Raw genomic sequence first — 56896 nt, forward strand, 5'->3', positions numbered from 1 at the left:
CCATAAGAAAGGCCACGAACAATCCGGTTAGGAACACTGTGATAAAAAGGGAAGACCTAAATGCAAATTTATAGGATTTCCGTAGTTGAATGGCCATTACAGAACAAACTTATACCCTACGCCCTTAACGGTTTTAAAGTGATGGTCCCCGATTTTCTCGCGCAGTTTTCTGATATGGACATCGATGGTACGGCCACCGACCACGACTTCATTCCCCCAAACTTTGTCCAGTATCACTTCTCTTTTGAACACTTTGCTTGGTTTTGAGGTAAGCAGTGACAGGAGCTCAAATTCTTTTCGGGGCAGTATGATTTCCTCGCCGTTGTTGATGATCTTGTACTCTTCCCTATTGATGACAATGTTCCCAACTTTGACGATATCCTCAACTTCTTTCTTTTCTTCCTTCAATCTTCGCAGCAATGCCTTCACCTTGCTCACCAAAACCTTTGGTTTTATGGGTTTGGTGATATAATCATCGGCACCGGCATCAAACCCGGCCACTTGCGAATAATCCTCGCCACGAGCGGTTAAGAAGGTAATGATCGAGTTTTCCAATCCAGGGGTATTCCGAATCTGTTCACAGGCTTCAATACCATCCATTTCGGGCATCATTACATCGAGGATGATCAAATGTGGCATTTTTTTCTTGGCCTTTGCCACGCCCTCAGCACCATTTTTGGCGGTAAAGACCTCATACCCTTCTGCAGACAGATTATAGCTTACAATCTCCAGAATATCAGGTTCATCGTCTACAAGTAAAATCTTAATGTCCTTGGTTTTCATGGGATGGTATTTCTAAGTTAAACGCCCAAATGTAAAGATAATACTATAACGGGATAAATGCTTAACATTCATTTAATCTCATAACATTATTGTAACGGTTCCCAAATAAACACTTAACACACAGCTAACATCGCTTTTACAGCCTGTGGCGTTCTTTGCGCCAAATACTTACCTGATAATGAAATATTTTTTATTGATTTTGACCCTTGCATTAACCGTGCAAGTGGTAGCGCAGGATGCCACGGGAAGCATCGTAGGTAAACTGACAGACAGGGAGCTGAATGACGAGCCCCTAGCTTTTGCCAATGTCCTTATAAAAGGAACAACAACCGGAACAACTTCGGATTTTGATGGTTTATATGAAATCCCCAATGTGGAACCTGGTGTGTACACATTGACCTATAGTTATTTGGGGTACGAAACTGTTGAAATTCCAAATGTAGAAGTAGTGGGTGGCAAGGTAACAAGTGTAAATGTGCCCATGAGTGCTTCTTCTGGATTAGCGTTGGACGAAGTTGTGGTTACAACTGTTTCTAGAAAAGACTCGGAAATTGCATTGCTTTTAGATCAGAAAAGAGCCATTACTTTGGAAACTTCCATTGGAGCTGAAGAATTGGCCAGAAAAGGAGCCAGCGATGCCGCCACAGCCGTTACCAAAGTCACTGGGGTCTCTAGAGAAGAAGGTTCCAACAATGTTTATGTTCGAGGTTTGGGTGACCGATTTAATGTTACCACCCTCAATGGACTTCCACTGCCATCCAACAACACAGCCAAAAAGAATATAGATCTGAGCATATTTGGCACAAGCATCATTGAATCTATTGGAATAGATAAGACCTATAATGCACAAAATTATGGTGATTTTGGTGGCGCCAACATTAATATTGTATCTCGAAACTATACGGGATCTGGTTTCTTGGAGCTCGGTGTAGGTTCTGGGGTAAACACCGAGGCCATTGGTGTTGATGATTTCTACTTATTTGATGGCCCAAATTTTAGTGGTTTTTACGATAAATCAATTCCTGATGGTGCCTTCAACAACAATTTTGACACAAGTTGGGATCGCGAGACACGAAGTACTCCAGTTAATTCAAATATTTCACTTAAGGGAGGAGAGTCCTTCAATATAGGTGAAAATTCAAGATTGAATTTCTTTGCTGTTGGTTCATTCAGCAATGGTAATTCCTATAGAGAAGGTGTAAACAGAGGAGCTCCCAACTTGGGAACCGGATTGCCCAATTCAGATTTCGATTATCAAAAATACAGCTACCAAACCTCCACAACCCTAATGGGCAACGTTGGTCTTCGTTTGGGTACTGCAAATGATATCAAATACAATTTTTTGTTGCTCAATAATAGCGAGCAAAAGCACGAGGAGTTTAACGGTATTCTAGATAGGGAGGATGATGCGCCAAACGGAGGTGGTTTTATTCAACGTAATACGTTTGACAAGACCTTGCTCCTTGTACACCAACTGTTGGGAAGTCATGATTTATCCGAAAAATTTGAGGTGAACTGGGGCTTGGGCTACAACTTTGTCCAAAACCTGATTCCAGATCGTCGCCAAAACATTCTTTTGCCATATACCAATAACGACCCAGAAGGGCCTAAGTCATTTAGGCTTGTTTCTGCTGCATCGGCAAACCATAGATTCTTTCAAGAATTGGAAGAAGAAGAAATTGTCGCCAATTTATCCACATCATTTAAATTCAAAAAAAATGAGGATGACGGGTTTGATGGAAAATTCACAGTGGGGTACAATGGCCGTTTCAAAAATGTTGATTTTGATGCCACCCAGTTTAACTACCAAATATTGAACGTTGCCAACCAACCGTTTGTAGATCCATATAACATTGATGCTTATTTTGATGAGTATGGCCCAGATTCCGGTTTTTGGCAAATCAGAACCTTTAGGGGAACAGCATCCACCGAAGGTGCGCTAGACCCGCAGACTTATGGAGGAGAACAACAGATCAATGCTGGATATGTAACCTTGGAATACAAGTTTACTCCAAAATTCACGTTGTTCGCTGGTGCCCGGGGAGAGCAAATCAATCAGACCATTGAATGGAGCACCGTAATTCAAGGGGATGACAGCAACGAATTGGACACCTTTGAGTTTTTGCCTTCACTGGCTTTAAAATATGAATTGAACGAAAAGCAAAATTTACGGTTGGCAGCCAGTAAAACGTATACTTTGCCACAGTTTAAGGAGAGGGCACCCTTTCTTTTCCAAGAAGAAATCAACCAAGATACACAAGGTAACCCTGCCCTAACCAATTCTACCAATTACAATTTCGACCTAAGATGGGAACTGTTCCCAACATCAAGCGAGTTGGTATCGTTGGCGGTGTTTGGAAAATACATTGAAAATCCAATCAATACTTTCTTGGTTGTATCAGCCGCCAACAATTTAAGCTATGCAAACACAGGTGACAACGCCAGAGCTTTTGGTGCTGAACTGGAAGTGAAATTGGACATCATAGAAAATGAAAGGGAAACAGCAGAAAGTATCTTGACCAATAGACTGTCCATAGGTGGTAATGTTTCCTATTTGAACACCAGTCAAGAATTGGACTATCAAAAAGTTTCGGACGAAACAATTTTTGCGGCTGCTTTTACCAACACAAAGGCTCCTTTGCAAGGCGCATCTGACTTTATTTTTAATGCTGATGCCAGCTATTACACAGAATTTTCTGAAAACAAGAACCTCAGGACCACTCTTGCTGCCAACTATTTCTCGGATCGTATTTACGCTTTGGGGAGCACTGGTAGGGGCCATTTAGTGGACAAAGGTTTTGTTGCCCTTGACTTTATTACCACTGCTGAGTTGGGAGAACACTTTGAGATTGGATTGAACATGAGAAACCTGCTAAATCCTACCGTTGAACGGGTAAATGAGAACGCGGAAGGAGATTTGGACACGGACAACCCCGCTATCCCTGGATTTTTGGAAGATGGCCCTGTTACAGCGCTATCATACAAAAAGGGAGTTGACTTTAGTCTGTCCTTAACCTATAAATTCTAAATCTGAATACTCACCAATAAAAATGTAAATCTGAATTTTTAATCTAAAACTATACTTATGAAAAAATCACTTTTTAAATTTTTGCTGAGCTTTGCTGCAATGGCTTTTATAGTCTCTTGTGCAAGCGACGACAATGGCCCAACCCCACCTACCGATGATGACCCAGTAGCTACGTGTTCCGACAATATCCAAAACGGTGACGAAACTGGCGTTGACTGTGGAGGATCTTGTAGTGCATGTCCTGAACCTCCTGTGGAACTTTCTGGAGATGTTACCGAAGACACGGAGTTGGATGCTTCAAACGAATATAGCCTAACAGGTAGTTATATTGTTAAACCAGGTGCTTCCTTGACCATTCCTGCCGGTACCGTTATAAAAGCTTCGGGTGGTACAGCGGCTTTCATCGGTGTTGAAAGAGGTGCACAAATCTTTGTCAATGGTACTGCCTCTGCTCCTGTTGTTATGACTTCAGATGCGGCTTCCCCTGCCCAAGGTGACTGGGGTGGATTGGTCATCGCTGGTGATGCTCCAACAAACAAAGGTGTGGATGTAACTACAGAAGTAGGTGAGCTTACGTATGGTGGAAACACAGCTGATGATGATTCTGGTTCCATCACTTACCTACGCGTTGAGTACACAGGTGCTACTTTCTCAAACGACAAAGAGTTCAACGGTGTTTCCTTGTTCGGTGTTGGTTCTGGTACTACTTTCGAGTATGTTCAATCTTACAACGGAGGTGACGATGGTATCGAGTTCTTCGGAGGAACTGTGGATGGTAACTACTTGGTATCCATCGGAAGCGGTGATGATTCCATTGATTTTGCTGACGGATGGACCGGAAACGGTAGCAACTGGTACATTGCCGGTGGTGCAAAAGCCGGTATTGAAGGTTCCAATAACGGTGATGATGGTGATGCCACTCCTGTTACCACAACTACATTGAGCAATATTACCGTAGTAGGTCCTGTTACTGAAGGTGCATTGTTCTTCAAAGAGGGTGGTGGTAGTTTTACCATTGACAATTTCTATGCTTCCGATATTGATCTTGGAGTTAATGTAACGGACGGTGATGCTCCTGCCGGAGTTCGTATTGAAAACGGTGATTTAGCAATTACAAACATCCAATTTGCTGATGCTGCTGAAGGATTCGCTGCAACTAACTACGCTGGTGCCAATCAAGCCTTCTATACCGAAGGTATTGCGACTGGTGCTGGCAACGGTGCTGCTTCTCCTGATTGGGCTTCTGGTTGGACAACAGGTTTGGACAATAGTGGTTCTACACAGGAAAACTTGGCTGGGGAAGTTACTGGTGATGTAGAGTTGGATGCTTCAATAGAATACTTCTTAACTAGTGGATTTATCGTAAAAGAAGGTGGTTCTTTGACCATTCCTGCCGGTACCGTTATAAAAGCTTCTGGTGGAACAGCTGCCTTTATCGGCGTTGAAAGAGGTGCTCAAATCTTTATCAATGGTACTGCAGCTGCTCCTGTTGTTATGACTTCCTCCAGTGAAACTCCTGCCCAAGGTGATTGGGGTGGTTTGGTAATCGCTGGTGATGCCCCTACCAACAAAGGTGTGGATGTAACTACTGAGGTAGGTGACCTTACCTATGGTGGTTCTACTGCTGATGATGATTCTGGTTCTATCACTTACCTACGCGTTGAGTACACAGGTGCTACTTTCTCCAATGACAAAGAGTTCAACGGGGTTTCACTATTTGGTGTAGGTTCCGGAACTACTTTTGAGTATGTGCAGTCTTATAATGGCGGTGATGATGGTATTGAGTTCTTTGGCGGTACCGTAAATGGAAACTACTTGGTATCCATTGGAAGTGGTGATGATTCCATTGATTTTGCTGATGGATGGACCGGAAACGGTAGCAACTGGTACATTGCCGGTGGTGCAAAAGCCGGTATTGAAGGTTCCAATAACGGTGATGATGGCGATGCCACTCCAGTTACCACAACTACCTTGAGCAATATTACCGTAGTAGGTCCTGTTACTGAAGGTGCCTTGTTCTTTAAAGAGGGTGGGGGTGTATTTACCATCACCAACTTTTACACCAGCGGTGTTGATTTAGGTGTTAACGTAACCGATACAGATGCTGAAGCAGCTGTACGAATTGAAGCTGATGACCTGTCTATCAACCCAATTCAATTTGATGCTCCTGCGATGGGCTTCTTAAATACAAACTATGCAGGATTGAACTTGGATTTCTTCACTGTTGGTGACAACACTGGTGCTGGTAATGGTGCCGCTCAACCAGATTGGGCCGCAGATTGGACCGTTGGCATCGAATAATGGTTTCGATATAACCTTTTATATATTAAAAGCCTCCGAAATATCCGGGGGCTTTTTTAGTATTCGTCAAATTAAAAGGCCTTTTCGTCAAACTGCACGCACCCCAAGGTCAATTTTTTTTATATTTGTGGCATAGCCTTTGGTATCAATATTTTATGAAGCACTTTTACCTTGTCATTTTCTTTTTTGTCTGTACGCTTGGTTTTTCACAAGAAAATACCTCAAGCTCAGATATTGATGGGTTTAAGCTGTATCCCAATCCCGTTACCCAGGGCAAGGTTTTCATTGAAACAACCAAAAATGCCCCCAAACAAATTCTCATTTTTGATGTCTTGGGAACCCAGGTCCTTCAAACCACAATTTTAGGTAACGAACTCAACCTTTCCAGACTCACCAAGGGCGTTTATATTCTCAGGGTCCTAGAAGGAAACAAAGCCGCCACTAGAAAGCTTATTGTCAAGTAGTTTACCCTTTTCAAGCCTTTCCTCTACACCATAAACCACACTTTTTCCACTTTTACCTACATATTTTTCTGTTTCACAACATTTTATAGCCTCTGAGCCAAGGTTGACCTACTTTTACTTTGCACATGATCCCAAATCAGCATACATGAAGAAAATCTACTTTGTTCTTATTATGATTATGTCTTTACCTCTAATTTCCTATGGTCAAGAGTTGGTCAGTGTAAATACTGAACCTGTACAAGAGCTAAAGGGTTTTAAAATGTACCCTAATCCTGCCTATGGCGAGGAAATCTATATTACCACCGAGACCAATGGCAACAAAGCCATCAAAATTTACGATGTTTTTGGAGAGGTGGTCCTCACGGATAGAATTTCAACCAATACCTTGGATATATCCAGATTGGTCCCCGGGGTCTATGTACTCCAGGTGACCGAACAAAAAAAGACCATGACCCGGAAACTGGTCGTTAAATAACAACCATGATGTTTTAGAAAGTCCTTCGTAGAGGGACTTTTATTTTTGGGTACTTTTATGCCCAATGAGCAACATGGATATTCAACGGATTTTTTCCATTTCAAATCCCACCGAATTTGAGGATGTGGCATTGGAGGTGTTCCAATTCCAATATAAAAACAACCCCGTCTACAAAACCTATTGCGATTATTTGGGAAAATCCCCGGTAAATGTCGCTCACTCGACAGAAATTCCGTTTCTGCCCATAGAATTTTTCAAAACACAAAAGATAACCGCCTCCACAAAACAGCCCGAAGCCGTTTTTGAGAGCAGCGGTACCACCCAAGCATCAGTAAGCAAGCATTTTGTGCCTGATCTCAAGATATATGAACAAAGCTTTCTAAACGGTTTTACCTCATTTTATGGCCCAGTTGATGAGTATTGCATCCTGGCTCTGCTACCCTCATACTTGGAACGCGAAGGCTCCTCTTTGGTCTATATGGTGAACGAACTGGTTTCCCGATCCAAACATCCTGATAGCGGTTTTTATCTCTACAATTTGGAAGAATTGCACCAAAAACTCACCATTTTGGAAAAAAACCAGATCAAAACAATGTTGATAGGGGTTTCCTTTGCGCTTTTGGATTTGGCCGAGCAAGCTCCTATACCACTTAAGAACACCATCATCATGGAAACCGGCGGAATGAAGGGAAGGCGTAAAGAGTTGATCAGGGAAGAATTACACGATATGCTGAAAAGTGCCTTTCAAGTTGCTGAAATTCATTCGGAATATGGAATGACAGAACTGCTCTCCCAAGCCTATTCCCAAGGCGATGGGGTTTTCAGGACACCCCCTTGGATGAAAATTATCACCCGCGATACCGAAGATCCATTGTCGCTCCAATCCCATGGCAAAACCGGGGGAATCAATATTATTGATTTGGCCAATGTGTATTCCTGTTCCTTTATTGCCACCCAAGATTTGGGAAAAACCCATTCCAACGGTTCATTTGAAGTCTTAGGCCGATTTGATCATTCGGACATCAGGGGCTGTAATTTGATGGCCCTATAAATCTAATAAGACACAATAGCATGGTTTTCGTCAACCTGAACTTGTTTCAGGTTCGCATCGCCACATACATAAGCCACATCATGCGATTCTGAAATACCTTGCCTGCCGGCAGGCAGGAATTCAGAATGACGCTTTCATGACTTTTACTCTACTATCAGAACAAAATAATTCTTCTTGCCCCGTTGCAGCAACACAAACTTGTTGTTGATCAAATCAGCTTCGGTGATCAGGTAGTCCTCTTTTACTTTCTCCTTGTTCACAGAAATGGAATTCTGTTTCAGATCCCTACGGGCTTCACCATTTGATCCCAAGAAATTGGTCTTGGCCGCCAGAGCCCCTATCATATCCAAACCGGGATTCAACTCGTTCTTGGATATTTGGGCCTGTGGCACACCCTCAAACACATCCAAAAAGGTTTTTTCGTTCAATTGTTTTAAATCGGCGGAGGTCGATTTTCCAAAAAGGATTTCACTGGCCTTTATGGCATTTTCCAAATCCTCCTTGGAATGGACCATGGTGGTGATTTCTTCGGCCAATTTCTTCTGAAGCATTCGTAAATGTGGTGCTTCCTTGTGCTCAGCCACCAAATTTTCTATTTCTTCTTTTTCTAAAAAAGTAAATATCTTGATGTATTTTTCAGCATCCTCATCCGAAGTGTTCAACCAATACTGATAGAATTTATAGGGTGAGGTCCGTTCGGCATCCAACCACACATTTCCGCCTTCGGTCTTGCCAAATTTGGTCCCATCGGCCTTGGTGATCAGCGGACAGGTCAACGCAAAGCCTTTTCCACCCCCTATCCTACGGATAAGCTCGGTTCCCGTGGTAATATTCCCCCATTGGTCACTACCACCCATTTGCAGGGTGCAATCGTGGTTTTGGTAGAGGTACAAAAAGTCATAGCCTTGTACCAATTGATAGGTAAACTCGGTAAAGGACATGCCTTCCTTGGCATCGGAGGACAATCGTTTTTTTACGGAATCCTTGGCCATCATGTAGTTTACGGTAATATGCTTCCCAACATCCCGAATGAATTCCAAGAATGTAAAATCCTTCATCCAATCGTAGTTGTTCACCAGAACCGCTGCATTATCGGCATCACTTTCAAAGTCCAAAAAACGGCTCAACTGGCTTTTGATGGCCTCTTGGTTGTGGCGAAGGGTCTTTTCATCCAAAAGATTGCGCTCAGCTGATTTCCCGGAGGGATCACCGATCATTCCCGTGGCACCACCCACCAAGGCAAACGGCTTATGCCCGGCCAATTGAAAGTGCTTCAACATCATCACACTCACCAAATGCCCAATATGAAGGGAGTCTGCGGTAGGATCAATGCCCACATAGGCGGCCCGCATCCCTTCCATAAGATGTTCCTCGGCACCGGGCATTACATCATGTACCATTCCCCTCCATTGCAGTTCTTGAACAAAATTCTTCGCCATGATTGTCTTTTAGAATAGCTGCAAATATAAAATGAAGTTGGCACTTCCCTGAATAAATCCGTTACAAATAGGTACTTTTATCGCATGATATTGGTCACTGGAGGCACTGGATTGATTGGTTCGCACCTACTGTTCCATTTGGTAAAAAAGGGAGAGGCCGTAAGGGCCACGTACAGAAGCGCGGATACCCTTGATAAAGTCGTCAAGATCTTTGGGTATTATAGCGACAATCCATCCAGCCTGATGGAACACATTGATTGGGTGCAGGCCAATATCACCAACATAGGGGAGCTGGAAGCTTGTTTTGAAGGCATAAACTACGTTTACCATTGCGCCGCATTGATTTCCTTCGACCCAAAACTGTACAAAACCTTGGCAAAAACCAATGTGGAAGGAACGGCCAATGTGGTGAACCTTTGCCTAAAGTACAAAATTGAAAAACTGTGTTATGTAAGCTCCATTGCCGCCGTAGGGCCAAGTATTAAAGGAAATGTGGTCACCGAAGAGAATGAGTGGAACGACACCCATGCCTCGGTGTACGGGATTACAAAGCATGATGCTGAATTGGAGGTTTGGCGGGGTTCACAAGAAGGGGTGGATGTTGTCATCGTTAATCCCGGAGTGGTCATTGGTCCCGGGTTCTGGAAATCTGGAAGTGGTTCATTTTTCACCTATGCCGCAAAGGGTAAGAAATCCTTTATCCCCGGCGGAACGGGTTTTGTAACCATAAATGACGTGGTTTCCGCCATGGTGGCCCTCATGGAATCAACTATTGCCCAAGAACGGTTCATCTTGGTCAACCAAAATCTCTCGTACGGTGAACTTTTTCAAAAAATAGCTCCAAAATTGGGCGTTGCCCCACCCACTAAAAAAGTACCCTTTTGGATGTTGGAACTCTTTTGGCGATTGGATTGGTTGCGAAGCAAGCTGCGTGGAAAAAGAAGGAGACTGACTAAAACAATGGCCAAAAAACTCTACAAACAAGAACTGTACAGTAGTACAAAATTGATGGATGCCATTGACTTTACATTTGAAGATTTGGATGCGGCCATCGCCTTTTGTTGCGCCAAATTTAAGGAGAAGGGGTAATGGAGTCCCTCTCTTTTTTTAAGTCTTGGATGGAATCTCTTCGATTGGTCTGTGCTTCCCGGATGCTATCATTTCTTTTTTGTGTGGTTGCTTCCAGCGCATCTTTTCTTTTTTCGATCAAGGCTTCCACACCTTCGTAAATAGATTGGTATTCCAACGGAACGGAAGCATAGTAGAGATCGCTTTGGGCAAACTGGGTGCTGTCCACATCATGTTTTTTATAAAGAAACTCCATAATGTCGATGCCGGTTTTGTCAAAAGCGCTGGAGAATGCCGACTTGCCGGAGTTCAATATGGCCAAATCATAGAGAATTTCGGTCATTTTTTCTTTGGGAATAAGGTTTTCGGGTTGTTCCACCACCTTCTCGCCACAGGAAAGAAAAAACACTCCAAAAAAGAACAGCACAGCCTTCTTCATAGTTTACCGATTGAATGTGAGTCGTTTTGCGTTTTTCTTCTCTGAAAAAACACCATTATCATACGCTAAATGACCGTTGACAAAGGTTCGCACCACTTTGGAATCAAAAGTAACACCTTCAAAAGGAGACCACCCACATTTATAGAAAATATTGTCTTTTTTAACCTCTTCTTGGGAATTTCGGTTCACCTGGACCAAATCTGCATAATAGCCTTCACGAATATAGCCACGACGGTCAATAGCAAACAACTTTGCAGGATTGTGGCACATTTTCTCCACCATTTTTTCCAAGCTGATGATCCCCTCTTTTTCCTTTTGAAGCATGGCCAACAACGCATGTTGCACCAACGGCCCGCCGGACGGGGCTTTGGTATAGGGATTTTTCTTTTCTTCCAAGGTGTGGGGTGCATGATCGGTGGCCACCACATCAATGCGGTCATCCAAAAGGGCCTTCCACAATTTTTCCCGATCTGTTTTGGTCTTTACGGCAGGGTTCCATTTGATCAGGGTGCCCTTTTCGGCATAATCGGCATCCGAAAACCACAAATGGTGGATGCAGACCTCAGCCGTGATCTTCTTTTCCTCCAACGGGATGGCATTGGTGAACAAATCCGTTTCAATTCCGGTGGACACATGGAACACATGCAGTCTGGCACCAGTTCTTTTAGCCAAGGCTATGGCTTTGGAAGAGGACAAATAACACGCTTGTTCGCTTCGTATGATGGGGTGCAACTCAATCGGGATGTTGTCACCGTACATTTCTTGGTATTTGGCCAAATTGGCGCGAATGGTGCCCTCATCCTCACAATGGGCAGAAATCACCATTTCGGTGTTGCTGAAAATCTTCTCCAAAACAGCTTCATCATCCACCAACATATTTCCTGTGGATGAGCCCAAGAACAGTTTTACCCCAGAACACGCATTTTTGTCCAAGCGCTTCATCTCTTCCAAATTGTCGTTGGTGCCTCCAAAAAGGAAGGAATAGTTGGCAAAGGCATCCTTGGATGCAATGGCAAATTTCTCTTCCAATTTTTCTATGGTAGTGGTCTGCGGAACGGTATTGGGCTGTTCCATAAAGGTGGTGATCCCACCAGCTATGGCGGCCCTACTTTCAGTGGCAATGGTCCCCTTATGAGTCAGTCCCGGCTCCCTAAAATGCACTTGATCGTCAATGATTCCTGGAAGTAGCAAATCTCCTTTTAAATCAATGACATGGGCATTGGTGTCAGAAATGTCGGTGTCAATCCGGGCGATAAAATCCCCTTCCAACAGCACATCGGTCTCAAAAATGCTGTTCTCATTGACCACTTTGGCATTTTTTAATAGTGTTTTCGGCATTTCTAAAAGCTTTTTTTGAAAAATATACTCCTAAATTTCATGGCAATGACACCAAAAATGGCTTCACGGATGATTGCGGAGTTCATTTTTGATTTCCCGTTGACCCTATCCGTGAAAATGATGGACACCTCCTCAATCTTAAATTTTTTGAGGTAGGCCCTGTACTTCATTTCTATCTGAAAGGCATATCCAATAAACCGAACACGGTCCAGGTTGATGGTCTCCAGCACCTTTCGTTTGTAGCAAACAAAACCGGCCGTTGGGTCATGCACCTTCATTCCAGTAATAAATTTTACGTAAAAGGATGCCCCGTAGGACAACAAAATCCGAAACAGCGGCCAGTTGACCACATTCACGCCTTTTTTGTACCGGGAACCTATGGCCACATCGGCCCCATTAAGGCAGGCCCTATGCAATCGGGATAGATCGGCGGGGCGATGGGAAAAATCGGCATCCATCTCAAAAATATACTCATAGCCTTTCTCCAAGGCCCATCTAAAGCCATGGATATAGGCCGTTCCCAAACCGGATTTTTCTTTCCGTACCTCAAGGAACAAGCGATCTGGAAATTCCTTCTGCAATGACCGGACCGCATCGGCCGTACCATCGGGTGAATTGTCATCCACCACAAGCACATGAAAGTCTTTTTTTAGGTCGAAAACCGTCTTAGTTATGGCTTCAATGTTTTCAATTTCATTGAAAGTGGGAATAATGACCAAGCCGTCTGCCATTCGTACTGGATTAGAGGGCAAAAATACGGTTTTCTATTTAGCCCCTACATGTTGCCCTGTGGATTCGCATGCTCTTGGGCAATATTTGTAACTTTGTGCCAGCTAAAATCCATTTGATGACCCAAAAGTTTCCCAGGCTTTTTCTTTTTTTACTAGTGCTCATCTTTGTCCTGAACCTTGTTCAAAGCTCTTTTACGGAACTCATCTATGATGAGGCCTATTACTGGTACTATGCCCAAAATATGGCCTGGGGCTATTTTGACCATCCTTCCATGGTGGCTTTTTTGATCAAAATCAGCAGTTTTTTGTTTGATGGGGAGCTTGGGGTTCGTTTTATGAGCTGCGTGCTCTCCGCGGGCACCTATCTTATCCTTTGGCTACTGGTGGAAAATCCCAAGAAAAAGGACTATGTGGTTCATTTCTTTCTCTTGGTGTTCTCGTTTACCTTGATGAACGCTTATGGTTTTTTGACCCTGCCCGATACCGCACTACTGTTCTTTACGGCCCTGTTTCTTTGGTTGTACAAACGTTTTTTGGAGGAGCCATCAACCGGAATCACCCTGCTTTTGGGGTTGACGATGGCCGCTTTGATGTACAGCAAGTACCACGCTGTTTTGGTGATTTTCTTTGTTTTTCTCTCAAATATGAAGCTCATCACCAACAAAAAAGCATGGCTTGCGGTGATTTTGGCGCTGATTTGTTACACTCCACACTTTGTGTGGCTCTATGAAAACGATTTTGTTTCGATTACGTTCCATTTGTACGAACGCCCGAACCAAGCCTACAAGTTTGATGAGTTTACCCTTGGTTTTTTCTTGAACAATATTGTAATTATTGGCCTCTTGTTTTACTGGGTTTATAGTGCCTTCTTCAAATTTAAAACAACCGATACATTTTCAAAAGCCTTAATTTATTTGGTTTACGGAATATTGATATTCTTTTTTATCTCCAGTTTTAACCGAAGGGTGCAAGCCCAATGGACCATTGCCATTTCCATTCCCTTGGCCATTATTGCCTTTAACCATATTTTGGAAAATGCAAAGAGCAGAAAATGGGTATATCGAATTGGGTTGGTAAGTGTGGTGTTGCTTTTATATGCACGTGTTTGGTTGGTTTATAAGCCCTTATTCCCAATGATATACGAAACCCACGGAAACAACGAATGGGTTTCGGAGCTTACCCAAAAAGCGGGGGGTGTTCCCGTCATTTTTGAAAATTCGTACCGGCGTGCTTCCATGTACGAGTTCTATTCGGGAGTTCCCGCCATATCACTCAACAATCTTTGGTACCGAAAAAATCAGTATTCCATAGATGATTCCGAAGAGCGTGTTCGGGGCAAAAAGGTGCTTTATGTTCCAATTGGCGGAAAAAGTGGGGATATCAAATACATGCATTTGGACAGTACGGTCTTTTACGGAAATTTTATAGAAGATTTTCAATCGTACCGGAAGTTGGAATGCATTGTGGAAAAATCCAAAACCGGCATCGAGCATGCGCTAAAAGTCTATAATCCGTATGAATTTGATATTCTTTTGGAAAACCTGAAATACGCCATTTCGTATTCCAATGAACATAAACAAGTAAAGGAAGTACAATCCCTCAAGGTCAAAAACCTTTATCCGGGAAACCGTATTTTGAAAGCCAAGGATACGGTTTTTTATACCTTTGAGCTGCCGCTGCCAAAAATGGAAAATCCAGACTATTATAGAATTGGAATCTCAGAAAATGGCTTAAGTCCTGGACTCAACGGAAAACCAATCAAGATAACGGAATGAACCCAATAGAAAAAGTTGCTTATTCGCTGGACTGGATGACCCTAGTGCTGTTTGTAAGCATGCTGATCTTTGCTTTGGGAAAATACCTGTACCATCAGAAATTCTTGAATTTCATAATACTTCCGTTCAACAATAAATACGTGCTGTTGCACAACAAAAAAGGACAATTGTTCAATTGGTTCCACATTCTGCTCACTGTGTTCCAAACCATAAATCTCGCTTTTTTCATTTTCTTAACCTTAAAAGCTTTTGATGCTTTACCCAGCGGAAATCAACCAAACGCTTTCTTCATGGTATTGGCTTTTTTGGTGCTCTTTCAAGTTGCAAAATTGCTATTGCAGTTTATCAAAGGATTTGTTTTTAACACCCAAGGGCTTATATCGGAATTGGTGTTCAGCAAAACCTCTTATCTGAACCATAGCAGTATATTATTATTTATGAGCAACGTGATCCTGGTGTACATTTTTAGGGACTCAAAAATCATAATTTACGTTACGATCATCCTAATTTTATTGGTGAATGGCATAGGGGTGATAAAGCTCTTGAAGAACTATCAAAAAGCTATGTTTCCGTATTTTGTGTATTTTATTTTGTACCTTTGCGCACTCGAAATTGCGCCCTTGGTGATAATTGGAAGCTATCTAAAAGATTGAAAATTTATGAAAGTAAAAACAATTTTGGTTTCCCAACCAGAACCTAAAGTCGAAAACTCACCCTATTCAAGATTGATTGAAAAAGAAAAGGTAAAAGTGGATTTTAGGCCTTTTATTCATGTTGAGGGGGTTGAAGCCAAAAGTGTGAGGCAGCAAAAAATCGATTTGCACAATTTTACGGCGATAATCTTGACCAGCAGAAATTCTGTTGATCATTTTTTTAGGATTGCCGAGGAGATGCGCTTTAAAGTTCCGGACACCATGAAATACTTTTGCCAGTCTGAGGCCGTAGCCTATTACTTGCAAAAATATGTAGTGTACAGAAAACGCAAGATCTATGTGGGAAAAAGGACATTCAATGAGTTAATTCCCTTGATCAAAAAATATAAGGACGAGAAGTTCCTTTTGCCATCATCCGATGCATTGAAGGCTTCCGTGCCCCAAGCTTTGGATGAGATCAACGTAGACTGGAAACGCGGTGTTTTTTACAAGACGGTCATCAGTGACCTATCGGACCTTAGGAACGTTTATTATGACATATTGGTTTTCTTTAGTCCTTCTGGAATTGAATCGCTATTGAAGAATTTCCCGGATTTTGAACAAAAAAACACAAGAATTGCCGTTTTTGGCAACAGTACCGTAAATGCAGCAACGGAAGCCGGACTTCGCATAGACATTCAGGCGCCCACACCGGAAACACCATCCATGACAATGGCCCTACAGAAATACATTACCAGTGTGAACAAGTAAACTATTTTACTGGAAAAAAAATCAACGCCCCCGATTCATATTGGGGGTGTTTTGTTTTTAAAAGGCGTACCGCTGCGGTCCTCCTCTTCTGATCTCCTCACTGGCATAAGCCTCAAACTTCTTAAAGTTCTCCCGAAACGCATTCGTTAACTTAAATGCCGTCTTGTAATAGGCTTCATCGTTGTTCCAAGTGGCCCTTGGGCTCAACACACTGGTGGGAACTCCTGGGCATTCCCTGGGCTGTGCCACACCAAAAACAGAATGGATATGGTACTTGTCATAACTGTAAAGGCCCAGCTCCCCACTAAGGGCAGCACTGATCATGGCGCGGGTGTATTTTAACTTCATACGGGTTCCGACGCCGTAAGGTCCTCCGGTCCATCCTGTATTGATCAACCAAACATCAACGCCCGATTCTTTCATCTTCCGGCTCAACATTTCGGCATATTTTGCTGGGTGCAAGGGCATAAAAGGAGCTCCAAAACACGCAGAAAATGATGGCTGTGGCTCAACAACTCCCGCTTCTGTCCCTGCAACTTTGGCGGTGTATCCCGAGATAAAATGGTAGGCCGCCTGTGCCGGGGTTAGCTTGGAAATGGGGGGCAATACCCCAAAAGCATCCGCGGTTAGAAAAAAGATGTTTTTTACATTTTTTCCAATGGAAGGTTCCTGAATGTTCTCAATATGATAGATGGGATAGCTCACCCTGGTATTCTGGGTGATGGACGTGTCTGAAAAATCCACCACACCCTTTTTATCGATGACCACATTCTCCAATATTGCGCCCTTTTTAATGGCCCTATAAATTTCTGGCTCGTTCTCTTCGGATAGGTCAATGACCTTGGCATAACATCCGCCCTCAAAGTTAAATACGGTATTGTCCGGGGTCCAACCGTGTTCATCATCCCCGATCAATTTTCTGTCCGGGTCTGTGGAAAGCGTGGTCTTCCCAGTGCCAGAAAGTCCAAAGAAAATAGCCGTGTCACCATCTTCGCCCACGTTGGCGGAGCAGTGCATGGGCAGCGTATTTTTATAAACGGGAAGGATAAAGTTAAGGGCTGAAAAAATCCCCTTTTTAATCTCCCCGGTGTAGCCTGTCCCTCCAATCAACGCAATTTTCCTGGTGAAATTAAGAATGGCAAAATTGTGTTGCCGGGTTCCGTCCACAGCAGCATCGGCCATATACCCAGGAGCATTGATAACTGTCCATTCCGGATCAAAATCATCCAATTCCTCGGTAGTGGGCCGCAAAAACATATTGTAGGCGAACATATTGGACCAAGGATATTCATTCACCACCCTTATATTCAATTTATAGGCCGGGTCTGCGCAAGCATAGCAATCCCTAACGTACAACTCTTTAGCGTTGAGGTAATCAATCACCTTATCGTAGAGCTTGTCAAACTTTTCGCTTTCAAAAGGAATATTGATGTTTCCCCACCAAATTTTATCTTCGGTTATGGCATCCTTTACAATAAAACGATCCATGGGCGACCTTCCGGTGAATTCACCTGTATTGACCGCCAAGGCACCAGAGGAAGCTTCCTTTCCCATCCCTTTTTCTATGGTAATGTCATGAAGTTCATCTGGAGATAGTTGGTACTGAAAATTGTCGTGCTTAATCCCGTAGGGCTTCAACGAAATCGTTTTCGTTGTTGAGACAGAATCCTTCATTTTTTTGTTTTAGTTATAACACAAAGCTAGAAAAATATCCTTTTTTAGCCTTTAATTTATAGCTTAATTGAGTTCTTTTCGGGTCAAAATGTAGTATCCTAAAAGAAACCAACCTAGAATTAAGAATACCCCTCCTATTGGCGTTAAAAAACCGATGATTCTAAAATCAAAAGCCGTTAAACTGTTCAAGGCCAATAGGTAAATGGAGAATGAGAACAGAATTACCCCTATAAGGATCATCACATAGATTCTTTTCTTTTCCGATTCACCCAAACCATTCCACATTCCCAAAAAAAGCAGGAACAAGGCATGGTACATCTGGTAGCGCACACCGGTCTCAAAAGTATCAACTGCATCAGCATCCACCAATTTTTCCAATCCGTGTGCCCCAAAGGCACCAAGAACTATGGCCAATAGGCCAAATACAGTTCCGGTCAACAGTATTGTTCTGTTCATAACTTTTATGGCTTGTTTTTTTAAAAATATAACATTTTGATACCTTAGCGGTACGTTATACAAAATTACACAAAACCTATGGTCCGCACTATTTTGGTCATTGGGGCTGGTAAATCAACCTCATATCTTTTAGATTATATTTTGAAAAAATCCGATGAGGAGAATCTTCATCTCATTATTGGCGATCTTCAACCTGAACATATTCCAGAAAAATTTTCGTCACACCCCAATTGCAGTGTGGTACAGTTGGATATTTTCAACGATGAAGACCGCAAGAAGGCTATTGATTCCGCTTCCATCGTCATATCCATGCTTCCGGCCCGATTGCACATCAAAATTGCCGAGGATTGCATCCATTTCAAGAAAAATTTGGTCACAGCATCTTATGTGAGCCAAGAAATGAAGGCTTTGGATGATGAAGTCAAAAAAAATGGGCTGGTGTTCATGAACGAAATTGGCCTTGACCCCGGTATTGATCATATGAGCGCCATGGAGGTCATAGATCGTATTCGGGACAAAGGCGGTAAAATGTTGCTCTTTGAATCCTTCACCGGAGGGTTGGTTGCCCCGGAAAGTGACTCCAACCTTTGGAATTATAAGTTTACCTGGAACCCTAGAAACGTTGTCTTGGCCGGCCAAGGGGGCGTGGCCAAATTTATTCAGGAGGGCACATACAAATACATTCCCTACCAGAAATTGTTCAGACGCACCGAATTTTTGGAGATTGAGGGCTATGGCACTTTTGAGGTCTATGCCAACCGGGATTCCTTAAATTATCGAGAAGCCTATGGGCTACAAAATGCCCTTACGCTTTATAGGGGCACTATGAGAAGGATTGGGTTTTCCAAAGCGTGGCAGATGTTCGTGATTCTTGGTATGACGGATGACAGTTATACGATTGAAAATTCCGAAGGAATGTCGTACAGGGAATTTGTGAACCTATTTTTACCCTATTCCCCCACAGATTCTGTGGAATTGAAGCTGCGGCATTACCTTAAAATTGACCAAGATGATGTGCGCTGGGACAAACTTTTGGAATTGAACATTTTTGACCATTCCAAAAAAATACCCCTCAAAAATGCCTCCCCAGCACAGATTTTACAACACATTTTGGAAGATAGCTGGACCTTGAAGGAAGACGAAAAGGATATGATCGTTATGTACCACAAGTTTGGTTATGAATTGAACGGTGAAAAAAAACAAATTGATGCCAACATGGTGGTCATTGGCGAAAACAGGACCTATACTGCCATGTCCAAAACGGTTGGGCTACCAGTTGCCATTGCCACACTTCAAATTTTAAATGGGAAAATAACCACCCCTGGGGTTCAAATTCCCATCCGTAAAGAGGTGTATGCGCCGATACTCTCGGAACTAAAATCGTATGGAATAGCTTTCAAGGAATTTGAAGTGCCCTATTTGGGCTACAATCCGGACTCTGTAGCGAGCTGATATATAAAGATTTTCTATATATTTAGCTTCGATTTTAAACAGTTTCCGTGAAAAACCATAACAGTTCGGTCAAAATTGATGGCATAGACAAAAAAATCCTAAGGTTTTTGATGGAAGATGCCCGAAAACCTATTTTGGAGATTGCCCGAAATATTGGCATTTCCGGGGCGGCCATTCACCAACGGCTTCGCAAATTGGAGAGTTCCGGTTTGTTGGCGGGTTCCAAGTTCATCATCAATCCACGTGTATTGGGTTATTCCACAATGGCTTACATCGGTATTTTTCTGGATAAGGCCATGGCCAACCCAAGGGCCGTTAAGGAATTGGAGAAAATTCCCGAAGTCTTGGAATGCCACTACACCACTGGAAATTGGTCCATCTTAATAAAGGTTCTCTGTCGCGACAATGAGCACCTTATGCAGGTACTGAACAAAAAAATACAGCAAATTGAAGGTGTTTCCCGCACCGAAACCTTTATCTCCCTCAACCAACAAATTGATCGACAAATTCAGATCTGATATTTGTATTCAATCTAAATAAACTTTACATTTGTACCCATGAATGTAATATATCAGTCTACATATTACACCTTATACCAATCCGTAAAGGAGCGTTCCTTCTATGTGGATTTTGGCCAAAAGATGGTCCGCATGTCGCTTTGCCAGCTGCTATCCCTACGCTACAAAGTGATGTCCATACCTATTGAAAGCCATTTTGACGGTGATTTGAACGAGCACGGCTTTGAAGTTCTGCTGCTGTGCAACAAAGAACATCTCTTTGTTCTGAACACTTATGAAATTTTGGACCTGAAGCAATTTGTGGAGCAAAGCTTTGTGGCACTGGGTCTTTCTGTGGGAGCAGAAACCGCATCGGTTTAGTTCCGTTTACCACCTCTTATTTTTATTCAATCTTAAACTGCCTTAAAACAAGGAAGTTACTTCCAAAACGCGGTTAAATTCCGTATTTTTGTTACAATTAGACGATAAACCCTATAGATATGAAGGATATAGCAAGACAAAGTATGAGCATTAAAGTGGAATCCATGGATTTGCTCAACCAACAGATAAAAATGGAAGCCCATGCCTCTGCCACCTATTTGGCCATGGCGTCTTGGTGTGAGCAGAATGGGTTTTTTACAAGTGCCAAGTTTTTCTACAAGCAAACTGAGGAAGAACGTGGACACATGATGAAGATTTTTGAATTTTTGGTGGATACGGGCGGAAACCCTGTTTCACCGGAAGTTACTGATATCAACCATGATTATTCTTCCATTGTGGATGTCTTTGAAAACACGTTGGAACATGAAGTGGCCGTGACCAAATCCATTCACAATATTGTGAAAAAAGCCCGTGAATTGGGCGATTTGGCCACAGAACGATTCTTGGATTGGTTTGTTCTGGAACAAGTTGAGGAAGAAAACACCATCCGTGATATTTTGGATATGATCAATGTGACCGGCACAGAAGGTGTAGGACTACAAATGATCGATAACAAAGTAGCCGATTGGATTGATTAAATAAATCCAATCACAATAACCAAAAAGAGGCAGATTTTCGTCAACCTGAACTTGTTTCAGGTTCTCATCGTGATATTTTTATCAGTTTGACGAGATTCTGAAATTAACCTGCCTTCCGGCAGGCAGGTTCGGAATGACGATTTTCCAACTCATACAAAATAAAATGGGGCCAAACGGCCCCGTTTTCAGTTTATATACCTTTCCTTAATAATATTGAAATGGCGAAGCTCATGACCTGCAATATGGTAGGCCAACCCACGCACCGTCCTATGGTTTATGATACTGCCATCAAAATCCACTCCCTTGCCTCCCCGTGTAAAACTCTCTTCAGGTAAATATTTAAAAAGGGTTATTGTTGACTTTCTGACCGATTCATATTCATCAAAAATACTTTCCAAACTCCTCGTATTGGCATCTGAATATTGCGCATAGCTGTCTTGGTCAAATCCATGGAGCGGTGTGTCATCATTTCTGGCGTATCTAAGGGCCCGATAGGCAAAAATCCGTTCATCATCGATCAGATGCACCAGTATTTCTTTAATGGTCCACTTATCTTTTGCATACCGAAACTCTAATTTTTCCTTCGGAAGGGAATACACAAAATCTTTGATTTTGAGAAAATTTTCCCAGAGATGCTCCAAAACCTTGCCATCATCTTCCAATAGATCCATATAAATATGGGAATATTCCGGATACTCTCCCTTGATCGGTTTTTTAATGTATCGCATTGTCTTACGGTTTGTTGTTATTTTCCTTAAAACTATTCACCCAACGGTGCCGGGCCCAATTTCCCATGGGTTCCAAAAGCTCATACAATTCCTTACCATATTCGGTAAGGGCATAGCCTTCCAAAGTTCGCTCAATAAGATTGCAGTCCCTTAATTCCTTTAATCTTGTGTTCAGGGTTGTGGGCGAAATGGATTCACAATAGTCTTGAAGCCCTCTAAATGTATTTGGCCCAGTGTACAAATGCCAAATGATGCCCATGGCCCAACTCCTTCCCAATAAATCAAGCAGAGCCATTATGGGTTGCCCTGTTTTTGAGCCACGAACAGGAATTCCTGGTTTAGGTGTTTTCATTAACTACTATTTTAGTAGCAAAGCTACTAAATTCATAGCGTCTAGAAAAATTCTTTTCACACCATAAAAAAACCTGATTGAACTAGCTCAATCAGGTTACTATTAAATTTTAAAGGTGTGTGTTGTTAATCCCTGCCGCCAAAAACCTGAACCGCCCAGTAAAGTAGGGAGGCCAAGGCTCCTATTGCCGCAACCAAATACGTTCTGGCCGCCCATTTTAGGGCATCCTCAGAACCGGCATACTCTTCTTGGCTTACCATGTTCTTTTGCTTTAGCCATACCAAGGCTCGCTTACTGGCATCATATTCCACAGGTAGGGTAATAAAACTGAACAAAGTGGCAAATCCCATCATGATCAGTCCGGCTACGGCTATGTAAAACCCAATACCTCCGGCCACACCGGTAGCGGCCATCAACATAATGCCTCCAAAGACTATCCAAGTGGACATCCCTGAGGTAACACTCACCACAGGCACCAATTTGGAGCGCATCGTCAACCATTCATAGGCTTGGGCATGTTGCACCGCGTGGCCACATTCGTGTGCGGCAACGGCTGCAGCTGCAGCATTGCGCTGGTTGTACACCCCTTCACTTAAATTCACGGTCTTGTTTTTTGGGTTATAGTGATCTGTCAACATTCCGGGAGTGGAGATTACCTTAACATCCCTGATTCCATGGTCATCCAACATTTTTTTGGCAATTTCGGCTCCACTCATCCCATTGCGGAGATGTACTTGGGAGTATTTTTTGAATTTGCTCTTCAATTTGCTGCTGACCAACCAACTGATCAACGCAATTCCACCAATCAATATATAATATGTCATCATAGCTTTTCTGTTTTGGTCTACTAAATATACCACAATAAAGCAAAAACCCCGCCAAATATTGACGGGGTCCTTTTACTGACAAAATGTAAGTTATGCCAACGCTGGCTCCCAATGAAAGGCTTCGATAATTTCCTTATAAACTACTTCACCTTCCGCAATGTTCAATCCTTTGGCCAGTGATTTATCCAGATTACATGCGCTACGCCATCCCAAATTGGCCAGTTTTAGCACATAGGGCAGTGTTACATTCGTCAAGGCAACTGTAGAAGTATAAGGCACTGCCCCTGGCATATTGGCTACACAATAATGAACCACATCATCTATAATATAAACAGGGTCTTCATGGGTTGTTGGTTTTGTGGTTTCCACGCATCCCCCCTGATCTACGGCCACATCCACGATCACTGTACCGGGGTGCATGTCCTTGAGCATGTCCCTTGTGATCAAGTTTGGGGCTTTGGCACCTTTTAGAAGAACACCACCTATGATAAGATCATGGTTTTTGATATGTTTTCTGATATTGAACTCGTTGGAAAATTCGGTAATAACATGGCTTGGCATGATATCGTTCACATAGCGGAGCTTTTTCATGTTTATATCCAAAATGGTCACTTGGGCACCCAGACCTGCTGCCATTTTTGCAGCTTGAATGCCCACTGTTCCCGCTCCCAAGACCAAAACGCGGCCCGGCGACACTCCGGGAACACCTCCCAAAAGCACCCCTTTGCCTTTTACGGGCTTTTCCAAATATTTGGCTCCTTGCTGAATGGCCATACGTCCGGCCACTTCAGACATGGGAGTGAGAAGCGGAAGGCTACCGTCTGGATCTTCAACCGTTTCATAGGCAATACAAACCGATTTACGCTGGATCATGGCTTGCGTCAACGCCTCGCTTGAAGCAAAATGAAAGTAGGTGAATACAATCTGGCCTTTCTGGATAAGATTGTATTCTTGGGCAACGGGCTCTTTTACTTTCACGATCATATCGCTCATGGCATACACCTGACCGATCGTATCCAAAATTGTGGCCCCCGCCCGTTGATAATCATGGTTGAAAAAACCGCTGCCTTCACCTGCACCTGATTGCACATAGACAGTGTGGTTGTTCTTTACCAGCTCAAAAACCCCAGCTGGTGTCATCCCTACCCGGCTTTCATTGTTCTTGATTTCTCTTGGTACCCCTACAATCATTTTGTTGTGTTTTTATGATTACACTTCCAAAGTTGTTACAAAAAAAACAAACTGGAAAACAAAATCGATAAAAAGTAGGGGTACAAGGCTAAAATTTATGTTTTTTAACAATTATACCCCTGTTTAAGTAGGGGTCATTTATTAAATATGATATATATTTTTTGTATGACCCCTAAAAATAGGGCTTACTTGTGTTTTAATTTTAAAAACAGCATCACCAAGACCAAAAAACCGGTTACGCCATTGGCAAGCATGATCGCCAAGCTTTCATGCTTATAGCCATAGTAGAGCCAAAGCATGGTGCCCGTAAAGAAGGCCAAATACATGGTGAGGGAAATATCTTTGGTAGACCTGTGCTTCCACGCTTTGTATACTTGTGGAATAAAGGCACTGGTGGTGAGGGTGGCCGCAGCAAGGCCAATGATTTCAATAGGGTCCATGGTAAGGTAGTTGTTCGCTATCTAAAGATACGAATTAACCTGTCGCCTTTCGACTGCCTGCCCGTCCGGCAGGCGGGCGCTCAAGGTGACAGGTTTAAGTAAAATTCAAGAGAGTGTTTAGCCTACAATATTGACGATCTTACCCGGAACCACAATCACTTTTTTGGGTGTGCGGCCCTGTAACTGTTCTTGGGTTTTTTCGTGGGCCAGGACGGCGGCTTCAATTTCATCCTTGTCCATGTCCAAGGGCAACTCCAATTTAAAGCGCATTTTCCCATTAAAGGAAATGGGGTATTCCTTGCTGCTCTCCACCAAGTACTTCTCCTCAAATTTGGGAAAAGGGGCTTCTGCAATGGACTCGCTATGGCCCAATCGCTCCCAAAGCTCTTCAGCAATGTGGGGCGCATAGGGCGATACCAAAATGGCCAAGGGCTCCAAAATGGCCTTGCTGGTACATTTCTGGGCCGTCAACTCGTTTACACAGATCATAAAGGTGGATACGGAGGTGTTGAACGAGAAGTTTTCAATGTCCTCTTCCACTTTTTTGATGGTTTTGTGGAGTGTTTTTAGATTGTCTGCTGTGGGTGCAACACCCCCCTCGCCCCCCTCAAGGGGGGAATAGAGTTTCCAAAGTTTTTTCAGGAAGGAATGCACTCCTGTAATCCCGGCCGTGTTCCAAGGTTTGGATTGCTCCAAGGGGCCCAAGAACATTTCGTATAAGCGAAGGGAATCTGCCCCATACTCCTCACAAATGGCATCGGGGTTGACGACATTGTATTTGGATTTGGACATTTTTTCGACTTCCGGATATGTTTTAAACTCCCTTGATTTTCCAGAAAATAATTCTGTGAATTTACCATCCAACCAAAATCCCCCTGGCACAACATAAATTGAATCATTGTAAGATTCATTGGTTTTTCTGTAGCCTTCGATATCCAAAATATTGTTTTCTACATAATTCACATCAAAACGATGAGGTATTACCTGATTATAAGGAACGGCATATTCACCTTCTTTGTATTCATCAAGGTATTCATAATCAGAACTAAAGAAAACATATTTCACATCATCACCATAATACTGAAACTTATCTAATTCGCCATTTTCGTTTTCCTTAATCAAGAAAATGATATTTGATGCTCTTTTACCTTCAAATCCGCCTTCAGTCTTATATCCAGAAATATACGCTTGATTAACTGAGGCCTGATTAGCAAATTCTGAAGTCCCCGTAATCATCCCTTGGTTGATCAACTTTTGGGCATACTCATCTTTGGGCACATAGCCCATATCAAACATAAACTTTTGCCAAAAACGGGAATACAAGAGGTGGCCTGTAGCGTGCTCACTACCTCCTATATATAAGTCCACATCCTGCCAATAGTTGATGGCTTCAGGGGAGAAAATGGCCTCGTCATTACGCGGGTCCATATACCGATTAAAGTATTGGGAACTCCCTGCCCACCCCGGCATGGTGTTCAATTCCAAAGGATAGATACCGTCATGCTGGACTTTCTGCCCGTCCGGCAGGTGGGGTTTCGGCATCCCATCCCCCTTGTCCAACCCTTCGACTGCGCTCAGGGTGACAAGGTCATTGGAAACTACTTTATTATTCTTTGCATCCCAAGCCCACGTAGTGGCATTGCCCAATGGCGGTTCCCCGGTTTCGGTGGGGAGGTATTTTTCCACTTCGGGGAGCTCCAACGGCAAATATTTTTCATCGATCATTTGCGGCATGCCATCCACATAATACACCGGGAAGGGTTCGCCCCAATACCGCTGACGGCTAAAAACGGCATCGCGAAGTCGATAATTCACCTTTCCTTTGCCATGGCCAATCCGTTCCAATTCGGATATGATTTTCTTCATCGCATCCTTGTAAGAAAGCCCATTTAGAAAATCGGAATTGGCAATTACCGTGGTTTCCTTGTCGGCAAATGCCTCTTCGGAAATATCCACCCCCTCAAAAATGTTGGGGATGGGGATATTGTAATGTTTTGCAAAATCATAATCGCGTTGGTCCCCACAAGGCACGGCCATTACTGCACCGGTTCCGTAGCTGGCCAACACGTAGTCGCCAATCCAAATGGGAATGGGTTCCTTGGTGAACGGATGTTCTGCATACGCTCCCGTGAACACCCCTGAAATGGTTTTTACATCGGCCATACGGTCCCGTTCGGAACGTTTTGCCGTGGCCTCCACATAGGCTTCCACCTCAGCTTTTTGTTCCGGCGTCGTTATTTTGGCCACCAATTCATGCTCGGGTGCCAAGGTCATAAAACTTACCCCAAAAATGGTATCGGGGCGGGTGGTGAAGACTTCTATTTGATATGGGTGATTATCCCCTCCCCAGCCCTCCCCTGTGGAGAGGGAGTCTAAAATGTCTTCTATCTTTTTTATAACCGCCTCTAGGTTTGAAATAACTTCATCATTGGTAAAACGGATAACCGTAAACCCCTTTTTTTGTTCCAATTCCAATGTCCGTTGGGCATCTTTATCCAATTGATAGTCATGGATTTTTTCATCAACTTCAATAATCAGTTTTTTTTCAAGGCATATAAAATCAACAATATATTTATAAACTGGATGCTGCCTTCTAAACTTAACATCAAGATTTTTTCTTCTCAATGCTTGCCACAATTTGTCCTCAGCAGGCGTTGGGTTCTTTCGCATTTCTTTCGCCCGTTCCAACAAAACTCCAATCATTGACGAATCACCTGTCAATCTTGCATTAGCCCCCCCTCCGCTAGAGGGGGTTGGGGGGAGGACTGAATTGCTGTCCCCTCCTTGTTCCTCCCCAAAGGGGAGGACATTAAAAGTAACCGTGGCTCCAACCGATCTTCCAATCCAGTTGGTTTGGGCATCTTTTAGCGGCTGGGGCCAGTCGATTTTGTCCAGACCATCCAATAAACGTTGGGCATAAGCCGTAATCCGCATGCTCCATTGCGTCATTTTTTTACGTATCACTGGATGGCCTCCACGTTCAGAAACACCATTCACGATCTCATCATTGGCCAAAACAGTGCCCAAAGCCGGGCACCAGTTCACTTCGGTATCGGCCAAATACGTCAATCTATATTTTAAGAGGATTTCTTGTTTTTTCTTTTCTGAAAAACCATTCCAATCCGCAGCGCTAAAACTTGGTGTATCATCATCACAAGTGGCTTCGACATTCTCATTTCCTTCCTTTTCAAAAATGGAAATCAAGGTAGAAATGTTTTCTGCTTTGTCCGATTTTTTATTGTACCACGAATTGAATAGTTGGATAAAAATCCACTGCGTCCATTTATAATATCTGGGATTGGAGGTACGTACTTCTCGGTCCCAATCAAACGAAAAGCCCAATTTATCCAGCTGCTCCCGGTATCTTTTGATGTTATTTTCAGTGGTTATGGCCGGATGTTGCCCCGTTTGGATGGCGTATTGCTCCGCAGGCAACCCAAAGGAATCGTACCCCATGGGATGCAATACATTGAACCCCTTATGTCGTTTATAACGCGAATAGATATCCGTAGCAATATAGCCCAAAGGATGCCCCACGTGCAATCCTGCCCCAGATGGGTAGGGAAACATGGACAATGCATAAAATTTGGGTTTATCTGAAGTGTTGGAAGCCTTGAATGTATTGTTTTTTGCCCAATACTTCTGCCATTTGTCTTCAATCTGACGGAAATCGTAGTTCATCATACTTCTTTATGTTCATTTTGTCACATCGAGCCCTTCGACTACGCTCAGGGTAAACCTAGGTCGAGATGTCTCAAACACAAGGGAGGAGATTTCTCGCCCAGATTTCATCCGGACTCGAAATGACAATAAACTGTATCTCTTTTCGAGTTGCAAAAATAGGTTTAATCCCCTAAATACAATTTACTTTTCTATTTTTACGTATTGATTCCACTATATGAGCCAATATATTGAAAGATATCAGCGAAGAAAACTGATTTCCTCTTATTTTTCCGTGGTTTTGAGCATCGCACTTGTGCTGTTCCTTTTGGGGGTGCTTGGTCTTTTGGTGCTGAACACCAAAAAACTCGCCGATCACTTTAAGGAGCAGATCACCATTTCGGTCTTTTTGAAGGACAATGCCAAACCTGTGGAAATTGATCAATTGCAAAAAAGTTTGACCTTGGCCGAGTATACCAAATCGGCGGATTACATCTCCAAAGAGGATGCTGCGGAGCAGTACAGCGAGGATATTGGAGAGAATTTTGTGGAGTTCTTGGGCTACAATCCGCTTAAAAACTCCATTGATGTCCATTTAAAGGCTGATTTTGTTTCTCCGGAGCAAATCGCAGAAATCGCAGAGGAAATTGCCGCAAAGACCTATGTGGATGAAGTGAGCTATGACAAACCGTTGGTTTCACTGCTCAATGACAACGCCCGAAAAATCAGTTTGTGGATTTTGGTGGCCAGTGCGGTATTTACGGTAATTGCCGTTTTGCTCATCAACAGTTCCATCCGATTGTCCATTTATTCCAAGCGCTTTATCATCAAGACCATGCAGATGGTGGGAGCCACCAAGACCTTCATTAGACGGCCCTTTATCTGGACGAACATTAAACTGGGTATGGTCGGTGCTGCCGTGGCCCTCGTTTCACTGAGTATCCTTATTTATTATATCAACAAGAATTTTCCCGAACTCAATCTGCTTCAAGACTATTTGGTACTGATTTTTTTATTTGTCGGTGTTTTTGGGCTTGGCGTGATCATTTCATGGGCCAGTACCCATTTTGCCACCCAACGTTTTTTGAATTTGAGAACAGATGATCTGTATTATTAGACAAAAGATGCAAGACCGCTTCGCTTATAGATTTGAGACACTTTACGCACCGACTGGATACTCTGGGAAACTTTTCACTAAATTTGCGGCATGAGCAAGAAAAACAAGAACGTTCAAAAACCCACCAAGGAGTTCATGTTTCAAAAGAGAAACTATTTGTTCCTTTTCATTGGCATAGCTTTTATTGCCTTGGGCTTTATTTTGATGAGCGGTGGTGGCAGCGATGACCCCGAAGTCTTCAATCCAGATATCTACAGCTTTAGACGAATCCGTTTGGCGCCCACTTTGGTGCTGATCGGTTTGGGCATCCAAGTATATGCCATCTTGTTGAACCCTAACAAAAAGAAAGACTAATTTGGAGCTTATTGATGCTATCATCCTCGGCATTATCCAGGGATTGACCGAATTTTTGCCCGTATCGTCCAGTGGACATTTGGAGTTGGGAAAAGCCATTTTGGGCGCACAAGCCGTTCCCGAAGAAAGTTTGTTGTTCACGGTGATCCTTCACTTTGCCACTGCTTTGAGTACCATTGTGGTCTTTCGCAAGGATATTCTTGAAATTTTAAAAGGGCTTTTTCAGTTTAAATGGAACGAGGAGACCCAATTTTCCCTAAAGATTGTTATCTCCATGGTTCCCGCTGCATTGATCGGGCTGTTTTTAAATGATTTTATCGAGGTGTTTTTTGATGGGGCCATTGTTATTGTCGGGATTATGCTCATCATTACCGCAATTTTGCTCTACTTGGCCGATTTGGCCAAAACCACGGACAAAGGGGTTTCGTTCCGAAGTGCTTTTGCCATTGGAATGGCACAAGCTGTGGCCATATTGCCGGGAATTTCCCGAAGCGGGGCCACCATTTCAGCTGCCGTTTTGTTGGGTGTGGATAAAACAAAATCCGCCCGGTTCTCATTCTTGATGGTTGTTCCCTTAATTTTAGGGAAGGTGGCCAAAGATCTGTTGAGTGGTGACATCAATTTCCATGGAGACCAAGCCGTGGCCATGGGGGCCGGATTTATAGCTGCTTTTATCGCAGGTCTTGCTGCCTGTACTTGGATGATCAAACTGGTACGCCAGAGCAAGCTTACCTATTTTGCCATTTACTGTCTAATCGTAGGGCTCATTGCCCTTGCTTGGAGCATTTGGGGATAGATCAGTACTTTTGTTGTAAACCCCGAAGCCTTTGAAAACCAAAGAAGATTTTTTGAATGGTCAAATTTTGTTGATCGACAAACCGTTGGAATGGAGTTCCTTTCAGGCGGTGAACGCGCTCAAATGGGCCATCCGGAAAAAATTTGATCTCAAAAAAATCAAAATAGGCCATGCAGGCACTTTGGACCCATTGGCCACCGGCCTTTTGATCATCTGCACGGGAAAGTTCACCAAAAAAATTCCCGAATTTCAAGGGCAGGTCAAAGAATATACGGGAACCTTCACCTTGGGTGCCACAACTCCATCCCATGATCTGGAAACCGAAGTGGACCAGACCTATCCCACAGAACATCTTACGGAAGCAGCCATAAAGGAAGCCACAAATCAGTTTTTAGGGGAAATTGACCAAGTCCCTCCTATCTTTTCGGCCTTAAAAAAAGACGGAAAACGGTTGTACGAATTGGCCCGGGAAGGCAAGGACGTCGAAATTAAATCAAGAAAAATAGAGATATTGGAATTTGAAATTACCCGAATTGCATTGCCCGAGGTAGATTTTCGGGTGGTCTGTAGCAAGGGAACTTATATTCGCTCCTTGGCACACGATTTTGGCAAAGCTTTGGGGTCTGGGGCCTATTTATCAGCCCTTAGAAGAACCAAAATAGGGGATTTCAACGTAAATAATGCTACGAGCCCCAAGGTTTTCAAAGAAAATCTGTGATCTTAGGCCCAAAAAGCACTCCAGTAGTCGGTTGTATTAAGATCACGGGGTAAAATATTTTTGAAAAAAAGCGGTTATAGTAAAACTATGAACCTTAATAGAAGTCAGTTATCACTTTTAATTACGTTCTTCTCCATGTCCATCGTGGTTTTGTTGTTGTTCAACATCCACTTGGGAGGTATACAGGAAGAGGAGTATGTTATTGAAATGAGCCTGGCCGATGAGGATATCGAAGAATTGTTGGAAAAAGAAGAAGAGCGATTGGAAGAATTGGCCAACAATGACCCCATTAAGAGCCACATGGCCTTCAACGAAACCGCAAAGCCCACCATTGGAAATCCAGAACCTTTAAAAACTTTGGAAGAATTGATTGAGGAACGGGCCATGAACAGTGAGGAAGGGGAATACTCAGGAGACAGTGATTTTTCTGAACAACTAAAGCAATTGGCTGCCAAACGGGATGAAAACAAACAAAAGTTGGGTGAGCGCGATGCCCAAAAGGAAGAATTTACCAATTATTTAAAGGATAGGCGCACCTCCATTTCATTTTCCTTGGTGGAGCGAAATGCGTATTATCTCCCCCCTCCCATTTATACGTGTATTGAAGGCGGAAAAGTGGTCATCAATATCAGCGTGGACAGAAACGGCTATGTTACCGAGGCCACTTTTAACGACAAAAGCTCTGGAACCAGTAACGGTTGTCTGGTGGACAATGCCATTGCCTATGCCCTTAAAGCACGGTTCAGTGCAGATTCCAAGTCATCTCAAATTGGAACCATCACTTATCTATTCCAAGGGAAGTAAGTCCAAAATATCCTGTAAAATACCCTCTCCTTTGTCCTTGTTATACCAAACCTGAAGCTCCTGTTTAAACTCAGGGGTTAGTTTGCCTTGTTCTTGCTTATAGGCATTCACCATTTCGGTTGCCACACGTGGTCTTGGACCCCATTCCCCAACAATTTGCTTGTTTTCCACATCCCACAGAATCACTTTGGGAATGGAACGGGCTCCCTTGGTCAAAAAAGCATCCATGATTTCAGGGACTTCATCCCTGAGGATAATTTTATGGTCGATATTTGGATTGAATTCGGCTATCTTGTTGATGACAGGCAAACTGTGGGCAGCGTCCCCGCACCAACTTTCGGTAATGGTCAGGAATACCAATTGTGATTTTAAACTGCTGATTTGTTCTTGAACTCCCTCAGGAATCACAAAAGTTTTGTCCCACCGCTTCATTCTGCGGTCATTGAGCTGGGTATATTGTATGTTCGCTTCGGTTTGACTGTGGCCAGTAGTTTGTTCCATTTCAACCAAATGATGTACCAAATCCCTATATGTTCCATAATCCATCCCCATGGAGATGCCTTGCTGCACCAAAGTGGGCTTATCTTGTTGTATGTGCTTTTCCAATACTTCCATAAAAACTCCTTTCTGCAAATTTATCCTTCAAAAACAGCCTATCTTCTGACTTTTGTCATTGGTTGTATTAGACTAAAAAACCTTACAAGATTCTCAATTTGGTCTTTACGGTCTTAAGAAGTTCCCATAACTTTAGCTAAAATTTGTACCATGGACAAACATCGATGTGGTTGGTGTGTTGGCGACCCCCTATACGAAGCATACCATGATTTGGAATGGGGCGTTCCCATAAAGGATGATGACACCCTTTTTGAGTTTTTGATTTTGGAGACCTTTCAGGCAGGGCTCAGCTGGATCACCGTTCTTCGGAAACGGGAAAATTTTAGGGAGGCGTTTGACCGTTTTGATTATAAAAAAATTGCTGGTTATGATCAGGATAAAATTGATGGCCTTTTGCAAAACCCGGGCATCATCCGAAACAAATTAAAGGTGAATGCCACGGTTTCCAACGCCAAAGCCTTTATGGACATCCAAAAGGAATTTGGGAGTTTCAGTGACTATATCTGGGGGTTTGTGGATGGAAGTCCTATTAAAAATTCGTGGGAAAATTACAAACATGCCCCTGCAACCAGTGAAGTTTCGGACGCCATCAGCAAGGATTTAAAAAAACGTGGGTTCAAATTTGTGGGCAGTACGGTCATCTATGCCCACATGCAGGCCACGGGCATGGTAAATGATCACGAAATACATTGTTTTAGATATGAGGAGGTTTAGTTCCATTTTTATAGGCCTATTGTGCTTTTTCCAAGTGGGTTTTGCCCAGAACAAGTACGAAAAGGAATCAAGGATCAAAAAGGAGGCATTTCCTGAAAAAGCGTATGATCTTATTTCAGCGTATTTGGAAAATGCCAAACGGGTACGGTTTTACCAAGAATCGGACAGCACCAAGAAAAGTTTTGAGGCAAAATTCAAAAAAGGAAGGTTGCATTATAGTGTGGAGTTCAATGCGGAGGGTGACTTGGAGGATGTGGAGTTCATCATCAGGGAATTTGACATTCCTGAAGACACTTGGAACACTATCAAATCCTACCTCAGCTCAAATTATCCCAAGTTGCGCATCAAAAAAATACAGCAACAACACCCGCTAACTGAAGATGACCCAGAAAAAACCGTATATGAAGCCTTCCAGAACTTGATGTTGCCCCATATCAACTATGAAATCATTTTTTCATCCAAGAAAGAACGAAAGTTTCAATCCTATGAAGCTTTGTTCAATGCTGAAGGCAATTTGGTGAATATCCGTAAATCATTCCCACCAAGCTACGACCATGTCCTCTATTAAATGGTATTGTTTTCTTGTTGTTGTTTTGTGCATCCAGACCATACCTGCGCAAGATAACCTTACGGGGTATTGGCAGCCCCAATTCGCCATTAATTATGATGTGGGCCCTCTTTATTCCCACAACTTTTCGGTGGCCAACAGAAATTATGTCATTGATGACAGTGCGCTTCAACTTTCAGGTCGGCAACTGGACATTGCCCATTTTTCTAATTTTAAAATACAGGACAACCAAAGCATTGCCTTGGGCATCCAATATCGGTTCAGGAATGTTTTTGAAGGAAGAGGGGATGAACTCCGGTTTACCCAGCAGTTTAATATCACCAAGAAACCAATTGATGTACGTTATGGCCATCGATTTAGAACAGAACAACGTATAACCAAGCTCCTGACCGTTCATCGATTTCGATATCGGTTTGCCGTTGATTTCCCCTTAAAGGGTGAAAAATTGGATATTGGGGAACCTTATTTTGTGGGCAGTTTTGAAAATTTGCTGAGTGTTTCAAAAAATGCTTCCCCCCAATATGATACCCGATTGACCGGACAAGTTGGGTGGCAACTCCAAGGAGGACTTAAACTTCAGGTGGGTTTGGAATATCGACTGGAGGATTATACCTCCCCCTTACCCCAAAACGTGATCTTTTTACTCACCAGTGCGCAGCTGTCCCTATAACAGTTCCATGAATTTTTTTCTGGGAATCAGTTCGGCCCCCAAGCTTTCCAAATGATCGGTGTGGACTTGGCAATCAATGAGTCGGTACCCTTTTGCATCCAACTCCTGGGCCATTTTTATGAAAGCATATTTGGATGCGTTGGGTCTAAGACTGAACATGCTTTCCCCACAAAACACTCCGCCCAAATCTACGCCGTACAGTCCACCCACCAAGTTGCCATCCTCCCAAACTTCGTATGATCGGGCAAATCCTTTTTTGTGTAGCTCCGTGTAGGCTGATTTCATCTTTGAGGTGATCCAGGTACCCTCTTGACCTTTCCGTTCTACTTGGGCACACTGCTCTATGACTTCGTGAAAATATTTGTTTTGGGTCAATGTCAACGAATCATCACGCAAGACCTTACGCATACTTTTGGACACTTTCGCCTTTTTTGGAAAGAGTACCATCCGTGGGTCCGGGCTCCACCACAAAATCAAGGCATCATCATTGAACCATGGAAAAATGCCGCTTTTGTAGGCCAACAAAAGTCTTTCAGGGGACAAATCGCCACCAACGGCCAACAACCCGTCTTGATTTGCTGTTTCAACCGGCGGAAATTCCAATCTGTTCCCTAAAAAGTGCAGGGGAAAGTTTGCTCCGTTATTTTCCAAAATGCAATTTTTACTAAAATACGGAATAGGACTAAAAAATAAGAAGGCCAGCTATATATATGGCACTTCCCACAACCATGAACATCAAGGTGTAGGGCAGTATTTCCCTGGCCTGTAATTTGGTAATCCCCAATAAAGGAAGGGCCCAAAAGGGTTGCAACATATTGGTGACTTGATCCCCGTAGGCCAAAGCCATGATGGCCTTGGGCAGCGGAACCCCCAACTGTAAGGCAGATTGTAGCACCAACGGTCCTTGAATAGCCCATTGACCTCCTCCGCTGGGCACAAAAATATTAACGAGCCCCGCACTTAAAAAAGTGAAAATGGGCAATGTTGTTGCCGTGCTGATGGAGACAAAAAAATCTGAAATGGTATTGATCATCCCACTTCCAGCCATTATGCCCATAATCCCAAAATACAGCGGGAACTGAATCAGGATTCCAGCGGTATCGCCAATGGCTTCCTCAACCGCCATTAAAAAGCTTTTAAAACTGCCATGGAGTATAACGGCCAACCCCAACATAAAAAAATTGAGCATGTTCGGGGTGATGTTCAGCGTTTGGAGCGCAGGTAGATATTGCACTAAAAAAGCGAGTAAAATCAAAAAGCCAAATACGGTTGAGGTCCATGGGGAATAATCCAATTTTTCTGCGCCTTGCAAATGCTTCCCTTCCGCTGATTTGAATTGGTAGCCCTTCAAATCGGTGGTCGTGGTACTGGTCTTTTTGCTCAGGTAATAGGCCAGACCGGTAATGGAAAGGGACACCACGGCAAACAAAATGAGGTTCCAATAGCTAAAAACGGTAAGGGCCGTGGAAATGGTATCGGGCAAGCGGGCCAATACATCGCTACTGGCATTATTCTCCAACAAGCCCTTCAAATGACCGGCCTCAGCAACTTTTATGGGAGCCGAACCACTGATTCCACCGTGCCAGACCATTAAACCGGAGTATCCGCAGGCACCCACCAGTGGATAATTGATGGAAATATTGTGGGTTTGGGCATATTCTCCCACTTTTCGGGCCAAAATCGCCCCAAAAATAAGCCCCAATCCCCAATTAAAGAATGAAACCAAGAGCGTGGGCAGTATCACCAATATTGTGGCACTGGATGTGTTTTTAACCAAACTGGTGATTCGCAGAATCAACCGCTCCATGGGTTTGCTCAGCACCAACACGTGGCCCAGCACCAGAATGAGCATCATCTGGTAGGCAAATACCAAAAGCCCATTGTTCCAGATACCATCCTCCCAATACGAAAGAATGGCTATGAAATGGTTTCCATCGGAACTGTTGTCCGTAAAAACCAATGCCAGTACCATTGTGAGCACGGTAAGTAGCACCGCAATGGTGAATGGGGAGGGCATATACCTCCTAAAAATACGTTCTATGACCTTGGTAAGGTCCAATGCTGTGGTTTAGAAGGGTAGATCATCGTGGTCTTCCTCATTGAGGTCATCAGCAGGTTCAAAGGCTTCCATGGGCGGAACCGGGGGCATGTTCTCGGTGTTGGCTTCAGACTGAAGGTTTTCGATGCGCCAACCTTGAATGGAGTTGAAATATTTGGTCTCTCCCTGTGGGTTCACCCATTCCCTTCCTCTCAAGTTTATACTGATTTTCACCATTTGCCCTACGCTGTAATTGTTCAGCAAATCACATTTATCTTGTACAAACTCCACCAAAATATGTTGTGGGTATTGTTCTTCGGTTGTAACGACCACCTCTCTTTTTCGGAAACCGTTGTTTCCGTAGGTTTTGGTCTCATCTATCATTTTTATTCTTCCCTGAACTTCCATGTACGCTAATTTTCAATGAATTTCAAATGTACATAAAATGATGTCCAATGGAAACCCAAGTTTATCACGAAGTATCAACATATTTTTCATTTTCCGCTATCTTTAATCACAATTCCATTAAAAAATGAACTTTAGCCCAAAGCGAAAAGCTTCCAATATCATCATGCTGATTTCGGCTTTTATTATTGTTAGCCTGATTTTGTGGAACACCAATAGCTTTTTTAGGAAGTTCAAGGAGGAAGAACGATTAAAAATGGAAATTTGGGCCACGGCGCAATCGGAACTCATTCAATCTTCCGTGGATCAAGAGCTGGGCAACCTGACCTTGAAGGTCATGGGCAACAACACTTCCACCCCCATGATCTTGATGAACGAGGAGGGATCCTACAAAACCCATAACATTCCTGAGGAAAAGATTTCCGATAGTAGTTATATCAAGAAAAAGGTGCAGCAGTTCCGCAACGAAAATGAACCCATTGAGATCATTCAGGATGGAGAACTTTTGGAGACTTTGTATTACGGAAATTCCGAGGTTTTGAACAAATTGAAGTACTACCCCCTTGCCCTGTTGTTGATCATCTTTTTGTTTGCAGCGGTCATTTTCTTTTTCTTCCGAACCAACAAAGCATCGGAACAGAACAAACTTTGGGCAGGTATGGCCAAGGAGACAGCCCACCAAATCGGTACCCCATTGACATCGCTTTTGGGCTGGAACGAGTTGTTGAAGTCGGAGGACATCAATCCAGAAATCACTATGGAAATTGCCAAAGACATAGATCGATTGCAAACCATTACGGAACGGTTCTCCAAAATTGGGTCCATCCCCGAACTGGAGGTGCACGATATTGTGGAAGAGACCAAGAAGGCGTATGAGTATTTAAAGAAACGAAGTTCCAAGCTGATCCACTTTTCCTTTAGCTCCAATGTTGATGAACTTTATGTGCTTTTAAATCCCCCTCTGTACAACTGGAGCATTGAAAATTTGGTGAAAAATGGCATTGATGCCATGAAAGGAAAGGGAAATATTGCCATCCAAATTGATAAAAAAGGCCAAAATGTTAATATATTGGTTTCGGATACGGGGCACGGTATCCCAAAAAGTGATTTTCAAAACATCTTCAGTCCGGGGGTAACCTCGAAAAAAAGGGGATGGGGATTGGGACTTTCATTAGTAAAAAGAATTGTGGAAGAGTACCATAAAGGAAAAATTAAAGTACTTTCGTCCAGTAAAGAAGGAACAATCATGCAAATTTCGCTAAGAGCAAAATGAACAGTGAACCATGTCAAAGGAAAAACAAATTGTAATAAAGGACGCTGACATTACCAATAACTGCCCCGAATGTTATAACCAAGAATTGAAGCTTACCTTTTACCAAAAACATACTTTAAATCCATTTTATCACAGGACCACCGGCGAGGTGACGCACGAGATAAAGTGCAAGAAATGCCATTCCATCATTTATCCGGTAAACTGGACCCCAGACATTGAGCGGGTCTTCGACTATTACAATAAACTGGTGCGGCCAGACCGACCTTCGGTGCGGTTCACCACCCTATTTTTTATTCTCCTCATTTTGATTTTGTGCCTAGCGGGTGCTGCGGTCTATTTTTATTTGGAAGGGCTTATTTAAGCTGCTCCCTGATTTTGTCCGCAATGGCCTCAAACTCTTTGGCTTCCAAGCTTTCTTTATGTTGAAATGTTGCATTTTTCATGCTGTGTAGCGGAATAAGGTGCACATGCACATGGGGCACTTCCAAACCAATGACGGACATTCCCACACGCTTGCAATCCACGGCGGCCTCAATGGCCTTGCCCACTTTTCTGGAAAAAGCCATTAGTTTCATGTAGGATTGCTCATCCAAGTCCAAAATCTTGTCCACTTCTTTTTTGGGAACACATAGCGTATGCCCTTTGGCATTGGGGTTGATGTCCAAAAAGGCAAAATTATCGTCGTCCTCTGCAATTTTATAACAGGGAATTTCTCCATTGATGATCTTGGTGAAAATACTGGGCATGTCAGCTTGGTTTTAAATAAAAAATCCTGTCGGGTGACAGGATTAAATATAGGCATTCTATAAACTTTTAATTACGTGTGATCTCCAAAATCTCCAACTTTAACGTTCCGTTGGGCACTTTGATTTCGGCCACATCACCTACGGATTTTCCCAACAGCCCTTTTCCAATGGGTGAGGTCACCGATATTTTACCCGATTTTAGGTTTGCCTCACTTTCGGCCACCAAGGTATATTTCATCTCCATGCCATTGGCCTGGTTTTTTAATTTCACTGTGGACAATACCAATATCTTTGAAGTATCCAACTGGGACTCGTCAATCAATCTGGCGTTGGACAAGGTTTCTTCCATCTTGGAAATCTTCATCTCCAAAAGACCTTGGGCCTCTTTGGCAGCATCATATTCCGCATTTTCGGACAAATCACCTTTGTCCCGCGCCTCTGCTATGGCCTGCGAAGCTTTGGGGCGTTCCACATCCTTTAGATGGTTTAGCTCCTCTCTCAATTTTTTTAATCCCTCCGCAGTATAATAAGATACTTTGCTCATATCGTCACATTTTTATGCAAAAGAGCATTGAAGAAAATCAAAAAAATTTCCCCAATGGTCTTGTTCTCTACAAATACAAAAAATCCTCAACGATCACCATGCCTAACATGGTTTTTAGCGAGGATTTAACGCAAATATAGGTAATTTTTGATCAACTTTGTGCAGCGATGAATTGAAATCCAAACCATGAAGCACATTTGGGGCTGCGTCCTACTTATAGTTCTAATTTCCTGTAGTTCAGACAATACCAACAGAAATCCCTATCTTCAAGAGGTAGGTTTTAGGTTTGATATGAACCTAAATCTTCCGCTCTATAATGGGTTGAACACCATTGGGAACCCCGTTTATGTGGGAAATAATGGGGTGGGCACCCGAGGAGCTTTTGTAATGAGAGCTGGATTGAGCGGCTCCCAATTTGTTGCATGGGAAGCCAGTTGTCCCAACCATACCCCCAACAATTGTTCTACTATGGACATTGATGGCCAAAATGTGGTCTGTGACTGCGAAGGCTTTACCTATAATCTCTTTACGGGACAGCAACTGGATCGGCCCGATGATGGCAAAAGATACTACGACCTTCTTTTTTACCGGGCCACACAAAGCGGAAATACAGTAACCATATCCAACTAATAATTTAATATGCAATACAGAAAACTTGGAAAAACCGGACTTAACGTCTCTGAAATCTCTTTGGGAACATGGCAAGTGGGAGGCAAATGGGGTTCCGGTTTTGATGATTCCCTAGCAGAACGCATTATCAACGAGGCCATTGATGCCGGCATTAATTTTATAGACACCGCCGATGTATATGAAGCGGGCGCCAGTGAGGCTGCCGTAGGCAGAGTGGTAAAATCAAGGTCTGAAGATATTTACGTGGCCACCAAATGTGGGCGGCAGATCAATCCCCATGTCAATGAAGGCTATACCGTAAAAGCATTGCGGAAGTATGTGGAGGATAGTTTAAAAAATTCAGGCTTGGAGTGTTTAGATCTTATTCAATTGCACTGCCCCCCAACCGAAGTGTACTACAGACCCGAAATCTTTGAGCTTTTTGACCGCTTAAAGGATGAAGGCAAGATAAAAAACTTGGGGGTGAGCGTTGAAAAGGTTGAGGAGGCCCTTAAAGGCATGGAATATCCAAATGTGACCACGGTACAGATTATTTTCAACATGTTTCGGCAACGCCCTTCAGAGCTATTTTTTGAACAGGCCAAGAAAAAGGATGTCGGAATCATAGTTCGAGTACCCTTGGCGAGTGGCTTGCTCACGGGTAAATTTTCTTCCAACTCCACTTTTGAAAAGGACGACCACCGCTTTTTCAACCGTGAAGGTGCTGCTTTTGACAAGGGCGAAACGTTTTCCGGGATTCCTTTTGAATTGGGATTGGAAGCCGTGGAGGAACTCAAACAGCTATTTCCAAATCATGAAAATTTGGCACCAATTGCCCTACGTTGGATTTTGGACTTCCCTGAGGTGAGTTGCATCATTCCAGGAGCATCGAAAGCAGAGCATTTACATTCCAATCTGAAGGCCACAACGTTCCCAGCACTTACAGCCGAGCAGACCCAAGGAGTCAAGGCTATTTACGAGAAATACATTAAAAAAGAGGTACACCAACTTTGGTAGCCCATTTTTAATGTGCACCCAAAATCCGATCCATGATCCAACTGGTGTGCAATGCTGATTTTCCGAGGGACGGATGTTCACCATTGCCCAGAAAATGGTTTTTGATGTTTTCCACATGATGCTGTTGCACGTGTTCTGGATGTGGAATCTCCAATACTTGATGTCCAGCCGCATTTCTTAATTCAACTGGGGCCTCATCGAGTACGGCAAAGGTTATGGTCCCTTCGGAACCCAATAGTTCAACCTTGTCCACCCGATCATGGGTGCCAAAATTCCAAACACCCTCCCCAGTGATACCATTGGCATGCATCCATGAACCCGAAATGGCATCATAAGCGGTGTACAGCCCTTGTTGATTGGTGGCAACTCCCTGTGTTTTTTGGATATCACCCAGCAAAAAAGTAAACAGGTCGAGACCGTGACTGGCCAAATCATCAAAATACCCTCCTGGGGCCACGGTTTTATCCGTTCGCCAGTTGTATTCCCCGCTCAAATCAACTTTGTTGGGCGGTTGGGTCTTTTGCCAATGGATATGGCGCACTTCACCTATCCGGTTTTCTTCCAGCCACTGTTTTATCTGGAGAAAACGGGGCAATGACCGTCGGTAATAGGCAACAAAAAGTGGAATTCCCTTGGATGCAAAGGCCTCATAAATTGCCAAACTGTCCTGATAATTTGGGGCCATGGGCTTTTCAATACAACAGGGTTTTCCTACCGCCGCCACTTGAAGTGCATACAATTTATGGGTGTCAGGCGGAGTGGCGATATAAATGGCATCAACATTGGGGTTATCAATGACCGCTTTGGCATCGGTGGTCCATTGTGCTACGCGGTGCCTTTTTGCATAGTCTTCCACCTTTTGTGCATCGCGCCGCATTACCATATAGACTTCAAAACCAGAAGTTTTTTGATAGGCGGGTACGCTTTTCTTTTCGGCCACACTTCCACAGCCAATCACGCCCCATCGCAAGGGTTTATCTTCAGAAAAAAGAAAATGGGATTCTGTCATAGCCTATAAATGTACAGAATCCCATTAAAAATAGTCAAGGCAACTCAGTTCTCAACACAAAATTCTTTCAGAATTTTACATTAATTGACAGTTTTCTTTTTGACAATCCTCAAAAATTAACCGTGGCCCCAACCAAGAAATTGATTCCAGCTTGGGGATAATACCCAGCACCTTCAATGGTGGTGATGGTTCCCGGATTGGAAAAATCATCATCATACGTGAAGAAATAGCCGTTGGAAATAATATCGGCATCAAAAATATTGTTCACCAAACCAGAAAGAACAATGCTCTTCACAAACGATCCTGTCTCAATCACGTACTGCACATTAAAATCGGTTTGGGTATAGCTATCCAAGGTCGAATTTTCAGAATCGATGTTGCCCATGTACTGTTTTCCCACAAACTTTGACAAGAGTGAAACTTGAAAACTTTCATTAGGTTGAAACGAAATAACATTACCAGCCACCACTTGGGGCGAATAGGCAATATGGGTATTCCCCAAATCCTGAAGTTCGCCATCCCGTTGAAAAAAGAAATCGATGTTCCTATTATCACTCAGCGCAATATTGGGACGCAGCCTAAACTTGTTCCCCAATCGTAGATTGGCATCCACTTCAAGCCCCAAACGGTAGCTGTCCCCTACATTGGCACGGAGAGGTGCACCAACATCATTGAGTTCCCCGGTCAGCACCAATTGGTCCTTATAACGCATATAGTACACATTGGTATTCAACTGAAAACCCGGTGAAACGTAGCGCCATCCCAATTCAAAATCGTTCAATTTTTCCGGTTTTGGGCTACCATTTTCATAATCGTTTCGGTTGGGTTCCCGGTTGGCCCTGGCATACGACAAATAGAAATTGTTGTTTGGGTTCAAATTGAAGGTAACGCCGGCCTTGGGGTTGAAAAAGTTGAAGGTATCATCCACCAACCCCGTATCATCACCATTGGCCTGGTAACCAACACCTCTGTATTGCACATCTCCGAAAATGGACCATTTGTTGTTCAACTGATAATTGGCCTTGGCATAAACGTTCAGGTCGGTCTTTTTGGAATTGTCCTCGTAATAGCGATCTCCGATTTCACTGCCACTGGCATAACGGGCCCAAATGATTTCACCAAAATGGTCTCCTTTGTATTCATTATAGCCTCCACCAAGAATTAATTTTAGGTTGTCCTTGTTGTAGGTGGCCGAAAAAACGGTTCCATAGAAATCATTGTCCAGCCATCTTCTGCGGATCAAATCGGTGGTGTTTATGGTTTCCCCACCTATGTCGATAGGCTCCAAACCATAATCAGCAAATCCTTCATCTTCCCTGTACTGCTCAAAAAACCCTCGTCCACGGGTATAATGCAGTGCCAAGTTGGTGCTCCATTCGGGGCTTAAGGTTTCATTCCAATGCAGTTGAAAATGGTCTTGTTTGTAATCATCAACCTCATTGTTGTAAAACTGTCTGTTTCCATTTTCATCGAAATATATCCCTGCCGAATTGTATGTGCGACCTTCCTCTTCCAACTCTTCCGCGGTTACACCGTTCCAAGCTTGATAGGTGATTTCATGTCCTCCAAAAAGCAATGCCTTCACCAGGGTGTTGTCATCTTTGTACACGCCTTGAAGAAAGTAGGAGTCCAAGTCTGATCGTGCCCTATCAATGTATCCATCCGAATTGATTCTGGACAACCGCCCCGATATTTCAAAATGGTCGCTAAGGATTCCCGTGCTGAACTTGATGTTGTTCCTGAGGGTATTAAAACTCCCCACGGAAGAGGAAATCCTGGCATAGGCTTCTTCAGAAAAAGCATCGGTCAACAGGTTTAAACTTGCCCCAAAAGCCGCTGCTCCGTTGGTGGATGTACCCACACCTCGCTGCAATTGCAGACTTTGGGTGGATGAGGCAAAATCGGGCATGTTTACCCAAAAAGTCCCCTGGGACTCCGCATCATTGTAGGGAACACCATTGATGGTGACGTTTACCCTAGTGGCATCGCTACCACGCACCCGAATGCCCGTGTAGCCCACCCCAGCTCCTGCATCGGAAGTGGTGACCACGGCCGGTAAAAAGTTCATTAAAACAGGAACGTCCTGCCCCAAGTTTCGGGGGGTGATTTCCTCTTGATCCAAGTTGGAAAAGGTGATGGGAAACTCCTTGGTCACCCTAATGGCCTGCACCAGAACCTCGTCCAGCACCACTTTTTTTCCTTCCAAAGAATCGGTTTCCTGTTCTTGTGCGCTCAAACCAAGCGCCAAACCCGAAAGGGCCATTGTTGTGAATACGGTTTTAATACGATGACATTTGAAGTTTTTTGCCGATCGTCTTGTGCCACATTTTAGTGCTGTGGTCTTGCACTGAATAATTGAATAAAGCGGTTTCATCCGTAAAAATTTTACGAATAAAAGGGGTCATTATTCTTGTTACTATTTGATTTTTGTTTCTAAGGAAACATAGAAATTCCAAGATGCGCCTAGCGCAATCCCTTGGCAGCATTACCCGCCCAGGTTCATTGGGTATAATCTCAGCTTGTCCTGAACTTGTTTAAGGACCTGCCCAATTCAAGTTCGAGGCTTAAGCACCCCTTTGAGATGGCCACAAATGTATAATGCAGCACTCATTTTTCATAAGAATACGCAGAAATTAACTTTTGATAACAACTATGTGGTATCCCTCAATGCGTATATACTTTATCAACTGATGGCTATGGACCATAAATCCAAGAGAAGGTTTACCTTAAAAATCATAAGCAGCTATGTGGTATTGGGCATTTTGGCGATTTTGGCCGCTGCTTTTATGTATTCCGAATTCAAAAATTATACGGCTTCACAAAACAAGGAAGATGATAGTTTGAAGTTGGTAAAGACCAATGTTTTGCTGACCAATCTGTATGAGGCCGAAAACCTTTCCAAGTTGGCCCTTCAAACCAAAAATCCAAAAAACCTTAGGGCCTATGCACAAAAAGTGGATTCCATCAATACCCTGATTGATTCTTTAAAACCATTGGTTGACAATGGCGTTGGCCATCAAGCTACGAAGTTGGACAGTGTGCAAAAATTATTGCAGCAAAAGGTGTTCAACAGTGCTGAACTTCGAAAACTAAAAGTGGAGAACGAAAATACGGCCTCCATTGATTCCATACTTGAAGCCTTCCATAAAATGGAAGTGGACATGGGCCGAATCACTCCACAGACCTTTGCCCCCAACTTTAATCAATTGTCCCCTAAAATGCAAGAATCCATCCGGGAATATGTGGCCATTCTCAACAAAAACATCCCAAACCCCAACGGAAACACCAGTGCCAACAACATAGATTCCATTCTTCAGGTCTCCAAATCCATTTTAAACAAGGCCAAAGTTGAAAATGCGGCCATTGAACGCTCCATGTTTCAAAAAGAATTACAGATTTACAGGACCGACCTGGAGCTTTCACAGAAAATGAGGAGTATTATTTCTGCATTTGAACGCGACATTGTGCAAAAAGCTTTTCGGAACAACCTCAACCAGCAACAAATTTTAAAAAGAAGTACCCGACTGGCCGGAGGTGCCATTGTATTGGGCCTGTTGATCGTTATCCTTTTTACTTTTCTTATTTCTCAGGATTATTGGAAAATCCAACGCTATCGGGACCAACTGGAGCGGGAAAAGAAAAATTCGGAATCCATTCTCAAAAGTAGGGAGCAGTTGATTGCCACGGTGAGTCATGATCTACGAACCCCTTTGAACACCATCAGTGGTTATTCGGAATTGATGGAACATAGCGGTCTCAATGAAAAGCAACTGAGATACCTGAAAAATGTCAAATCCGCTTCGGGCTACGTGGAGAATTTGGTCAATGACCTGTTGGATTTCTCAAAACTGGAGGCTGGGAAAATACATTTGGAACGGGTTCCTTTTGTGCTTTACTCCCTTATCGAGGAAACCGCACTGCATTTTAAGGAAATCCATTCCAAAAAAGAGGTGGAACTCCAATTTGATATTACAGAGGATTTGAGCAAACCCATTCTCAGCGACCCCTTTCGAATGCGTCAAATCCTTACCAATATTATTGGCAATGCGTTTAAGTTCACCGATAAAGGTTTCGTGAAAATCATTACTTCGATTGAGGAAAACAACACTGGGCAGAAAGCAATCATCAAAGTGGTGGATACGGGTATCGGGATTGAAAAAGAAAAACAGGAACTGATTTTCAAAGAGTTTACCCAAGCGGAGAACACTACTGAGAAAAAATATGGCGGTTACGGTTTGGGACTCACCATTTCGAAGAAACTGACCGAACTTTTGGGTGGAACCTTGGTGCTGGAAAGTCAAAAAAGCAAGGGAAGCACGTTTACCATCTCCCTTCCTTTTGAGTTTTCAGAAAATCCTATTTCAACTCAAATTACCGAAAAACAGTATTTTCAAAGCCGTTTGTCATTGCTTATTCTTGATGACGACGAATCCATGCTGGGACTGTTGGAAGAACTATGTCGGGTCAATAAAATTGAAGTGCAAACCTTTACCAATTATTCCAAACTTGCAAAAAGGCCTCCCCAAAAGTACGATGCCGTCTTGACCGATATTCAAATGCCCAAGGTGGACGGTTTTGGCGTTTTGGAAAAACTAAAGCAAAATGAGTTGTCCCATTACAAGGGTCAACCGGTGATTGCCATGACCGGGCAGAAAGTCCGGGACAAAACCCCATATATTGAGGCAGGATTTTTAGGGGTTCTTCAAAAACCATTCTCCAGCGAATCCCTGTTGGATATTCTATCAAAAATCCATGTGTATTCGGAGCCTACCCATCATTCCATCCCCAAAAATGAGAAAGTTCCAAAACCAGCTACGGACCTATTCAATACGGAAAGCATCGCAGGTTTTTTGGACAATACCCATGCCGTTAGGGAAGTCCTTGAAGTTTTTATGGAGAATACCACCAAAAACATGGGACTCTTATTTTCGGCCATTGAGCAGAACGATACGGAAGAAATACGGTCCATTTCCCATAAAATGCTTCCGATGTTTCGTCAGTTACAAGTCAATGAGGTCATTCCAATTCTTGAGCGATTGGAACATTTGAACGGAGAGGCTCAAAATAAACAGGCTTTTGCTGATTTAACCCGTTTGAAAAACACCATTTCCAAGCTGGAAAAAGCAATAACCAAATACTTGACTACACTTCCAGTTGGTATTGGTTGATTTTATTGTAAAGGGTCTTTCGGGTCATATCCAGGAGTTTGGCCGCTTTGGTCTTATTGAAATTGGTCTGTTTCAAGGCATTCAGAATCCGTTCCTTTTCATATTCCGATTTTGAAAAATTGGATGATTCCATTCTTCCCGTTCCATTGGCCACCACATCTGGAACGGATTGTACCGTAACGGTATCTCCCTCAGAAAACAAAACAGCACGTTTTATCATGTTTTTCATTTCCCTCAGATTTCCGGGCCATGAATAGGTGCGGAACATTTGTTTTACCTCTTCCGAAAACTCCATGACTTCCTTGCCCAATTCCTCGTTGGACTTGTCCAGAAAATAATTGGCAAACAACATGATGTCCTCAGTGCGTTCCTTTAGGGAGGGCACCTCAATGGAAAACTCGTTCAGGCGGTGGTATAGATCTTCCCGAAAATCTCCTTCTTCCACGGCCTCCATCAGATTTTCATTGGTTGCGGCTATAATGCGCAGATCCAATTGGATTTCCTTGGTACTGCCTACCCGTTTAATCTTTCGTTCTTGAATGGCCCGAAGCAGTTGTACTTGATGTTCGTAGGAAAGGTTTCCCACCTCATCCAAGAAAAGGGTTCCGCCATTTGCAGCCTCAAAATGACCTATTTTATCCTCAATGGCGCCCGTAAAACTACCCTTGACATGGCCAAAAAATTCGCTTGTGGCAATTTCCTTGGGAATGGCGCCACAGTCTACGGCCACAAAATTTTGGCCTTCTCGCTTGCTGGCAGCATGAATGGCCTTGGCCGTAACCTCTTTTCCCGTTCCACTTTCCCCGGTCAATAAAACTGACATATTGGTGGGGGCCACCAATTGCACATATTGCTGTAGTTTCTTTGACTTTTTGCTCTCCCCGGCCAAAAAATGGCTTTGCCGTTCTTCTTTTTGGACTTTCCTTTCCTTTTGATCTATGGTGGGTTTGGCCTCAAGAGCATTTTGGATCACGGATAGAATTTCCTCTGGGGTGAACGGTTTGGAAATGTAATCAAATGCTCCCCTTTTCATAGCGTTGACGGCGGTCTTTACCTCTGCATATCCTGTCATTAAAATGACTTGGGTCTTGGAAGATTCTTCTTTTATATGGGAGAGGAGAGAGACCCCATTTCCTTTCGGGAGCCTAACATCGGATAGAATGACATCAAAAGTGGAGGTGCTTAATTTTTCCTCGGCTTCTTTTATGGAATAGCTTGTGGAAACCTCAAAATCATGTCTCGTCAAAAACTTTTGCAGCATTTGACAAAAAGAAGTGTCGTCCTCAATGATCAAGATTTTGGGCATAATCGTGTCAGTATCTAATATACGATGCCAACAACTTTTGGGACTCCCAAGGTTTTATAAAATTATCACAAAAAGAAAGGGCTGCACATGCAGCCCTTGCTAACCAAACTAACTAACCTAACACGGTATAAAAACTATTACATTTCAATCCAGTTTCCTTCGGCATCAGCATACACGGTACCTTGGGTACCATCCTCCAAGGACAATTCCAATTTGTATTGGTCTTTGTCGTTTTTGTATGCTTTGTCGACCGTGGCAGTGGGGTAATTTTGTGCCACGGCTGTTGTAACGGCCTCAGGAAGGTCAGAAACATTGATTTCCTCAAAATCCCCAACGGTGATCACGGTTGCTTTTTCTACATTCAACTCAGGAGTTTCTACACTGGCAAAAGCTGTGAATCCTACAAAAGATAGTACGGTTGCTAAAACTAGATTTTTCATGGTATATGATTTTAATTGTTAAACTTGACTATCTATATGAAAAACCAGTGCCAGTATTTCATATCAAGCACAATTTGACATAATCAACTGAAAACATGTTTGTTATGGGGCTGGGTCGATTTACCCGACTGTGTAAAATTGTGTAGAGAGCCTTTCAAACCGTATACTTTTTATACAAGAAAAGCCCCCAAAACCACAAGTTGGGTATATTTACACGAGCTTTAAATGAAGTTATTAAGCTTGATGTGTAGGCTTCAAAAGATCATTGACCGTTTTCACTGGATTAAAGGTAACCAAGGGCACCTCAACAAAAATGGTGTTCCAAAAGGCCATGGCCCCGTTCCATAGCCCGGGAAGTTCCAAGGCCTTCAATTCTTTGCCTTCTTGGGTCTTGCCTGTAATGAACCCTTGTTTGGTATCCACAAAATCCAAGAGATTGTACTTTTCTCCTTTATGATTTCTAACCCCACAGACCAAATCAACGGGATTAAAGTGGGTGGAATTCTTTAAAATGGCCGCTTGTTCATCATTGGACATATCTATTTGCGCAGACTCAATGATCTGTAGCGAAATGTTGCCCTCTCCATCTTTTATCCAAAACGGGCCACCACCGGGTTCGCCTTCATTCTTTACCATACCACATATTCGAATAGGCCTATTGATCTTATCCTTTAACACCGAAAGTTGTTCATCAACGTCCAGTTCATCATAATTTTGGGGCATTCGTACATTAAGGTCCCTTTCCAAAAAGGCTTTGATTTGATCTGCGGCTTCTGGGGAAACCTTGCCATCTTCCAACTCTTGTGCAAACGCAAATGCCTTATCCTGAACTTTTTTAAGTACCCCGGCCAGCATTTTTTTGCTATTGGCCACCTCGTCCAAATTTTTGTCTATCACCACATTGTCTATGTTCTTGATGAAGATGATATCGGCATCCTGGTCGTTCAGGTTTTCAATTAGGGCTCCATGGCCCCCCGGCCTGAACAAAATGGAACCATCGCTATTTTTAAACGGTTTGTTTTCCATATCCACAGCAATGGTATCGGTGGATGGTTTTTGATTGGAATAGGAAATATCAAATTCCGTATCGGTTTTCTTTGAAATTTTAGGGCCCACTTTGGATTCTTCCTCGACGAACATAGCATCGTGCTGTTCCGAAACGGTAAAGTGAAGATGGGCCTTTCCGTCAGTCTTGGCATAAAGGGCTGCTTCTTTTAAATGCTCTTCAAATGGGGTGGCACTTCCTGAATCGTATTGATGGAACGGTAGCAGTCCTTTGGGATAGAAACCGTAGTTCAATCCATTTTCCACCAGCATTTCCTTTACAAAAAGGTAGGCTTCCTCGTCTTTGTTGGCCGCTTTGCCCTTGATTCGGTCCATGATCAAATCATAAAAGGGCAACTTGTGCATTTGGTCGGTAAACTTTTTGGCATCGGCATCTCCCGTTCTTTCTATATAGGCTGAAAGGGATTCCTTGGACGGATCGTATGCATCCAAAAAATTGAACATGGCCTTGAACATTCGGGAAGCTGCGCCAGAGGCGGGAACAAATTTCAAGAGATCTAGATTGCCTCTGGAATTCTCAAAATATTGAACGAGTTCCTCTTGTTCCTGTTCAGAAAACCGGAGGATACCGTTGGAAACCACTGCCGCCTTTACCAAATCCACAAAAGGGATTCCCTCTTTGAAGGTTTCTATTTGGCGAGCTACTTTTTCTTTGGAAATGCCTTTGCTTTCCAATTGTTCCAAGTCTTTTGGACTTAAATCGATCATGTTATGGAGAAGTTTATCAATGTGTTTTATTGCTGTTGAAAGCCGAGATGCTTTATCCCCCTTTAAAATAATAAAATTCCTGTGATATTTTTCCAAAGTTTCCTTGAAATACGCAAACATTCGTTCCCGTTCATCGGGTTTGTCCCGAAGATCGTCTGCTTCCCAAGGGGTATCAATATAGGTCAGCAGATAGAGGTCGTAGGAATTCTGCAAAGCATATTTCTCCAAAATGGGATCACAAGAGCCTAAATAATAGGCCTCTGAATATACTTTGGTTTCCAAAAGGTCGGTGTCGCAAATAAGAATTTTGTCGGCTCGTTTGGCCAGCTCATTTTCCAGCTGCATCTGTCCGTAGGCAATAGGCAAAAGATCTTTGGGTTCGCAGGTTTTTTGTTCCCGGTCCCATTTTTTCTGAAGATATTCCCGGGCGTATTCCGGAACCCATTCCGTATTGTAATGCCGGGCCAGTGTTTCGGCCAAGGTGGTCTTTCCTGTTGATTCTGGCCCAAAAAGTACTACTCTGATGAGGTCTGTAGGGTCTTGTCCAAGTCTTTCTTCCATGCTAAATATCCCTGAATGGCCAGTACGGTGAAGATAAGGTATTGCAGTGAGAACATGCCCCATCCCCTATATGCATACAAAGGCACGGTTATTAAATCACCCACGATCCAAAGGGTCCAATTTTCCAATTTTTTATTGGCCATGTACCACATTCCGGTAAAAAAGATGCCCGATGTAAGGATGTCCACATAATTGGTCGCCTTTATTTCTGCCCCAAATGCTACGTACACCCCGTAGGTTACCAATAAGGTCAGCAGGAAAAGACCAAACCCAATCCATTTTTCCTTGGTGCTTGTCCGTGAAATCTTCACTACAAACTCCCTGTTCTTTTTTCTTCTGGACCAGTTCCACCATCCATAAATACTCATGATGGAAAAGTAGAAGTTCATCATCATATCCCCCAGCAAACGATCTACAAAGAAAATGTACGTGGTTATGGCCGTGGCCACCAGGCCAGTGGGGTAGACCATAATATCCTCTCGTTTGGCATAGACCACACTGGCTATCCCAAAGAAAAAAGCGGTGGCCTCCAGAATGATCAGGGAAAGTTCCCGATCTTCGTAGGGCCCAAGAAAGAAATCAAAAATGGGGTTCATAGTCGCTTCGGTCCGATTTTACCATTTTCATGGTCAATACCACATGTTCCAGATTCTCAAAAGCTTCCCTGATCTCGGTTTGAAGCACTTCCATGACCTTATCGTACTCCCCATACACCTGGGTGCTCAACGGGTTTTCCAAGACCGTGAGTCCAGAATCACGCAATTTTTTGATAAAATCAATGATCGGGGGCTCAAAATCATCTTGAAGCGGCGTGAGGGTAAGTTCAACGGATATTTTCATGGGCTATGCAGAATTTTCAGGGGCAAAACTACAAAAAGGAATCGTCAACCCCCCATCATTTTTAGGGCATATACGCAGGTGAAGCCTTCAAATTCCAAAAATTCAATTTCATAGTGCGATTTTTTGCCCTTGTATAAAATTTCGGCCACGGTTCGGGAGTCCTCAAAGGTAAAATCCATGACATTGATGTGCCTTAAAAAACTCAATCCCTGTTGCGCATAGATCTTGTAGAGCGATTCCTTGGCCCCCCACACAATGGTGAGCTTTCTGATAAGCGCATCGGTATTGGCCAAGGTTTTATACTCCTGAATGGGTGTGAATTTATGGGCAATCCGAAGGATTTTGCCTCGCTGCATCTCTATATCGATGCCCACCTCGTCGGTTTCGCTTACTATGATTCCCGTAAAATTGTGCGAGTGGGTAATGGAAATGTGCTTTCCATCCTTTAAATGCGGTTTTCCAAAATCGTCATAAAACAAATCTTGATCCACATACCCTGCTTGGGCCATTAAATGCCTGATACTCAAAAAAGCGGTTCGGTGTGCTTCAGATTTCATGCCATCCATTCGGTTTTGGCAATGTGGGGTCAATTCAATTCCATCGGCCAAATCCTGTTCTGTCTCGGTCACCTTCCAAATATAGACCGATGTTGTTGGCGAAACTGTTATGGTTTTGTAAATGGGCATCAACAAAAGTTAAGCGAATTCGTATCTTTGTCGCACTAATAAAGCGAAGCTACAAAAGTAAATTTATATAAAGTTATGAGCACAAAGACAATTCCGTATGTACCTTATAAGGTAAAGGACATTTCCCTGGCCCAATGGGGAAGAAAAGAGATTGAGCTTGCCGAGGCCGAAATGCCCGGACTTATGGCATTGCGTGAGGAATACGGTAAGGAACAGCCCTTGAAGGGCGCGCGAATTGCCGGTTGCCTACACATGACCATACAAACGGCTGTCTTGATCGAAACTTTGGTGGCCCTGGGCGCCGATGTTACCTGGAGTTCCTGTAACATTTTTTCAACCCAAGACCATGCTGCCGCAGCCATAGCAGCTGCCGGCATTCCCGTCTATGCCTGGAAAGGCATGAACGAGGAAGAGTTTAACTGGTGCATTGAACAGACCTTGTTTTTTGGAGAAGACAGGCAGCCTTTAAATATGATCTTGGATGATGGGGGAGACCTCACCAATATGGTTTTTGACAAGTATCCTGAGTTGGCTGCGGGAATCCGGGGACTTTCTGAAGAGACCACAACGGGAGTCCACCGTTTGTACGAACGAATGAAGAAGGGTACACTGCCCATGCCTGCCATTAATGTGAACGATTCCGTGACCAAGTCCAAATTTGATAACAAATACGGTTGTCGTGAGAGTGCCGTGGATGCCATCAGAAGGGCTACCGATACCATGTTGGCCGGAAAACGTGTCGTAGTTGCCGGCTATGGGGATGTTGGAAAAGGAACCGCTGCTTCTTTCCGAGGCGCGGGTGCCATTGTTACCGTTACTGAAATTGACCCCATTTGTGCCCTACAGGCCTGCATGGACGGTTTTGAGGTGAAAAAGTTGGAAAACGTTATCTCCAATGCCGATGTGGTCATTACCGCCACAGGGAACAAGGATATTATCCGTGAAGAGCATTTCCGTGCTTTGAAGGACAAGGCCATTGTCTGCAATATTGGCCATTTTGACAATGAAATTGACATGGCCTGGTTGAATGGGGCTTATGGAAATACCAAGGATGAAATAAAACCACAGGTGGACAAGTACACCATCAATGGCAAGGACCTCATTGTTTTGGCCGAAGGCCGATTGGTAAATTTGGGCTGTGCCACAGGGCATCCCAGTTTTGTGATGAGCAACTCGTTCACCAACCAAACATTGGCACAGATTGAGCTTTGGAACCACAGCGACAAATACGAAAACGAGGTATACATGCTTCCCAAGCATTTGGATGAAAAAGTGGCCCAATTGCATTTGGCCCGTTTAGGTGCGGAGCTCACCGAGCTTAAGGAAGACCAAGCGGAATATATCGGTGTAGAAGTAAAAGGACCGTTTAAGCCGGATTATTATCGCTATTAAGCATAAAAAGTTTTTATAAAACAAAAAACCCATGGCAAACACCATGGGTTTTTTAGTGGGTTTTGGTTTTAATCCGCCAAAAGGCTTTCGGAATAATAACAGGTCTTATTTTCTTGTAGAATGGCCAATCCCTCTTCCCTAGTGGTCATAGGGTCAATTTTGATTTTCTCTCCATTGGGCATGTATACAATGTAGAAACCTTCTTCAAAAGAGGATAGTTTGATCACTTCCCCGTTGGGACGGATGGCATTCCACGATTTTTCATCTGGTTTGTACACCAAATCTATTTTCTTCCCTTTTTTAGGGCCATCCACTACAGTGACCTGAATCCTGTTCTGGGTCGCCACCATTTTAAAGGTGTTTCCGTCGTGTTCGACCATTTGGGTCTCAGATTCCCCAGGTTTCATGGCAATGGGGTTAGATCCCGACCAAAACTCGATTACGTTGAAAATAAGCACATCTCCAAGAAAAAACAGTCCATAAACAGGAACGATGTTCAGTCCCCAAAAAATTAGGTTGTCCAAAAACTTACTGTCCGTGGCTCCTTGGTTCCAATCCTTAAGATTATTGAATGCCTTGAATGAACCCAAACAGCTTGAGAACAAAATAGCAGAAGATAATAACAAACACGTGGTGAATTTTTTCATGGTACTAAGATTTATAGTTAATGTTCTTAAAGCTACGAAAAGGTTTTAAAATTTAATGTGTTAGCTACCATCGCTTTTGGGCGAAAAATTCAAATTCCAACAAATTCAAATCATTTTTCCGCACAAATGATTACATTGTTTTCCAAATCAAAATGGAAAAAACAGTAGCGACAATGGCCAAAGATTGGTACGAAATCAAAAATGTGGAAACGGTAGACTCCCCTTCGATAGCTTTGTACTTGGAACATCTCAACTACAACATCAATGAGATGATTACCTTGATGGACGGCCAAACTGAAAGACTGATGCCGCATATCAAAACCAACAAAATGCCCAAGGTAATGGAGCTATTGTTGGAGTCGGGAATCACTAATTTTAAGGCTTCCACCATTGCTGAGGCTGAAATTGCAGCTGAGGCCGGGGCTAATTCCGTTTTAATTGCCCACCAACTGGTTGGTCCCAAAATAGACCGCCTTTTGCGTTTGGTCAAACACTATCCCGAAACCCAGTTTTGCACCATTTTGGATAACGAGGATAGCGCAGAGCTTTTGAACCAAAAAGCGTTGGGGCAAGAACTTACCGTCCCTATTTATATTGACATCAACAATGGCATGGACCGTTCCGGAATTGAAATTGGTCCGGGATTGGATGAGCTTATGGCGTATTTGAAAATATGCAAGTCATTGGTTTTCAAAGGACTTCATGCCTATGATGGTCATTTAAGAGATCCTGATTTTACGGTTCGGAACCAAAAGATAGAAAAAGGGGTGAAAGACGTTGAAATCTATTTTGAAGCGTTGCGAGACGATTATCCCCAAGCCGAATTGATCTGTGGGGGGACGCCTTCGTTCACTTCGCATTTACGAAAAGAAAAAAGAATAACCAGCCCGGGCACTTGTGTGCTTTGGGATTGGGGGTATAGTGAAAAGTTGACCGAGCAAAATTTTAAATACGCTGCCCTTTTGGTAACCCGGGTCATTTCCAAACCTACAGAGGGAATTATTACTGTGGATTTAGGCCATAAATCGGTTGCTGCGGAAAACCCCATTGACAAACGGGTAAAATTCCTGAACCTGGACAACTACGAGCTGCTTTCACAAAGTGAAGAGCACGGTGTGATCAAGGTAAAAGATTGGGACAAATACAACGTTGGGGATGTATTTTATGGAGTTCCCTATCACATCTGCCCGACCATTAATCTGCACGATGAGGTTTCCGTTATAGAAAATGGATTGAAAACCGATTCGTGGGAAATCACAGCCCGAAAACGGAAATTGCGCTTCTAATCCAAGTCCAAAAATTTGCCCAAATCGTAAAAATAGAAGTTTATTTGGTCGTTCTAAGCTGGGAAAAGGCTATTCAGGCTGTTCTCCCCCACCAACATCACCTTTCGGCAATGACACACCTAAAATTAATGGTAAACAAAAAAGGCCCCGCTATTGCGGAGCCTTTCAATTGAATATTATTGTTGCTTGTTAAGCTTCAAAAGGTTCGA

The 56896-nt window shown here is 43.2% G+C and carries 58 protein-coding genes and 1 riboswitch (2 of these 59 only partly in view); of the genes, 28 read left to right on the top strand and 30 right to left on the bottom strand.

Translation table 11 applies throughout. From position 1 onward, the window contains the following. Positions 1 to 97: the beginning of a sensor histidine kinase gene (locus A7D14_RS15175; protein ID WP_067036465.1), read on the bottom strand. It extends 959 nt beyond the left edge of the window; only the first 97 of its 1056 coding nucleotides appear in the window; the start codon lies at positions 95 to 97; the stop codon falls past the left edge of the window. Beyond that, complete coding sequence (locus A7D14_RS15180) at positions 97 to 783, bottom strand: response regulator transcription factor (RefSeq protein ID WP_067036468.1); 687 nt, start codon at positions 781 to 783, stop codon at positions 97 to 99. Before A7D14_RS15180 ends, A7D14_RS15175 begins: the two co-directional genes overlap by 1 nt. Before the next feature lie 178 nt (positions 784 to 961). On the opposite strand from A7D14_RS15180, the gene A7D14_RS15185 reads away from it, so the two are divergent. The 5 genes from A7D14_RS15185 to A7D14_RS15205 all read left to right on the top strand — a co-directional run bounded on the left by A7D14_RS15185 (position 962) and on the right by A7D14_RS15205 (position 8102). After that, positions 962 to 3811: a TonB-dependent receptor gene (locus tag A7D14_RS15185; protein ID WP_067036471.1), complete on the top strand. Its 2850-nt coding sequence runs from the start codon at positions 962 to 964 to the stop codon at positions 3809 to 3811. 57 nt (positions 3812 to 3868) lie between these two features. Continuing rightward, on the top strand, positions 3869 to 6112 hold the full coding sequence (locus A7D14_RS20090) for a hypothetical protein (protein WP_067036474.1): 2244 nt from the start codon (positions 3869 to 3871) through the stop codon (positions 6110 to 6112). 155 nt (positions 6113 to 6267) lie between these two features. Beyond that, positions 6268 to 6576, top strand: a complete 309-nt coding sequence (locus A7D14_RS15195) for a T9SS type A sorting domain-containing protein (RefSeq protein WP_067036477.1) — start codon at positions 6268 to 6270, stop codon at positions 6574 to 6576. 145 nt (positions 6577 to 6721) lie between these two features. After that, complete coding sequence (locus tag A7D14_RS15200; protein WP_067036480.1) at positions 6722 to 7051, top strand: T9SS type A sorting domain-containing protein; 330 nt, start codon at positions 6722 to 6724, stop codon at positions 7049 to 7051. Positions 7052 to 7124: 73 nt separating this feature from the next. Further along, complete coding sequence (locus A7D14_RS15205; protein ID WP_141673422.1) at positions 7125 to 8102, top strand: acyl transferase; 978 nt, start codon at positions 7125 to 7127, stop codon at positions 8100 to 8102. Positions 8103 to 8245: 143 nt separating this feature from the next. Here A7D14_RS15205 and tyrS read toward each other — a convergent pair whose 3' ends face one another. Then, a complete protein-coding gene (tyrS, locus tag A7D14_RS15210; protein ID WP_067036486.1) occupies positions 8246 to 9541 on the bottom strand; it encodes a tyrosine--tRNA ligase in 1296 nt (431 codons plus the stop codon). Positions 9542 to 9625: 84 nt separating this feature from the next. On the opposite strand from tyrS, the gene A7D14_RS15215 reads away from it, so the two are divergent. Continuing rightward, positions 9626 to 10630: an NAD-dependent epimerase/dehydratase family protein gene (locus tag A7D14_RS15215; protein WP_067036489.1), complete on the top strand. Its 1005-nt coding sequence runs from the start codon at positions 9626 to 9628 to the stop codon at positions 10628 to 10630. Here A7D14_RS15215 and A7D14_RS15220 read toward each other — a convergent pair. The 3 genes from A7D14_RS15220 to A7D14_RS15230 are packed head-to-tail and all read right to left on the bottom strand — an operon-like array spanning position 10614 to position 13117. Further along, the gene (locus A7D14_RS15220; protein ID WP_067036492.1) at positions 10614 to 11048 is read right to left on the bottom strand and encodes a DUF4296 domain-containing protein; all 435 of its coding nucleotides are present in this window, start codon (positions 11046 to 11048) and stop codon (positions 10614 to 10616) included. The genes A7D14_RS15215 and A7D14_RS15220 overlap by 17 nt on opposite strands. Positions 11049 to 11051: 3 nt before the next feature. Beyond that, on the bottom strand, positions 11052 to 12386 hold the full coding sequence (locus A7D14_RS15225) for a dihydroorotase (protein WP_067036494.1): 1335 nt from the start codon (positions 12384 to 12386) through the stop codon (positions 11052 to 11054). Positions 12387 to 12388: 2 nt separating this feature from the next. Then, positions 12389 to 13117, bottom strand: coding sequence for a polyprenol monophosphomannose synthase (locus tag A7D14_RS15230; protein WP_067036497.1), 729 nt, complete (start codon positions 13115 to 13117; stop codon positions 12389 to 12391). 116 nt (positions 13118 to 13233) lie between these two features. Here A7D14_RS15230 and A7D14_RS15235 point away from each other — a divergent pair, with 116 nt between their 5' ends. Genes A7D14_RS15235 through A7D14_RS15245 form a run of 3 tightly spaced genes read left to right on the top strand, consistent with a single transcriptional unit; the run spans position 13234 to position 16295 of the window. After that, positions 13234 to 14892: an ArnT family glycosyltransferase gene (locus A7D14_RS15235; protein ID WP_067036764.1), complete on the top strand. Its 1659-nt coding sequence runs from the start codon at positions 13234 to 13236 to the stop codon at positions 14890 to 14892. After that, positions 14889 to 15545, top strand: a complete 657-nt coding sequence (locus A7D14_RS15240; protein ID WP_067036500.1) for a DUF4271 domain-containing protein — start codon at positions 14889 to 14891, stop codon at positions 15543 to 15545. The genes A7D14_RS15235 and A7D14_RS15240 overlap by 4 nt, the downstream gene beginning before the upstream one ends. Before the next feature lie 6 nt (positions 15546 to 15551). Then, positions 15552 to 16295 carry a uroporphyrinogen-III synthase gene (locus tag A7D14_RS15245; RefSeq protein ID WP_067036503.1) on the top strand — a complete coding sequence of 248 codons (744 nt, stop codon included), beginning with the start codon at positions 15552 to 15554 and terminating at the stop codon, positions 16293 to 16295. Positions 16296 to 16352: 57 nt separating this feature from the next. Here the strand turns inward: A7D14_RS15245 and pckA are convergent, their stop codons facing one another. Both pckA and A7D14_RS15255 read right to left on the bottom strand, forming a co-directional pair. After that, entirely contained in the window at positions 16353 to 17969 is a 1617-nt protein-coding gene (pckA, locus tag A7D14_RS15250) for a phosphoenolpyruvate carboxykinase (ATP) (RefSeq protein ID WP_067036506.1), read from the bottom strand. Between the two features lie 63 nt (positions 17970 to 18032). Further along, a complete protein-coding gene (locus tag A7D14_RS15255) occupies positions 18033 to 18425 on the bottom strand; it encodes a DUF423 domain-containing protein (RefSeq protein ID WP_067036508.1) in 393 nt (130 codons plus the stop codon). A 78-nt stretch (positions 18426 to 18503) separates the two neighbouring features. Between A7D14_RS15255 and A7D14_RS15260 the strand changes: the two genes are divergently transcribed. The 4 genes from A7D14_RS15260 to A7D14_RS15275 all read left to right on the top strand — a co-directional run bounded on the left by A7D14_RS15260 (position 18504) and on the right by A7D14_RS15275 (position 21393). Continuing rightward, complete coding sequence (locus tag A7D14_RS15260; RefSeq protein ID WP_067036511.1) at positions 18504 to 19877, top strand: saccharopine dehydrogenase family protein; 1374 nt, start codon at positions 18504 to 18506, stop codon at positions 19875 to 19877. Positions 19878 to 19924: 47 nt separating this feature from the next. Next, positions 19925 to 20395, top strand: coding sequence for an Lrp/AsnC ligand binding domain-containing protein (locus A7D14_RS15265; RefSeq protein WP_067036514.1), 471 nt, complete (start codon positions 19925 to 19927; stop codon positions 20393 to 20395). 39 nt (positions 20396 to 20434) lie between these two features. Beyond that, positions 20435 to 20755, top strand: a complete 321-nt coding sequence (locus tag A7D14_RS15270; protein WP_067036517.1) for a hypothetical protein — start codon at positions 20435 to 20437, stop codon at positions 20753 to 20755. A 119-nt stretch (positions 20756 to 20874) separates the two neighbouring features. Continuing rightward, entirely contained in the window at positions 20875 to 21393 is a 519-nt protein-coding gene (locus A7D14_RS15275) for a ferritin (protein ID WP_067036520.1), read from the top strand. Positions 21394 to 21578: 185 nt separating this feature from the next. Here the strand turns inward: A7D14_RS15275 and A7D14_RS15280 are convergent, their stop codons facing one another. From A7D14_RS15280 to A7D14_RS15305, 6 genes are all read right to left on the bottom strand, one after another. Then, complete coding sequence (locus A7D14_RS15280) at positions 21579 to 22121, bottom strand: DinB family protein (RefSeq protein ID WP_067036522.1); 543 nt, start codon at positions 22119 to 22121, stop codon at positions 21579 to 21581. A 4-nt stretch (positions 22122 to 22125) separates the two neighbouring features. Then, positions 22126 to 22473: a winged helix-turn-helix transcriptional regulator gene (locus tag A7D14_RS15285; RefSeq protein ID WP_067036525.1), complete on the bottom strand. Its 348-nt coding sequence runs from the start codon at positions 22471 to 22473 to the stop codon at positions 22126 to 22128. Between the two features lie 125 nt (positions 22474 to 22598). After that, the gene (locus A7D14_RS15290; RefSeq protein WP_067036528.1) at positions 22599 to 23300 is read right to left on the bottom strand and encodes a zinc metallopeptidase; all 702 of its coding nucleotides are present in this window, start codon (positions 23298 to 23300) and stop codon (positions 22599 to 22601) included. 90 nt (positions 23301 to 23390) lie between these two features. Continuing rightward, positions 23391 to 24491, bottom strand: a complete 1101-nt coding sequence (gene ald / locus A7D14_RS15295; RefSeq protein ID WP_067036531.1) for an alanine dehydrogenase — start codon at positions 24489 to 24491, stop codon at positions 23391 to 23393. A 185-nt stretch (positions 24492 to 24676) separates the two neighbouring features. Next, entirely contained in the window at positions 24677 to 24931 is a 255-nt protein-coding gene (locus A7D14_RS15300; RefSeq protein ID WP_067036534.1) for a SemiSWEET family sugar transporter, read from the bottom strand. A gap of 117 nt (positions 24932 to 25048) precedes the next feature. Beyond that, positions 25049 to 28612: a leucine--tRNA ligase gene (locus tag A7D14_RS15305; protein WP_067036537.1), complete on the bottom strand. Its 3564-nt coding sequence runs from the start codon at positions 28610 to 28612 to the stop codon at positions 25049 to 25051. Between the two features lie 217 nt (positions 28613 to 28829). On the opposite strand from A7D14_RS15305, the gene A7D14_RS15310 reads away from it, so the two are divergent. From A7D14_RS15310 to A7D14_RS15330, 5 genes are all read left to right on the top strand, one after another. Then, positions 28830 to 29708, top strand: coding sequence for a cell division protein FtsX (locus A7D14_RS15310; protein WP_067036540.1), 879 nt, complete (start codon positions 28830 to 28832; stop codon positions 29706 to 29708). Positions 29709 to 29798: 90 nt separating this feature from the next. Next, the gene (locus A7D14_RS15315; protein WP_067036543.1) at positions 29799 to 30062 is read left to right on the top strand and encodes a DUF3098 domain-containing protein; all 264 of its coding nucleotides are present in this window, start codon (positions 29799 to 29801) and stop codon (positions 30060 to 30062) included. A gap of 1 nt (position 30063) precedes the next feature. After that, a complete protein-coding gene (locus A7D14_RS15320) occupies positions 30064 to 30858 on the top strand; it encodes an undecaprenyl-diphosphate phosphatase (protein ID WP_067036545.1) in 795 nt (264 codons plus the stop codon). Positions 30859 to 30889: 31 nt separating this feature from the next. Next, positions 30890 to 31576 (top strand): tRNA pseudouridine(55) synthase TruB, encoded by a 687-nt coding sequence (gene truB / locus A7D14_RS15325; protein ID WP_067036548.1) that lies wholly within the window; start codon positions 30890 to 30892, stop codon positions 31574 to 31576. Between the two features lie 87 nt (positions 31577 to 31663). Beyond that, a complete protein-coding gene (locus tag A7D14_RS15330; protein ID WP_067036551.1) occupies positions 31664 to 32380 on the top strand; it encodes a hypothetical protein in 717 nt (238 codons plus the stop codon). Here A7D14_RS15330 and A7D14_RS15335 read toward each other — a convergent pair. Continuing rightward, positions 32363 to 32995, bottom strand: a complete 633-nt coding sequence (locus A7D14_RS15335; protein ID WP_067036553.1) for a thioredoxin family protein — start codon at positions 32993 to 32995, stop codon at positions 32363 to 32365. The genes A7D14_RS15330 and A7D14_RS15335 overlap by 18 nt on opposite strands. Positions 32996 to 33145: 150 nt before the next feature. Between A7D14_RS15335 and A7D14_RS15340 the strand changes: the two genes are divergently transcribed. Genes A7D14_RS15340 through A7D14_RS15350 form a run of 3 tightly spaced genes read left to right on the top strand, consistent with a single transcriptional unit; the run spans position 33146 to position 34947 of the window. Then, complete coding sequence (locus A7D14_RS15340; RefSeq protein ID WP_067036556.1) at positions 33146 to 33709, top strand: DNA-3-methyladenine glycosylase I; 564 nt, start codon at positions 33146 to 33148, stop codon at positions 33707 to 33709. Beyond that, entirely contained in the window at positions 33696 to 34277 is a 582-nt protein-coding gene (locus A7D14_RS15345) for a hypothetical protein (protein ID WP_067036559.1), read from the top strand. Before A7D14_RS15340 ends, A7D14_RS15345 begins: the two co-directional genes overlap by 14 nt. Beyond that, on the top strand, positions 34264 to 34947 hold the full coding sequence (locus tag A7D14_RS15350) for a DUF2490 domain-containing protein (RefSeq protein ID WP_067036562.1): 684 nt from the start codon (positions 34264 to 34266) through the stop codon (positions 34945 to 34947). The genes A7D14_RS15345 and A7D14_RS15350 overlap by 14 nt, the downstream gene beginning before the upstream one ends. Here A7D14_RS15350 and aat read toward each other — a convergent pair. Genes aat through A7D14_RS15365 form a run of 3 tightly spaced genes read right to left on the bottom strand, consistent with a single transcriptional unit; the run spans position 34942 to position 37393 of the window. Continuing rightward, the gene (aat, locus tag A7D14_RS15355) at positions 34942 to 35598 is read right to left on the bottom strand and encodes a leucyl/phenylalanyl-tRNA--protein transferase (protein ID WP_255307473.1); all 657 of its coding nucleotides are present in this window, start codon (positions 35596 to 35598) and stop codon (positions 34942 to 34944) included. The genes A7D14_RS15350 and aat overlap by 6 nt on opposite strands. A gap of 31 nt (positions 35599 to 35629) precedes the next feature. Next, positions 35630 to 37006, bottom strand: coding sequence for a short-chain fatty acid transporter (locus A7D14_RS15360; protein WP_083158119.1), 1377 nt, complete (start codon positions 37004 to 37006; stop codon positions 35630 to 35632). 9 nt (positions 37007 to 37015) lie between these two features. Next, positions 37016 to 37393 (bottom strand): DUF3127 domain-containing protein, encoded by a 378-nt coding sequence (locus tag A7D14_RS15365; protein ID WP_067036568.1) that lies wholly within the window; start codon positions 37391 to 37393, stop codon positions 37016 to 37018. Positions 37394 to 37517: 124 nt separating this feature from the next. On the opposite strand from A7D14_RS15365, the gene A7D14_RS15370 reads away from it, so the two are divergent. Together A7D14_RS15370 and A7D14_RS15375 are read left to right on the top strand one after the other, a co-directional pair. Then, positions 37518 to 38663: a sensor histidine kinase gene (locus A7D14_RS15370; RefSeq protein ID WP_067036571.1), complete on the top strand. Its 1146-nt coding sequence runs from the start codon at positions 37518 to 37520 to the stop codon at positions 38661 to 38663. A gap of 10 nt (positions 38664 to 38673) precedes the next feature. Continuing rightward, complete coding sequence (locus A7D14_RS15375) at positions 38674 to 39024, top strand: hypothetical protein (protein ID WP_067036574.1); 351 nt, start codon at positions 38674 to 38676, stop codon at positions 39022 to 39024. Here the strand turns inward: A7D14_RS15375 and A7D14_RS15380 are convergent. Then, on the bottom strand, positions 39017 to 39409 hold the full coding sequence (locus A7D14_RS15380; RefSeq protein ID WP_067036578.1) for an HIT family protein: 393 nt from the start codon (positions 39407 to 39409) through the stop codon (positions 39017 to 39019). The two genes, A7D14_RS15375 and A7D14_RS15380, sit on opposite strands and share 8 nt — an antisense overlap. Before the next feature lie 67 nt (positions 39410 to 39476). Beyond that, a complete protein-coding gene (gene greA / locus A7D14_RS15385) occupies positions 39477 to 39953 on the bottom strand; it encodes a transcription elongation factor GreA (protein ID WP_067036581.1) in 477 nt (158 codons plus the stop codon). Between the two features lie 186 nt (positions 39954 to 40139). On the opposite strand from greA, the gene A7D14_RS15390 reads away from it, so the two are divergent. Together A7D14_RS15390 and A7D14_RS15395 are read left to right on the top strand one after the other, a co-directional pair. Then, entirely contained in the window at positions 40140 to 40583 is a 444-nt protein-coding gene (locus A7D14_RS15390) for a hypothetical protein (protein WP_067036584.1), read from the top strand. Between the two features lie 9 nt (positions 40584 to 40592). Then, positions 40593 to 41579, top strand: coding sequence for an aldo/keto reductase (locus A7D14_RS15395; protein WP_067036587.1), 987 nt, complete (start codon positions 40593 to 40595; stop codon positions 41577 to 41579). A 7-nt stretch (positions 41580 to 41586) separates the two neighbouring features. Here A7D14_RS15395 and A7D14_RS15400 read toward each other — a convergent pair whose 3' ends face one another. Both A7D14_RS15400 and A7D14_RS15405 read right to left on the bottom strand, forming a co-directional pair. Continuing rightward, positions 41587 to 42588, bottom strand: coding sequence for a Gfo/Idh/MocA family protein (locus A7D14_RS15400; protein ID WP_067036590.1), 1002 nt, complete (start codon positions 42586 to 42588; stop codon positions 41587 to 41589). Positions 42589 to 42697: 109 nt separating this feature from the next. Then, positions 42698 to 44851 (bottom strand): TonB-dependent receptor, encoded by a 2154-nt coding sequence (locus A7D14_RS15405; protein WP_067036594.1) that lies wholly within the window; start codon positions 44849 to 44851, stop codon positions 42698 to 42700. A 192-nt stretch (positions 44852 to 45043) separates the two neighbouring features. Beyond that, a riboswitch (TPP riboswitch) is annotated at positions 45044 to 45174 on the bottom strand. Positions 45175 to 45284: 110 nt separating this feature from the next. Here A7D14_RS15405 and A7D14_RS15410 point away from each other — a divergent pair. After that, positions 45285 to 47756, top strand: coding sequence for a hybrid sensor histidine kinase/response regulator (locus A7D14_RS15410; protein ID WP_067036770.1), 2472 nt, complete (start codon positions 45285 to 45287; stop codon positions 47754 to 47756). Here A7D14_RS15410 and A7D14_RS15415 read toward each other — a convergent pair. From A7D14_RS15415 to A7D14_RS15440, 6 genes are all read right to left on the bottom strand, one after another. Next, positions 47731 to 49062 carry a sigma-54-dependent transcriptional regulator gene (locus A7D14_RS15415; RefSeq protein WP_067036597.1) on the bottom strand — a complete coding sequence of 444 codons (1332 nt, stop codon included), beginning with the start codon at positions 49060 to 49062 and terminating at the stop codon, positions 47731 to 47733. The two genes, A7D14_RS15410 and A7D14_RS15415, sit on opposite strands and share 26 nt — an antisense overlap. 137 nt (positions 49063 to 49199) lie before the next feature. Next, positions 49200 to 49502, bottom strand: a complete 303-nt coding sequence (locus tag A7D14_RS15420) for a hypothetical protein (RefSeq protein ID WP_067036601.1) — start codon at positions 49500 to 49502, stop codon at positions 49200 to 49202. Between the two features lie 234 nt (positions 49503 to 49736). Then, on the bottom strand, positions 49737 to 51836 hold the full coding sequence (locus A7D14_RS15425) for a DUF4301 family protein (protein ID WP_067036604.1): 2100 nt from the start codon (positions 51834 to 51836) through the stop codon (positions 49737 to 49739). Next, positions 51791 to 52432, bottom strand: coding sequence for a nicotinamide riboside transporter PnuC (gene pnuC, locus A7D14_RS15430; RefSeq protein WP_083158122.1), 642 nt, complete (start codon positions 52430 to 52432; stop codon positions 51791 to 51793). The genes A7D14_RS15425 and pnuC overlap by 46 nt, the downstream gene beginning before the upstream one ends. Continuing rightward, a complete protein-coding gene (locus A7D14_RS15435) occupies positions 52416 to 52676 on the bottom strand; it encodes a YkoF family thiamine/hydroxymethylpyrimidine-binding protein (protein WP_067036607.1) in 261 nt (86 codons plus the stop codon). Before A7D14_RS15435 ends, pnuC begins: the two co-directional genes overlap by 17 nt. A gap of 44 nt (positions 52677 to 52720) precedes the next feature. Next, positions 52721 to 53362 (bottom strand): 4'-phosphopantetheinyl transferase family protein, encoded by a 642-nt coding sequence (locus tag A7D14_RS15440; protein ID WP_067036610.1) that lies wholly within the window; start codon positions 53360 to 53362, stop codon positions 52721 to 52723. A 75-nt stretch (positions 53363 to 53437) separates the two neighbouring features. Here A7D14_RS15440 and ahcY point away from each other — a divergent pair, with 75 nt between their 5' ends. Next, positions 53438 to 54754 carry an adenosylhomocysteinase gene (gene ahcY, locus A7D14_RS15445; protein ID WP_067036613.1) on the top strand — a complete coding sequence of 439 codons (1317 nt, stop codon included), beginning with the start codon at positions 53438 to 53440 and terminating at the stop codon, positions 54752 to 54754. Positions 54755 to 54822: 68 nt separating this feature from the next. Here the strand turns inward: ahcY and A7D14_RS15450 are convergent, their stop codons facing one another. Continuing rightward, a complete protein-coding gene (locus A7D14_RS15450; protein ID WP_067036616.1) occupies positions 54823 to 55401 on the bottom strand; it encodes a DUF3332 domain-containing protein in 579 nt (192 codons plus the stop codon). Positions 55402 to 55553: 152 nt separating this feature from the next. Between A7D14_RS15450 and A7D14_RS15455 the strand changes: the two genes are divergently transcribed. Then, entirely contained in the window at positions 55554 to 56687 is a 1134-nt protein-coding gene (locus A7D14_RS15455; protein ID WP_255307474.1) for a D-TA family PLP-dependent enzyme, read from the top strand. Between the two features lie 189 nt (positions 56688 to 56876). Here the strand turns inward: A7D14_RS15455 and rpmA are convergent, their stop codons facing one another. After that, on the bottom strand, positions 56877 to 56896 hold the final stretch of the coding sequence (rpmA, locus tag A7D14_RS15460) for a 50S ribosomal protein L27 (protein ID WP_067036619.1). 241 nt of this gene lie beyond the right edge of the window; the window shows 20 of its 261 coding nt (coding positions 242–261); the start codon falls outside the window, past its right edge; its stop codon occupies positions 56877 to 56879.

Origin of the sequence: Allomuricauda sp. CP2A, from assembly GCF_001683915.1 — a bacterium.
Taxonomy (GTDB): Bacteria; Bacteroidota; Bacteroidia; order Flavobacteriales; family Flavobacteriaceae; genus Flagellimonas.

What these genes read in the sequence shown, in the direction of transcription:
- A7D14_RS15180 (WP_067036468.1), bottom strand. Translation starts at nt 783, where the DNA reads ATGAAAACCAAGGACATTAAGATTTTACTTGTAGACGATGAACCTGAT.
- A7D14_RS15185 (WP_067036471.1), top strand. Translation starts at nt 962, where the DNA reads ATGAAATATTTTTTATTGATTTTGACCCTTGCATTAACCGTGCAAGTG.
- A7D14_RS20090 (WP_067036474.1), top strand. Translation starts at nt 3,869, where the DNA reads ATGAAAAAATCACTTTTTAAATTTTTGCTGAGCTTTGCTGCAATGGCT.
- A7D14_RS15195 (WP_067036477.1), top strand. Translation starts at nt 6,268, where the DNA reads ATGAAGCACTTTTACCTTGTCATTTTCTTTTTTGTCTGTACGCTTGGT.
- A7D14_RS15200 (WP_067036480.1), top strand. Translation starts at nt 6,722, where the DNA reads ATGAAGAAAATCTACTTTGTTCTTATTATGATTATGTCTTTACCTCTA.
- A7D14_RS15205 (WP_141673422.1), top strand. Translation starts at nt 7,125, where the DNA reads ATGGATATTCAACGGATTTTTTCCATTTCAAATCCCACCGAATTTGAG.
- tyrS (WP_067036486.1), bottom strand. Translation starts at nt 9,541, where the DNA reads ATGGCGAAGAATTTTGTTCAAGAACTGCAATGGAGGGGAATGGTACAT.
- A7D14_RS15215 (WP_067036489.1), top strand. Translation starts at nt 9,626, where the DNA reads ATGATATTGGTCACTGGAGGCACTGGATTGATTGGTTCGCACCTACTG.
- A7D14_RS15220 (WP_067036492.1), bottom strand. Translation starts at nt 11,048, where the DNA reads ATGAAGAAGGCTGTGCTGTTCTTTTTTGGAGTGTTTTTTCTTTCCTGT.
- A7D14_RS15225 (WP_067036494.1), bottom strand. Translation starts at nt 12,386, where the DNA reads ATGCCGAAAACACTATTAAAAAATGCCAAAGTGGTCAATGAGAACAGC.
- A7D14_RS15230 (WP_067036497.1), bottom strand. Translation starts at nt 13,117, where the DNA reads ATGGCAGACGGCTTGGTCATTATTCCCACTTTCAATGAAATTGAAAAC.
- A7D14_RS15235 (WP_067036764.1), top strand. Translation starts at nt 13,234, where the DNA reads ATGACCCAAAAGTTTCCCAGGCTTTTTCTTTTTTTACTAGTGCTCATC.
- A7D14_RS15240 (WP_067036500.1), top strand. Translation starts at nt 14,889, where the DNA reads ATGAACCCAATAGAAAAAGTTGCTTATTCGCTGGACTGGATGACCCTA.
- A7D14_RS15245 (WP_067036503.1), top strand. Translation starts at nt 15,552, where the DNA reads ATGAAAGTAAAAACAATTTTGGTTTCCCAACCAGAACCTAAAGTCGAA.
- pckA (WP_067036506.1), bottom strand. Translation starts at nt 17,969, where the DNA reads ATGAAGGATTCTGTCTCAACAACGAAAACGATTTCGTTGAAGCCCTAC.
- A7D14_RS15255 (WP_067036508.1), bottom strand. Translation starts at nt 18,425, where the DNA reads ATGAACAGAACAATACTGTTGACCGGAACTGTATTTGGCCTATTGGCC.
- A7D14_RS15260 (WP_067036511.1), top strand. Translation starts at nt 18,504, where the DNA reads ATGGTCCGCACTATTTTGGTCATTGGGGCTGGTAAATCAACCTCATAT.
- A7D14_RS15270 (WP_067036517.1), top strand. Translation starts at nt 20,435, where the DNA reads ATGAATGTAATATATCAGTCTACATATTACACCTTATACCAATCCGTA.
- A7D14_RS15275 (WP_067036520.1), top strand. Translation starts at nt 20,875, where the DNA reads ATGAAGGATATAGCAAGACAAAGTATGAGCATTAAAGTGGAATCCATG.
- A7D14_RS15280 (WP_067036522.1), bottom strand. Translation starts at nt 22,121, where the DNA reads ATGCGATACATTAAAAAACCGATCAAGGGAGAGTATCCGGAATATTCC.
- A7D14_RS15285 (WP_067036525.1), bottom strand. Translation starts at nt 22,473, where the DNA reads ATGAAAACACCTAAACCAGGAATTCCTGTTCGTGGCTCAAAAACAGGG.
- A7D14_RS15290 (WP_067036528.1), bottom strand. Translation starts at nt 23,300, where the DNA reads ATGATGACATATTATATATTGATTGGTGGAATTGCGTTGATCAGTTGG.
- ald (WP_067036531.1), bottom strand. Translation starts at nt 24,491, where the DNA reads ATGATTGTAGGGGTACCAAGAGAAATCAAGAACAATGAAAGCCGGGTA.
- A7D14_RS15300 (WP_067036534.1), bottom strand. Translation starts at nt 24,931, where the DNA reads ATGGACCCTATTGAAATCATTGGCCTTGCTGCGGCCACCCTCACCACC.
- A7D14_RS15305 (WP_067036537.1), bottom strand. Translation starts at nt 28,612, where the DNA reads ATGAACTACGATTTCCGTCAGATTGAAGACAAATGGCAGAAGTATTGG.
- A7D14_RS15310 (WP_067036540.1), top strand. Translation starts at nt 28,830, where the DNA reads ATGAGCCAATATATTGAAAGATATCAGCGAAGAAAACTGATTTCCTCT.
- A7D14_RS15315 (WP_067036543.1), top strand. Translation starts at nt 29,799, where the DNA reads ATGAGCAAGAAAAACAAGAACGTTCAAAAACCCACCAAGGAGTTCATG.
- A7D14_RS15330 (WP_067036551.1), top strand. Translation starts at nt 31,664, where the DNA reads ATGAACCTTAATAGAAGTCAGTTATCACTTTTAATTACGTTCTTCTCC.
- A7D14_RS15335 (WP_067036553.1), bottom strand. Translation starts at nt 32,995, where the DNA reads ATGGAAGTATTGGAAAAGCACATACAACAAGATAAGCCCACTTTGGTG.
- A7D14_RS15340 (WP_067036556.1), top strand. Translation starts at nt 33,146, where the DNA reads ATGGACAAACATCGATGTGGTTGGTGTGTTGGCGACCCCCTATACGAA.
- A7D14_RS15345 (WP_067036559.1), top strand. Translation starts at nt 33,696, where the DNA reads ATGAGGAGGTTTAGTTCCATTTTTATAGGCCTATTGTGCTTTTTCCAA.
- A7D14_RS15350 (WP_067036562.1), top strand. Translation starts at nt 34,264, where the DNA reads ATGTCCTCTATTAAATGGTATTGTTTTCTTGTTGTTGTTTTGTGCATC.
- A7D14_RS15365 (WP_067036568.1), bottom strand. Translation starts at nt 37,393, where the DNA reads ATGGAAGTTCAGGGAAGAATAAAAATGATAGATGAGACCAAAACCTAC.
- A7D14_RS15370 (WP_067036571.1), top strand. Translation starts at nt 37,518, where the DNA reads ATGAACTTTAGCCCAAAGCGAAAAGCTTCCAATATCATCATGCTGATT.
- A7D14_RS15375 (WP_067036574.1), top strand. Translation starts at nt 38,674, where the DNA reads ATGTCAAAGGAAAAACAAATTGTAATAAAGGACGCTGACATTACCAAT.
- A7D14_RS15380 (WP_067036578.1), bottom strand. Translation starts at nt 39,409, where the DNA reads ATGCCCAGTATTTTCACCAAGATCATCAATGGAGAAATTCCCTGTTAT.
- greA (WP_067036581.1), bottom strand. Translation starts at nt 39,953, where the DNA reads ATGAGCAAAGTATCTTATTATACTGCGGAGGGATTAAAAAAATTGAGA.
- A7D14_RS15390 (WP_067036584.1), top strand. Translation starts at nt 40,140, where the DNA reads ATGAAGCACATTTGGGGCTGCGTCCTACTTATAGTTCTAATTTCCTGT.
- A7D14_RS15395 (WP_067036587.1), top strand. Translation starts at nt 40,593, where the DNA reads ATGCAATACAGAAAACTTGGAAAAACCGGACTTAACGTCTCTGAAATC.
- A7D14_RS15400 (WP_067036590.1), bottom strand. Translation starts at nt 42,588, where the DNA reads ATGACAGAATCCCATTTTCTTTTTTCTGAAGATAAACCCTTGCGATGG.
- A7D14_RS15405 (WP_067036594.1), bottom strand. Translation starts at nt 44,851, where the DNA reads ATGGCCCTTTCGGGTTTGGCGCTTGGTTTGAGCGCACAAGAACAGGAA.
- A7D14_RS15410 (WP_067036770.1), top strand. Translation starts at nt 45,285, where the DNA reads ATGGACCATAAATCCAAGAGAAGGTTTACCTTAAAAATCATAAGCAGC.
- A7D14_RS15415 (WP_067036597.1), bottom strand. Translation starts at nt 49,062, where the DNA reads ATGCCCAAAATCTTGATCATTGAGGACGACACTTCTTTTTGTCAAATG.
- A7D14_RS15420 (WP_067036601.1), bottom strand. Translation starts at nt 49,502, where the DNA reads ATGAAAAATCTAGTTTTAGCAACCGTACTATCTTTTGTAGGATTCACA.
- A7D14_RS15425 (WP_067036604.1), bottom strand. Translation starts at nt 51,836, where the DNA reads ATGGAAGAAAGACTTGGACAAGACCCTACAGACCTCATCAGAGTAGTA.
- pnuC (WP_083158122.1), bottom strand. Translation starts at nt 52,432, where the DNA reads ATGAACCCCATTTTTGATTTCTTTCTTGGGCCCTACGAAGATCGGGAA.
- A7D14_RS15435 (WP_067036607.1), bottom strand. Translation starts at nt 52,676, where the DNA reads ATGAAAATATCCGTTGAACTTACCCTCACGCCGCTTCAAGATGATTTT.
- A7D14_RS15440 (WP_067036610.1), bottom strand. Translation starts at nt 53,362, where the DNA reads ATGCCCATTTACAAAACCATAACAGTTTCGCCAACAACATCGGTCTAT.
- ahcY (WP_067036613.1), top strand. Translation starts at nt 53,438, where the DNA reads ATGAGCACAAAGACAATTCCGTATGTACCTTATAAGGTAAAGGACATT.
- A7D14_RS15450 (WP_067036616.1), bottom strand. Translation starts at nt 55,401, where the DNA reads ATGAAAAAATTCACCACGTGTTTGTTATTATCTTCTGCTATTTTGTTC.
- A7D14_RS15455 (WP_255307474.1), top strand. Translation starts at nt 55,554, where the DNA reads ATGGAAAAAACAGTAGCGACAATGGCCAAAGATTGGTACGAAATCAAA.